The organism is Myxococcales bacterium, from assembly GCA_012517325.1.
Lineage (GTDB): Bacteria > Lernaellota > Lernaellaia > Lernaellales > Lernaellaceae > JAAYVF01.
Genome location: JAAYVF010000059.1, coordinates 1 through 44,493, shown reverse-complemented (window position 1 = coordinate 44,493; position 44,493 = coordinate 1). Strand labels below are relative to the sequence as shown.

At 58.3% G+C, this 44,493-nt stretch carries 47 protein-coding genes and 1 pseudogene; 28 read left to right on the top strand and 20 right to left on the bottom strand.

What is annotated here, in order from left to right; all coding sequences use genetic code 11:
- The first annotated feature begins 320 nt into the window (after nucleotides 1–320).
- The 5 genes from GX444_10475 (at nucleotide 321) to lepA (ending at nucleotide 6,885) form a co-directional block, all read left to right on the top strand.
- On the top strand, nucleotides 321–1,736 hold the full coding sequence (locus tag GX444_10475; GenBank protein ID NLH49014.1) for an MBOAT family protein: 1,416 nt from the start codon (nucleotides 321–323) through the stop codon (nucleotides 1,734–1,736).
- A gap of 15 nt (nucleotides 1,737–1,751) precedes the next feature.
- Nucleotides 1,752–3,335 carry a hypothetical protein gene (locus GX444_10470; protein NLH49013.1) on the top strand — a complete coding sequence of 528 codons (1,584 nt, stop codon included), beginning with the start codon at nucleotides 1,752–1,754 and terminating at the stop codon, nucleotides 3,333–3,335.
- An 85-nt stretch (nucleotides 3,336–3,420) separates the two neighbouring features.
- The gene (locus GX444_10465; protein NLH49012.1) at nucleotides 3,421–4,344 is read left to right on the top strand and encodes a ketopantoate reductase family protein; all 924 of its coding nucleotides are present in this window, start codon (nucleotides 3,421–3,423) and stop codon (nucleotides 4,342–4,344) included.
- A 93-nt stretch (nucleotides 4,345–4,437) separates the two neighbouring features.
- Nucleotides 4,438–5,073 carry a hypothetical protein gene (locus GX444_10460; protein NLH49011.1) on the top strand — a complete coding sequence of 212 codons (636 nt, stop codon included), beginning with the start codon at nucleotides 4,438–4,440 and terminating at the stop codon, nucleotides 5,071–5,073.
- A 15-nt stretch (nucleotides 5,074–5,088) separates the two neighbouring features.
- Nucleotides 5,089–6,885, top strand: coding sequence for an elongation factor 4 (lepA, locus tag GX444_10455; GenBank protein NLH49010.1), 1,797 nt, complete (start codon nucleotides 5,089–5,091; stop codon nucleotides 6,883–6,885).
- Here the strand turns inward: lepA and hemW are convergent.
- Together hemW and GX444_10445 are read right to left on the bottom strand one after the other, a co-directional pair.
- On the bottom strand, nucleotides 6,882–8,039 hold the full coding sequence (gene hemW / locus GX444_10450; GenBank protein NLH49009.1) for a radical SAM family heme chaperone HemW: 1,158 nt from the start codon (nucleotides 8,037–8,039) through the stop codon (nucleotides 6,882–6,884). The two genes, lepA and hemW, sit on opposite strands and share 4 nt — an antisense overlap.
- A gap of 208 nt (nucleotides 8,040–8,247) precedes the next feature.
- Entirely contained in the window at nucleotides 8,248–9,243 is a 996-nt protein-coding gene (locus GX444_10445) for a radical SAM protein (protein ID NLH49008.1), read from the bottom strand.
- Between the two features lie 180 nt (nucleotides 9,244–9,423).
- Between GX444_10445 and GX444_10440 the strand changes: the two genes are divergently transcribed.
- Both GX444_10440 and GX444_10435 read left to right on the top strand, forming a co-directional pair.
- Nucleotides 9,424–9,783: a hypothetical protein gene (locus GX444_10440; GenBank protein ID NLH49007.1), complete on the top strand. Its 360-nt coding sequence runs from the start codon at nucleotides 9,424–9,426 to the stop codon at nucleotides 9,781–9,783.
- A 192-nt stretch (nucleotides 9,784–9,975) separates the two neighbouring features.
- A complete protein-coding gene (locus GX444_10435; protein ID NLH49006.1) occupies nucleotides 9,976–10,521 on the top strand; it encodes a GNAT family N-acetyltransferase in 546 nt (181 codons plus the stop codon).
- A 12-nt stretch (nucleotides 10,522–10,533) separates the two neighbouring features.
- Here GX444_10435 and GX444_10430 read toward each other — a convergent pair whose 3' ends face one another.
- Nucleotides 10,534–12,453 (bottom strand): phospholipid carrier-dependent glycosyltransferase, encoded by a 1,920-nt coding sequence (locus GX444_10430; protein NLH49005.1) that lies wholly within the window; start codon nucleotides 12,451–12,453, stop codon nucleotides 10,534–10,536.
- Between the two features lie 413 nt (nucleotides 12,454–12,866).
- On the opposite strand from GX444_10430, the gene GX444_10425 reads away from it, so the two are divergent.
- Both GX444_10425 and GX444_10420 read left to right on the top strand, forming a co-directional pair.
- Nucleotides 12,867–13,904 (top strand): YkgJ family cysteine cluster protein, encoded by a 1,038-nt coding sequence (locus tag GX444_10425; GenBank protein ID NLH49004.1) that lies wholly within the window; start codon nucleotides 12,867–12,869, stop codon nucleotides 13,902–13,904.
- Nucleotides 13,905–14,636: 732 nt separating this feature from the next.
- Nucleotides 14,637–15,317: pseudogene (locus GX444_10420) on the top strand (cellulase family glycosylhydrolase).
- Nucleotides 15,318–16,388: 1,071 nt separating this feature from the next.
- Here the strand turns inward: GX444_10420 and GX444_10415 are convergent.
- A complete protein-coding gene (locus GX444_10415; GenBank protein ID NLH49003.1) occupies nucleotides 16,389–18,416 on the bottom strand; it encodes a hypothetical protein in 2,028 nt (675 codons plus the stop codon).
- Nucleotides 18,413–18,616, bottom strand: coding sequence for a hypothetical protein (locus tag GX444_10410; protein NLH49002.1), 204 nt, complete (start codon nucleotides 18,614–18,616; stop codon nucleotides 18,413–18,415). The genes GX444_10415 and GX444_10410 overlap by 4 nt, the downstream gene beginning before the upstream one ends.
- Nucleotides 18,617–19,194: 578 nt before the next feature.
- On the opposite strand from GX444_10410, the gene GX444_10405 reads away from it, so the two are divergent.
- The 3 genes from GX444_10405 to GX444_10395 all read left to right on the top strand — a co-directional run bounded on the left by GX444_10405 (nucleotide 19,195) and on the right by GX444_10395 (nucleotide 20,804).
- Nucleotides 19,195–19,851: a DUF1566 domain-containing protein gene (locus GX444_10405; GenBank protein ID NLH49001.1), complete on the top strand. Its 657-nt coding sequence runs from the start codon at nucleotides 19,195–19,197 to the stop codon at nucleotides 19,849–19,851.
- Between the two features lie 261 nt (nucleotides 19,852–20,112).
- Nucleotides 20,113–20,580, top strand: a complete 468-nt coding sequence (locus GX444_10400; protein NLH49000.1) for a hypothetical protein — start codon at nucleotides 20,113–20,115, stop codon at nucleotides 20,578–20,580.
- On the top strand, nucleotides 20,517–20,804 hold the full coding sequence (locus tag GX444_10395; protein ID NLH48999.1) for a gamma-glutamylcyclotransferase: 288 nt from the start codon (nucleotides 20,517–20,519) through the stop codon (nucleotides 20,802–20,804). Before GX444_10400 ends, GX444_10395 begins: the two co-directional genes overlap by 64 nt.
- A 347-nt stretch (nucleotides 20,805–21,151) precedes the next feature.
- On the opposite strand, the gene GX444_10390 is transcribed toward GX444_10395, so the two are convergent.
- The 15 genes from GX444_10390 to GX444_10320 all read right to left on the bottom strand — a co-directional run bounded on the left by GX444_10390 (nucleotide 21,152) and on the right by GX444_10320 (nucleotide 33,479).
- Entirely contained in the window at nucleotides 21,152–22,354 is a 1,203-nt protein-coding gene (locus tag GX444_10390) for an aminotransferase class I/II-fold pyridoxal phosphate-dependent enzyme (protein ID NLH48998.1), read from the bottom strand.
- Between the two features lie 83 nt (nucleotides 22,355–22,437).
- Nucleotides 22,438–23,310, bottom strand: a complete 873-nt coding sequence (locus tag GX444_10385; GenBank protein NLH48997.1) for an MBL fold metallo-hydrolase — start codon at nucleotides 23,308–23,310, stop codon at nucleotides 22,438–22,440.
- A gap of 1 nt (nucleotide 23,311) precedes the next feature.
- On the bottom strand, nucleotides 23,312–23,971 hold the full coding sequence (locus GX444_10380; protein ID NLH48996.1) for a class I SAM-dependent methyltransferase: 660 nt from the start codon (nucleotides 23,969–23,971) through the stop codon (nucleotides 23,312–23,314).
- A complete protein-coding gene (locus GX444_10375) occupies nucleotides 23,964–24,662 on the bottom strand; it encodes a peroxiredoxin (protein ID NLH48995.1) in 699 nt (232 codons plus the stop codon). Before GX444_10375 ends, GX444_10380 begins: the two co-directional genes overlap by 8 nt.
- A 115-nt stretch (nucleotides 24,663–24,777) precedes the next feature.
- On the bottom strand, nucleotides 24,778–25,191 hold the full coding sequence (locus GX444_10370; GenBank protein ID NLH48994.1) for a DNA-binding protein: 414 nt from the start codon (nucleotides 25,189–25,191) through the stop codon (nucleotides 24,778–24,780).
- A 66-nt stretch (nucleotides 25,192–25,257) separates the two neighbouring features.
- Nucleotides 25,258–26,493, bottom strand: coding sequence for a P-loop NTPase (locus GX444_10365; GenBank protein NLH48993.1), 1,236 nt, complete (start codon nucleotides 26,491–26,493; stop codon nucleotides 25,258–25,260).
- Between the two features lie 29 nt (nucleotides 26,494–26,522).
- Complete coding sequence (locus GX444_10360; GenBank protein ID NLH48992.1) at nucleotides 26,523–26,882, bottom strand: dinitrogenase iron-molybdenum cofactor biosynthesis protein; 360 nt, start codon at nucleotides 26,880–26,882, stop codon at nucleotides 26,523–26,525.
- Nucleotides 26,883–27,086: 204 nt separating this feature from the next.
- Nucleotides 27,087–28,088, bottom strand: coding sequence for a radical SAM protein (locus GX444_10355; GenBank protein ID NLH48991.1), 1,002 nt, complete (start codon nucleotides 28,086–28,088; stop codon nucleotides 27,087–27,089).
- Entirely contained in the window at nucleotides 28,078–28,944 is an 867-nt protein-coding gene (locus GX444_10350) for a 4Fe-4S binding protein (protein ID NLH48990.1), read from the bottom strand. The genes GX444_10355 and GX444_10350 overlap by 11 nt, the downstream gene beginning before the upstream one ends.
- Entirely contained in the window at nucleotides 28,941–29,501 is a 561-nt protein-coding gene (locus tag GX444_10345) for an iron-sulfur cluster assembly scaffold protein (protein ID NLH48989.1), read from the bottom strand. Before GX444_10345 ends, GX444_10350 begins: the two co-directional genes overlap by 4 nt.
- Entirely contained in the window at nucleotides 29,501–30,355 is an 855-nt protein-coding gene (locus GX444_10340; GenBank protein ID NLH48988.1) for a 4Fe-4S binding protein, read from the bottom strand. The genes GX444_10345 and GX444_10340 overlap by 1 nt, the downstream gene beginning before the upstream one ends.
- Entirely contained in the window at nucleotides 30,352–30,906 is a 555-nt protein-coding gene (gene tsaA, locus GX444_10335; GenBank protein NLH48987.1) for a tRNA (N6-threonylcarbamoyladenosine(37)-N6)-methyltransferase TrmO, read from the bottom strand. The genes GX444_10340 and tsaA overlap by 4 nt, the downstream gene beginning before the upstream one ends.
- 277 nt (nucleotides 30,907–31,183) lie before the next feature.
- A complete protein-coding gene (locus GX444_10330; protein NLH48986.1) occupies nucleotides 31,184–31,543 on the bottom strand; it encodes a DUF5320 domain-containing protein in 360 nt (119 codons plus the stop codon).
- 1 nt (nucleotide 31,544) lies between these two features.
- Entirely contained in the window at nucleotides 31,545–31,967 is a 423-nt protein-coding gene (locus tag GX444_10325; protein ID NLH48985.1) for a hypothetical protein, read from the bottom strand.
- Nucleotides 31,968–32,129: 162 nt separating this feature from the next.
- Complete coding sequence (locus GX444_10320; protein ID NLH48984.1) at nucleotides 32,130–33,479, bottom strand: sigma 54-interacting transcriptional regulator; 1,350 nt, start codon at nucleotides 33,477–33,479, stop codon at nucleotides 32,130–32,132.
- 99 nt (nucleotides 33,480–33,578) lie between these two features.
- On the opposite strand from GX444_10320, the gene GX444_10315 reads away from it, so the two are divergent.
- The 16 genes from GX444_10315 to GX444_10240 all read left to right on the top strand — a co-directional run bounded on the left by GX444_10315 (nucleotide 33,579) and on the right by GX444_10240 (nucleotide 43,829).
- Entirely contained in the window at nucleotides 33,579–33,773 is a 195-nt protein-coding gene (locus GX444_10315; protein ID NLH48983.1) for an N-acetyltransferase, read from the top strand.
- 182 nt (nucleotides 33,774–33,955) lie between these two features.
- Entirely contained in the window at nucleotides 33,956–34,267 is a 312-nt protein-coding gene (locus GX444_10310; GenBank protein ID NLH48982.1) for a winged helix-turn-helix transcriptional regulator, read from the top strand.
- Nucleotides 34,268–34,334: 67 nt separating this feature from the next.
- A complete protein-coding gene (locus GX444_10305) occupies nucleotides 34,335–35,504 on the top strand; it encodes a permease (protein ID NLH48981.1) in 1,170 nt (389 codons plus the stop codon).
- Between the two features lie 12 nt (nucleotides 35,505–35,516).
- On the top strand, nucleotides 35,517–35,747 hold the full coding sequence (locus GX444_10300) for a thioredoxin family protein (GenBank protein ID NLH48980.1): 231 nt from the start codon (nucleotides 35,517–35,519) through the stop codon (nucleotides 35,745–35,747).
- Between the two features lie 15 nt (nucleotides 35,748–35,762).
- Nucleotides 35,763–36,002, top strand: a complete 240-nt coding sequence (locus tag GX444_10295; GenBank protein ID NLH48979.1) for a thioredoxin family protein — start codon at nucleotides 35,763–35,765, stop codon at nucleotides 36,000–36,002.
- Nucleotides 35,999–36,400 carry a hypothetical protein gene (locus tag GX444_10290; GenBank protein NLH48978.1) on the top strand — a complete coding sequence of 134 codons (402 nt, stop codon included), beginning with the start codon at nucleotides 35,999–36,001 and terminating at the stop codon, nucleotides 36,398–36,400. The genes GX444_10295 and GX444_10290 overlap by 4 nt, the downstream gene beginning before the upstream one ends.
- Complete coding sequence (locus GX444_10285; GenBank protein NLH48977.1) at nucleotides 36,401–37,099, top strand: cytochrome c biogenesis protein CcdA; 699 nt, start codon at nucleotides 36,401–36,403, stop codon at nucleotides 37,097–37,099.
- Complete coding sequence (locus tag GX444_10280; GenBank protein NLH48976.1) at nucleotides 37,096–37,575, top strand: thioredoxin family protein; 480 nt, start codon at nucleotides 37,096–37,098, stop codon at nucleotides 37,573–37,575. Before GX444_10285 ends, GX444_10280 begins: the two co-directional genes overlap by 4 nt.
- Nucleotides 37,576–37,577: 2 nt before the next feature.
- Entirely contained in the window at nucleotides 37,578–37,991 is a 414-nt protein-coding gene (locus GX444_10275) for a hypothetical protein (GenBank protein ID NLH48975.1), read from the top strand.
- A 344-nt stretch (nucleotides 37,992–38,335) separates the two neighbouring features.
- Entirely contained in the window at nucleotides 38,336–38,749 is a 414-nt protein-coding gene (locus GX444_10270) for an arsenate reductase ArsC (GenBank protein ID NLH48974.1), read from the top strand.
- 11 nt (nucleotides 38,750–38,760) lie between these two features.
- Nucleotides 38,761–39,819: an ACR3 family arsenite efflux transporter gene (gene arsB, locus GX444_10265; protein ID NLH48973.1), complete on the top strand. Its 1,059-nt coding sequence runs from the start codon at nucleotides 38,761–38,763 to the stop codon at nucleotides 39,817–39,819.
- 15 nt (nucleotides 39,820–39,834) lie between these two features.
- On the top strand, nucleotides 39,835–40,626 hold the full coding sequence (locus GX444_10260; protein ID NLH48972.1) for an arsenite methyltransferase: 792 nt from the start codon (nucleotides 39,835–39,837) through the stop codon (nucleotides 40,624–40,626).
- Nucleotides 40,627–40,652: 26 nt separating this feature from the next.
- Complete coding sequence (locus GX444_10255) at nucleotides 40,653–41,402, top strand: Crp/Fnr family transcriptional regulator (GenBank protein ID NLH48971.1); 750 nt, start codon at nucleotides 40,653–40,655, stop codon at nucleotides 41,400–41,402.
- 142 nt (nucleotides 41,403–41,544) lie between these two features.
- Nucleotides 41,545–42,165 carry a tRNA CCA-pyrophosphorylase gene (locus GX444_10250; protein ID NLH48970.1) on the top strand — a complete coding sequence of 207 codons (621 nt, stop codon included), beginning with the start codon at nucleotides 41,545–41,547 and terminating at the stop codon, nucleotides 42,163–42,165.
- 12 nt (nucleotides 42,166–42,177) lie between these two features.
- Complete coding sequence (locus GX444_10245) at nucleotides 42,178–42,948, top strand: sulfite exporter TauE/SafE family protein (protein ID NLH48969.1); 771 nt, start codon at nucleotides 42,178–42,180, stop codon at nucleotides 42,946–42,948.
- The gene (locus GX444_10240; protein ID NLH48968.1) at nucleotides 42,945–43,829 is read left to right on the top strand and encodes a cation transporter; all 885 of its coding nucleotides are present in this window, start codon (nucleotides 42,945–42,947) and stop codon (nucleotides 43,827–43,829) included. The genes GX444_10245 and GX444_10240 overlap by 4 nt, the downstream gene beginning before the upstream one ends.
- Nucleotides 43,830–44,493 lie beyond the last annotated feature (664 nt).

The window sequence follows — 44,493 nt, the reverse complement described above, 5'->3', positions numbered from 1 at the left end:
ACGTTCGGTTCCCGCTTTCGATACCCTCGTCTCCATAGAGTCCTCCTTCGGTCATTGGGTTGTTTGGTGATGACTCAACCTTCAACCGATTCGAGGACTCTTTCAATATCCCAAAGTGCGAAAGAAATTGTACGTTATCGAAGAGGAATGCATGGACCTATGCGTGTATTCGGTCGATTACTGAAATCCCCGGCGCCTCAAGCCCGAATCGTCCGAGTTGAGGTTGGCCTTTCTCTTTCGCCGGAAAACCAATTTAGCCGCGACAACTCTTTACAATCCCCTTTGTAATGCTACACTCCGCCCTCATTGAGGGGTAAGTCTTGCTGTTCAACAGCTTCAAATACGGCCTTTTTCTGGTCATCGTCTTCGTGGCTTATTGGTCATTGGTGCGGGTCCGGATGGCCCGGATTCTGCTGTTGCTGGCGGCCAGTTACTTTTTCTACGCCAACTGGAACCCGACCTTTCTGCTGCTGATCTGGTTTTCGTCCTCGCTCGATTTCTTCCTCGGCGGGGTGCTGCCGATGGCGCGGCGGCAATGGCAGAAGAAGGCGCTCTTGGCGATCAGCCTGACGGCCAACCTGGGCTTGCTGGTCATTTTCAAGTACACCGACTTTTTTCTCGGCGGCGCGTCCGATTTTTGCCAACTGCTCGGGCTCGACCCGATCCGCCTGCGGCTTAACCTGATTCTGCCCGTCGGCATCAGCTTCTACACCTTCCAGACGATGACCTACATCATCGAAATCTACCGGGGCAAGCTGGCGCCGACCTACAACTACTTCGATTACCTGCTGTTCGTCGGCATGTTTCCGCAACTGACCGCCGGGCCCATCGCCCGCGCCGCCGACATGCTGCCGCAAATCGAGCAGCCGCCGCGCCTGACCGACAAGCAGGGCTCGCTGGCGCTGTGGCTGATCATGGCGGGCCTGTTCAAGAAGGTGGTCATCGCCGACGCCCTGGCGCTGGGCCTCGTGGACCGCGTGTTCGCCATCCCGGAAATGTACACCAGTTGGGAGGCGCTGGCGGCCATCTACGGCTACGCGTTGCAGATCTACTGCGACTTTTCGGGTTACAGCGACGTGGCGATCGGCTCGGCCTTGCTGCTGGGCTTCCGCCTGCCGATCAATTTCGACGCGCCGTACATCGCCCTGAATCCGCGGGATTTCTGGCGGCGCTGGCACATCAGCCTGTCGTTTTGGTTCCGCGATTACCTCTACATCCCGCTCGGCGGCAGCCGCAAAGGCCCGGCGCGCACCTACGTCAACCTGTGGATTACGATGCTCTTGTGCGGGTTCTGGCACGGCGCGGAATGGAAATTCCTGTTCTGGGGCGTGTTGCACGCTTGCGCGCAGATGCTGACGCGGATGATCCAGCGCCGGACGGGCCGCGAGAATCCGGCGAGCGCCTGGGGGCGGGCGGCGGTCGGCCTGCTGACCTTCCACTTCGTCTGTTTCGGCTGGATTTTCTTCCGCGCCGACGACGTCGCGGCGGGCTTCAACCTGCTGCACACGCTGTTTTCGTTCATCGGCAGCGCGCCCAACCTGACCTGGCAGATCCTGTTGCTGCTGGTCCTGGGATTCGGGATGCACCTGGTGCCCAAACGGCACGAGGAATGGCTGCAAAACCGGTTCGCCGCCCTGCCGGCGTCGGTGCAGGGGTTGGTCTTGTTCGGCGTGGTAATCGTATTATACTCCGTCGCCAGCAGTGACGTGAGGCCTTACATTTATTATCAGTTCTGATCGGGGTTGGGGACTTTGCCGCCGGAAGAAAAAAAAGAGATTCAAGCCAGGCCGCGCGCGACGCTGACCGGCAAAACCGCGCAGGCGATGCTGTGGTTTCTGCTCTTTTGCCTGATCGCCGGATTCCGCACCGATCCGCGCCAGTTGGTGGCCAGCCTGCGCTTCGAGCCCACGCAGGGCGTTTCGTGGTATTCCTCCAGCCCGTCGGTGGCCGAGCAGCCGGTCGTTTCGCCGGAAGAAAAAAGCGAAACCGCGCCCGTGGTGAAAGCCGATTTGAACGAAGCGGCCAAGCTGTTGGGCATCGACCCGAAAGCCGAGGATCTGCTGGGCGACGTGCGGCGGATCGAGGATCCGACCGGCCGCGCGATGAGTTCGTTCTACGAAGCCCTGACCCGCACCGTGCACCGCGAACCCGGCGCCGTGACGCGCATCCTGCACTACGGCGATTCGCTGGTGGTCGTCGATTTCCTGACCGGCGAAACGCGCCGCCGCCTGCAAGGGCGCTTCGGCGACGCCGGCCACGGCTTCATGATGGCCGGCAAACCCTGGCCCTGGTACCAGCACTGGGATGTTACCTATCGCACCGGCTCCTGGACGGTGGACGGCATCATGAATCCGAAATCCAGGGAGGGCTATTACGGCCTGGGCGGCTTCGCCTTCGACGGCTCGGGCCCGAGCCAGTTCGTCGAATACGGCACGCAACAGAAAAGCGAATACGGCCGCCGCGCCTCGCGATTCGAGGTCTACTACCTGATCCGTCCCGGCGGCGGCTCGTTCGACGTTTACGCCGACGACGTTTTGCAAACCAAGGTCAAGACCGCCGGTCCCATCATCAAAAGCGGGGTCTACACGGTGAAGGTGAAGGACGGCGCCCACAAGTTCCGCGTCCAATGCGCCGGCGACGGCCCGGTCCGCCTGTTCGGCGGGGTGCTCGAGCGCGAGGGGCCGGGGCTCGTCTACGACACGCTGGGCATCAACGGCGGCCGCGCCCGCACCCTGGAGCGCATCAACACCGCGCTCTGGGCCGAGCAACTGCGCCTGCGGCGTCCCGATCTGGTCATCCTGAATTTCGGCACCAACGAATCGGAGGACGAGGATCGGCCGATGGCGGTGGTGGAGACCGACTATGGCAACATTCTGCGCACGATCCGCGCCGCGGTGCCCGAGGCGTCCTGCCTGGTGATGTCGCCGGCCGACCGGGCGGCCCGCCTCAACGGCAAGCTGACGACCAAGACCATCATTCCGCGTCTCGTGGCGACCCAGCGCCGCGCCGCGCTCAAGGCCGGCTGCGCCTTCTACGACACCTATCAGGCCATGGGCGGCCACGGCTCGATGGCCCGCTGGTACGAGAACAAGCCCCGGCTTTGCGCCGGCGACATGACGCACCCCAATCGCCTAGGCGCCGATCTGCTGGGCGGCGGCCTGTACCGGTCGTTCGTCACCGGCCTGATCGAGTACGCCGGCCTGACCATGCAGGCCAAGGCCGCCGGCGCGCCATTGCCGGTGCCGACCGAGCCGCTGACCTTGTACGCGCCTTTGTGGCCGGCCCAGCCGGAATGGCATCCGCCGCTGCCCGAACAGCCGCGCCTGCCATTTTGACGTTTTTCGCCCCGCCGCCCTTCGACAAAGGCGCGGGACCACGGCATAATCCATCACGGTAGCCGCGGGGAGGACGCGCCAAACCATGAAAATCGCGATTATCGGCGCCGGCGCGATCGGTTCACTGATGGCCGGGATTTTGTCGCGCGGCGGGCTGGAAGTCTCCCTGATCGGCCGTGATCCGGTGATCCTCGAAACCGTGATGCGGCAGGGACTACGGCTGACCGGCGTGCGCGGCTCCTACCAGACCAAACCGACGATTTTCCGGCACGGCCGCCAGGCGGGCTCGGCGGATTTGGTGGTGTTGTGCGTCAAGGCGTACGACACGGCGGCGGCGATGGAGGAACATCGCGCGCTGGTCGGCGCGGACACGCTGGTGCTGTCGCTGCAAAATGGCATCGGCAACGTCGAGACCCTGGCCGAGCTGGTCGGGCGGGAGCGCGTACTGGCCGGCATGACGACCATGGGCGCCAACGTCACCAAGCCGGGGGTGATTCACCACGCCGGCGAGGGCGAGACGGCGATCGGCGAGTTGACCGGCGCGCGGTCGGAGCGGACTTCCCGGCTGGCCGAAACGCTGACCCGGGCCGGCTGGCCGGCGCGGGCGGTGGCCGACGTGCGCACGCTGGTCTGGGGCAAGCTGTGCATCAACGTGGCGATCAACGCCGTGACGGCGATTCTGGGCGTCAACACCGGCCAGTTGGTCGAGTTGAAAATCGTCCAATCGCTGGTGCGCGACGCGGTGGCGGAAACGATCGCCGTGGCCGCCAAGCAGGGGATGGTTTTCGACCTGGACGAACGGCTGACCCAGGTGTGGCAGGTGATCGACAAGACGCGCGATAACCGGACCAGCATGTTGGTGGACATTCAGCGCGGGCGCCGCACCGAAATCGAGGCGATCAACGGCGCGGTGTCGCGGCTCGGAAATCAACTGGGTGTTCCCACGCCGGTCAACGATACGTTGACCCGCCTGGTGCAGGCCAAGGAAAAGGCCCGCGCCATCGGTTGAGCGAACAAACCGGCCCGCTTGACCGGCGGCCGGATTCACCCTAAATGAATTGACCGTGTTTCGACTTCCAGTTCGTACAAGGAGGAATTTGTCATGTTGAGGCGGTTTTTCTGGTTGGGATTGCTGATGGCGGTCATTTTGGCGGCATCCACCGCGCTGGCGGGCCCCGTCAGCTCCAAGTTGACTCCCGAGGAACTGGCCAAGGTGAAGGCCGGCCAGATCGTGGTCAAAAACAACATTCAGAACGGCAGCGAAAAAGGTTACGGCGTAGCCTACGGCATCATGAAGGGCAGCGTCGATGACTTCTGGAAGGTCATTTTCGATTATTCGCACTACCTCGAATTCTACCCCCGCCTGGAAAAAGTGACGCCGGTCAGCGTCACCGCCAGCCAGGCCATCGTGACCTTCGATATGGACGCGACCATCAAGACGATGACCTACACCACCGTCGGCACCATCGACGCCGACCGGATGGGCATGACCTGGGTGCTGGACATGAACCGGCCGCACAAGTTCTTCAAGGCCAACGACGGGCACTGGAAACTGGAGCAGTTGGAGCCGGGCGTGATCCTGGCCGAATACCTGGTCAGCGTTTCGCTGGACCTCGGGCCGTTCTCGGGCATGGCGACCAAGATCGTCAATTCGATGGCCAAGGACGACCTGCCCGACGTGATCAATTGCACGCGGAAGCGCCTGGAGTCCGGCGGCACCTGGAAACGGACCAAATAAGCGACGGGAACCCCTTTGGACAACATCCGTAACTTTTGCATCATCGCCCACATCGACCACGGCAAGTCGACGCTCGCCGATCGCCTGTTGCAGCGGACGCTGAACATCCCGGATCGCGAATTCCGGGATCAGATCCTCGACAACATGGACATCGAGCGCGAGCGGGGCATCACGATCAAAAGCCAGGCGGTGACGCTGCCCTACCGGCACGCCGATGGGCGGCAGATGTTGTTCAACCTGATCGATACTCCCGGCCACGTCGATTTTTCGTACGAAGTGTCGCGCGCCCTCGCCGCCTGCGAGGGCGCGCTGTTGCTCATCGACGCCTCCCAGGGCGTCGAGGCGCAGACCCTGGCCAACATGTACCTGGCGCTCGAACACAACCTCGAGGTCATCCCGGTCATCAACAAGATCGACCTGCCCTCGGCCGACATCGAGGCCGTGAAGCACCAGATCAATCACGACCTGGGGCTCGACCCGGACGAGGCCCTGCTCTGCAGCGCCAAGACCGGCCAGGGCGTCGAGGAAATCCTCGCCGCCATCGCCGACCGCCTGCCGCCGCCGCGCGGCGACGCCGCCGGCCCGCTGCAGGCGCTGATTTTCGACGCGAAGTACGATACCTATCGCGGCGTCGTCGTTTACGTGCGGCTGTTCAACGGGCGGTTGCAGGAAGGCGACGCCATCCGCCTGATGGCCACCGAGGCGAACCATCACGTCGAGGAAGCCGGCATCATGCAGCTAAGCATGCAGCGCCGGAAATACCTCGAGGCGGGCGACGTCGGCTACATCATCACCGGCGTCAAGACGGTCAGCGAGGCGCGCATCGGCGATACGGTCACCCTGCAGCACAAGCCCTGCGCGGCGCCGCTGCCGGGCTTCAAAGAAGTCCAGCCGGTGGTCTTTTCCTCGATCTATCCGGTCAGCACCGACGACTACCCCGAACTGGCCGACTCGCTCGAGAAGCTCAAGCTCAACGACGCCTCGCTCATCTACTCGAAAGACATGTCGATCGTGCTGGGCCACGGCTTCCGCTGCGGCTTTTTGGGCCTCTTGCACCTGGAAATCGTGCAGGAGCGGCTGGAGCGCGAGTTCGACCAGTCGATCCTGCTCACCGCGCCGTCCGTCCAGTACCGGGTGACGACCGTCACCGGCGAGGTGCTGACCATCGACAACCCGGTGCATTATCCCGACCCGATGAAGGTCACCAAGGTCGAAGAGCCCTTCATCAAGGCGCACTTCATCCTGCCCGACGATTTTCTCGGCGGCGTCATCAGCTTATGCATCAGCCGGCGCGGCATTCAGCGCCAGATGAACTACCTCGACAAGCGGCGCGTCGAACTGACCTTCGAGCTGCCGCTGGCCGAGGTGGTGTTCGATTTCTACGACCGGCTCAAGTCGGTGTCGCGCGGCTACGCCTCGTTCGATTACGAGTTTCTCGATTACCGCGAAACGACGCTCGTCAAACTCGAGGTGCTGGTCAACCACGAACCGGTCGACGCGCTCTCGGTGCTCATTCACAAAGAGCGGGCCATCGAACGCGCCCGCCAGATCTGCGAGCGCCTGACCGAGGAAATCCCGCGCCAGCAATTCAAGATTCCCATCCAGGGCCGGATCGGCGGGCAGATCATCGCCCGCGAAACGATCGGCGCCTACCGCAAGGACGTCACCTCGAAATGTTACGGCGGCGACATCACCCGCAAACGCAAGCTGCTCGAAAAACAAAAGAAGGGCAAAAAGCGGATGATGCAGGTCGGCCAGGTGACCATTCCGCAGTCGGCGTTTCTCGCGGTCTTGCGCGTGCACGACGACTAATCGGCGATCAGATCCCATAACCGTTCGGCGACGCCGTCGGCGATCAGCATGCCCGCGGGCGTCGGCCGGAACCGGCGGCCGTCCCAGGCGATGAGCCCGTCGCGGGCGTGCGGCGTCAGGCTGAGGATCAACCGGTCCTCGAGCGAGCCGAAATCCGCCGGTGCCAGGCCTTCCTTGGTGCGCAGCGCCAGCATGATCCGTTCCCGCGCCATGATCGCCGGGGTCAGCGTCTCGGTGAAGTCCAGCGGCTCCTGATCCCGCGCCATCAGGTCCATGTAGCGGTCGGCGTTGGTGACGTTGGCCCGGCGAACCGGCCGCCCTTCGATTTCCAGGTAGGAATGCGCACCGGCGCCGAGTCCGAGATAATATTCGCCCGTCCAGTAGAGGCTATTGTGGCGGGACCGGAAGCCCGGCCGGGCGTAACTGGAAACCTCGTAGTGGTCGTAACCGGCGCGACTCAGAATGTCGTGGCAATCGAGAAAAATTTCGGCCTGCCGGTCGTCGCCGAGCGGCACGATCTCACCCCGTTTGACGCGCTCGAAAAGGTGCGACGGTTCATCGACGGTCAGCAGGTAGACCGAGAGGTGGTTTGGCGCCAGTTCGGTGGCCTGCTTGAGATCCGCGCGGTACACCTCGTCGTGCGGTTGGGGCAGGCCGACGATGAAATCCAACCCGATATTGTCGAACCCGGCTTGTCGCGCCGTTTCGAAACCCTGGGTGGCGATCGGCGAGCGGTAGGCGCATTCCATGAACGTCAGGGCCGCCAGGTCGAAAGATTGCACGCCGATCGTCAGCCGGTTGATTCCCGCCTGGCGAAATCCTTTGAGCCGATCGGCTTGCAGGGTGACGGGGTTGGATTCCAGGGTGATTTCTTCCGGACGGCTGCGCGGGTCGATCAGGCGGAACACGTGATCCAGAATTCTTCGCAGGCGTTTCGGCTCGGCCAGCGAAGGGGTGCCGCCGCCGAAGTAAATGGTCTTCAGCCGCGCGCCGGCCAGAAAATTTTGCTGACGGACCAATTCGGTTTCCAGCGCGGTCAGGTAGCGGTCCAGGGTCGCTTCATCGGGCAGCGGTTGGGAATTGAACGCGCAGTAACCGCATTTGGCCGGACAAAAAGGAATATGAATATACAAACCCGAGATGGATGCTTTCATTTTATTCCGACTGTCCATTCTCGCCGTCGCGATCAATCGTCCGGCGCGAGCGACAAAGCCGTTTTTTCAATCGGATTCACCGAAGACACCGGTGAACCCTTCGCCTCGCAACAAAAGATAAATCGACCGCTCGGTCGATCTCCTTGAGAAAAAAGCCAGTAATGACAATATGTTTGACGGTCGGGAAATGCGCTGTTTTGCGACAAATCTACTTCAGCACCCGGAACAAACGATTCAGCGGCCACCAGACGCCGTAAAGCGCTTTGAAGCCGCGATAGTCGCAGGCGCGGCACAATTCGGTGCAGCCGCGGTCTTTGGCCATCAAGCGGCGGCGGATTTCCCGGTAACGTTCGGAGAACCAGACGTTCCAGATTCCCGACTCGTAGGCGTTGCCGATCGGCACCTGGACCAGCACGTCCTGGCAGCAGAGCGAGACCGTGCCGTCGTGAACGATATTGATCTGCGAAAACGGCATCTGGCAGAACGCGCGCATCGGACGGTCGAGCGCCCCGCGATTCGGCGCCGAACCGGCCCGGTTGAAAAGCTGCACTTCGCGTTCGCGCAAATAGACGATGAACCGGCGTCGTCGTTCGGGCGACAGCGAGCGGAACGTTTCCTCGATATTGCCGCGCACCGGCCGGTTGTCGAGGTAATCGTTGACGGTCAGGTCGTCCAGACCGGCGTCGAACAGCGAATTGGCTCGCTCGGGGGTGAGGATGATGCCGTTGGTCGAAACCTGGAAGAAGGCTAGCGGCAACCGTTCGCGGGCGTAGGCGATTTTCTCCTCGAGGCCTTTGTCGAGCAGGGGTTCGTTGTTGACGAAAAACGCGACGCGCCCCGCATAGTGAACGGCCGTCAGTTCCTCGATCAGGCGGGCGAATACCGCCCAGGGCATGGCGCGATCCTCGCGGGCGTGGTTGTCGACACTGACCGCGCAGAAGGCGCAGCGACCATTGCAGATGGTGCGTGTCTCGATGCTGACCGTGGCCGGCAAGGCGAACGGCCAGAGATCGCGATAGCGCCGCCGCGCCTGGCCGGAGAGCGGCCCGTAAACGTAATCGCGCATCCAGCGGTCGGGGATGCGCGATCGCAAAGCGACGATATAGGGGCGCAGGGTTTTGGAAATCGTTCCGGGGCCGAGCATCTGCCCCCGCTTTTCCACGGTGTGTTTCTCGGGTGTATCCATGCCGCTGTTGTGCCACAAGGCCGTCCCGTTGGGAAGGGGCGGCCGCTTCCGGCGGTGATCCGGATATTCTCGGTATCCGGGCAATTTGACAGCCGAAATCGGGAATGGTTACTCTGGCAAACAATGATCGGCAAATGAGCGAGGGGAGTTCCTTTCCAATAAGGGGGTCGCCGAACTATCGGTGAGAAAGGGGAAACCATGAAAAAATCGTACCAGGTGTTCTTGATGTTGTCGGTTTTCATTGTCCTGGCGATGTTCATCCAGGCTTCGCTGGCCGCGACGAAAACCTGCGAGGTGACTTACGACAATTTCGGCAAGGCGTTTCTGGAAAAGTACTGCACCAAATGCCACGTTTCCACCAAGACATCGATGATGACCCGCATGGGCGCACCGGCCGGCAGCGATTTCGACAAGGTCGAGGCGGTTCAACAATACAAGGACAAGATCGTTCAACTCGTGACCGTGAAAAAATCCATGCCGCCCGTGGCTCCCAAACCGGCCGACGACGAAAAAGCCAAACTGAAAACCTGGCTGGAATGCGAATACGCCGCGAAATAGCAGAAAACAATCTCGCTGAGCCCGCCGCGACGACTGCCGCGACGGGCTTTTTGTTTCATCCGCCGTCAACCACTTCCGGCCGCTTGACGATGTATATCTTGGACGGTCGCGGGAACTGGAAAAAGATGATGGGCGGGCGGCCTTCCGGGGAAGGGGGCGGCCCGCCGCCAAGGATGGGCGGAGGTGAGGGTCATGAGCATGGAGATCCAACGATTAAACCCGGCCAACTTCGAGGATTTTCTCCGGTTGCACCAGGAACTGAGCGGCTTTTGCCCGCACGGCCAGATCGCGGCGTGGGCGGACAAGGACTGGGCGCGCGCGGCGAGCCCCTGTCTGTTGCAGGAGGAATTTTTCGATCACGGCCACTATTACGGCTACCTGCTGTTTGTGGACGAAAAGGCGGTCGGCTGGTGCCAGGCCGCGCCGGAGAGAACGCCGTTGGCCGATTTGTTGGACAGCGACGGATGTTCCGGGCAAGCCACCTGGCATCTGACCTGCTTCCACATCCGCCAGGATTACCTCCGGCTGGGAATCGCCCGGTTCATGATCGACGAGATTCTGGTCGATCTGCGTGAACGCGGCATCCGGCGCGTCGAGGCCACGCGGGTGCTCGATTCGATCCAGGATTCGAGTAACCTGTGGTTGACTCCGGAAATTTTTCGGGCCGCCGGATTGCCGGTGAAAGAAGAATACGCCCTGCCGCTGTTTATCGAGGAACCGGACCCCGAGGGTGATTGAGCGGCTACCGGTTTACCGCTGCCGATAAAGCAAATAGGCGGTGGAGCCGTCGGGGAACGGCCAGCTTTCGCCCGGTCGGAAATGCAATGCGAAATCGGGCGGCGGATCATCGAGGTAAGCGTAGGTTCGCCACAAATTGATCTTCTCGCCGGCCTGGATTTTCTGCTCGTAGATCGCTTTCCAGGGCCGGCGGTAAAAAATTACGTCGAAGGAATCCAGCCGCGGCCGGCCGTCTGGATCGGCGGCCAGCCAGTCGTGATCGTCCCACCACTGAGTTTCCACCGTCAGCTCGCGGTGCCGCAGCTTGAACAGGTAATAGAAAGTGTTTCCGTTGTAATAGAAATTTTCATCCATCATCAGCAGGCGGGGTTTGGGGCCGAGGCCGGCCTGCAGGATCGCCTGGGCGATGTCTTCCTCATGCCAGGATTCGGGCCGCGGCACCAGGTAATTTTCGTAGGAGAATTTCCAGGGAGTCAGCCGATTAGCCAGGCCGTCGGACAGGCCGAACGGCAGCGGCCGAAAACCGCCCGCGCCGGGAAACAGCCCCGTGGTCAACAAACCGCCGAAAATCGCGGCGAGCGAGCCGAGCGAGAAAACGAGCCGCCAACCGAAACCGGCGTTGCGCCGCCAGGGCAGGGTGAGCAGGGCCGCGATCGCGAGGTACACCGGCGGCAAGGCCGGAACCAGATTCATTTCGTTTTGAATGCTGATGAACGGCAGGACGGCGACGGGAATTGCCGCCCAGACCGTCAGGAAAAGCCAAGGGGCGGCGGGCTGTTTAGCGCTGATTTCTTTTTTCGGGCGGAAAAGCTGATAACCGGCGAGCAGTAAAACCGGCGGCAAAACCAGCGCCAGGGTCGGCCCGAGATAGTAAGGCTCGAGGTACGAGGCGTAAAATTTCATCATCACCCAAGGCGAAAAATGCTCCACCTCGGCGTTGAAACGCATCTGCTGGTAATAAGTCAAAAAGTTCATCAGGCCGATCGGGAAATACCAGATGCCGGCCAGGCCGATCGTCGCCAATCCGGCGGCCAGCGCGTTGCGCCAAGGCTTCGCGCGCCATCGAAAAAGCAGCAAAACGCCCGTGAAACAACCGCCGGTGACCAGAAAAAACGCCCAGCCCCACGGCAGAATCCACGGCGTGGACGCCCGATACCAATTGTCGATCGCTTCCCGGTGCGCCGGCGAGTACAGTGCCGCGGCCATGGCCCAGGAAGCGGCGAACACGATCCACCACCAAATGTGGCGGCGATTTTTCGGCGCGCCGGTTTCCGTTGCGGATTCCGGCGGTCGGGACTTTTGCCAAGCGGCGGCGGCGACGAACAAAACCGGTCCGGCCAAAAACAGGAAAAACGTCTGCTTGCAGAGCGCGGCTAGACCGACCGCCAATCCGGCGGTGAGCGACCAGCGGCGTTCCGCGAAACCGTCGCTGCGCCAGAGACAATAAGCGGCCAGGGCGGCGATCGCGGTCAGCGGCCACTCCAGCAGGTATTGGCGCGACAGGTCGCAGGCGGCCGGCGAGGTCAATAACAGGAAAACGGCCAGCACGCCGGTGCGCCGGTCGAACAAAGCGCGCCCCAGCAGATAGACACTTGCGCTCAGGATCAATGAAAAAAGGAGTTGGCTAAACCGCGCGGAAAGATGGTGCCGGCCGCCGACGGCGTAAGCCAGGGAGGCGACGGCGCCGATCGGCGGATAACCGGTGAAAGCATGCAACGAGGCCGCATAGGGGTCTTTTTCGTCGACGAGGCGGTTCAGGTATTCGATCGCGCCGATGACGTGCGATAACTCGTTGTAATTGGCCGGTCGCCGGTCGATCAGGAAGAACGCGGAGTTGCCGGCGGCATGATAGAAAAACACCACGGCGAGGAGGATCCAGGCGGCGGATCGACTGGAAAAATCGGCATGATTTGGCGACGGTCGAACGGCCATCAGACGCTTCCCGGAACTCCTTTTTCACCGATTTTCGAATGGCCTATCCTTTCATAGTTCGCGGATAGGGAAAAGCGCCAAATAGGGAGGTTGTTTTGCCCGTTTCAGGGCAATTGGCGTTCATGTTATTCCTCCGGCATTTCCGTTGATAATCTATGCTCTTTTTCTTTTCCAAGTAATTAACGCAACGGTGAAATAAATCCCACTCTTTGTGGATGAATGCCAATTTATCTAGTCATTGCAAATAGTTGTCTACGATTATGAGGCGCCGAATAATTATCGGTTTTCATTTTGAATCGCGTGAAAAATGCTTAATTTGATCGTATCAGGTGCCGATCAAATTATTAAGCAATATGGGAATGCACCCTACTAAGGTCAGGCGCGAAAGCCCGAGCGGGCTGGGGGGGTACAGGATGAACGCTCGGAACGACGGCTGCCGGAAGTGCGGAAAATGCTGTCATTTTGAAATTTCCGTGACTCTGCTGGATATCCACCGGATCGCCATACAGCGCGGCCAGGCGGACCGCCAAGTCTTCGAGGATGTTGTCGACAGCGAAAAAACCGCGCAGTCGCGGCTTCTGGTGATGCGCCGGCGGTCGGACGGCGCCTGCGTGTTTCTGCAACCGGACAATCTCTGCTCGGTCGAAGCGGCCAAACCGATCGCCTGTCGGTTTTACAATTGCCGTTACGGCGAGGCTTCCGACATCATCCCCTGGACCGCCTTCGAGGACACCCCCGCCAGTCAGGTCCAGTTATGGGGCCATACTTTCGCGGCGGCCATCACCAGCGCCTACCTGCGTAAAAACGGGCCGCGTTGGCACCGGGCCGATTACCGCCGGGCGATCGATTCGATCTACCACAACACCCTGCCCGATCAGCCGTTTGTCCAAGACGCCGGCGTCGCGGCGAATGCCGGGCACGTTTGCGTGAACTGCAATTCCGAGGGACGGATGGCCGCGCAACCGCTGGTGACCCTCGACGATGTTCAGCGGCTGGCCGAGGTGGCCGGCGTCGGCCTGGCCGATTTCTTCGCCGATTTCGTCGATCCCGAACCGAGCGCCGACGGTTTGCTGCAACTCAAACAGCAATCCGGGTGCGCCTTTTTCGACGCCGGCCTCTGCCGGGCCGGCGATGCGCAACCGATGCATTGCCGTTCGCTGCCGCGCGCGGCGCGGCGGCATTACAGCCCGACGCTGCTGCACCATTTCTTCCTGGGCTTCGGCACCGTCGCCGAACAGTTCCGGCATCAAGTCTCGGTCGAACTGACCCGCGCCTACGTCGCGGAAGTCGGCGCCCGCTACGACCGCGACAACTTCCGCCGCTCGCTCGGTAAAATCGAGTGGCTGTCGTCCGATCAGGAAGAATTGGACAAGTTCCGCGCCCGGGTCCGCGCCTTCCGCTACAACCCGGATCAAGAGGCGGAAATTCCGTCCCTGGCGCACAACGCCTGACATTCCAGCCGCAATAAACGATAGCCATCCTAACCGAGTGCAAATGACCCCTGTAGAGGCGAACGATACCTTTACTTGGCTTTCCGGCGCCGGCGCAAAGGGGGCCATGCTTCCCGATAGAATCTCTCTCCGGAAGCCTTCTCTCGACTGCCACCGCCCGGCCTCGGCGCGCTTGTCGCCGGCAGGCCGAAGGGCCGTCTTGTTTGGGAAAAAGCAACTCATTATTTCTTTTCACTGAGGGATAGCAATAATTTCAATTGACGAGGCATGGGGCCATCAACCACTATGTCCGCTGGTACAACGAAGACCGTATCCACTCGGCGCTCGACCGTCGAACGCCGTCCGCGGTCGAAACCGAATGGATCACGATAAATGCCGTTTAAACCCGCTCGACTTCGGGGACCCTACGTACAAACTAATCAATGGCGCACCGCCGTTTTTGCGCTTCTGTTGGTTTCTCTTACACTGACTGCTCTTCCGGCTGATGCTTCCACCATTGCCGGTGTTGAATTTTCCGCCGATTCGGTACCGGTTTATAATCGGCTGGAAGTCACCTTCACGATTGATGCCGCTTATGCGAATCCCTTTGACCCCGATGAAGTCGACGTCCGTGCGCTGATCGAAACTCCAGGCGGTATTACGTTGACCGTCTTTGGTTTTTACTACCAGCCATACACAAGAGAACTTGTTGACGGTCGCGAGCAGCTTGTCGCGGTGAGTGAACCCGAATGGATGGTGCGTTTTTCGCCGATGGAAGAAGGCCATTACACCCTGACTCTTTCCGTCACCGACGCTTCGGGCCAAAGCGTAACCGGTCCATTTGATTTTAACGCCACTTCGCCGCTTACCTCCGGCTTCGTGCGCGTGGACGCTCAAAACCCTCGCTATTTCTCTTTCGACGATGGCTCCCAATACATACCGCTGGGCGCAAACGTCTGCTGGGCCTATGACGGCGGATCGTTTTCAACGGAAACCTGGTGGCAGCGGATGGCCGCCGAGGGCGGCAACTGGTCGCGTCTGTGGATGACCGAAACGGGCCCCCAGATACTCGAATGGAACGAAAACCATTGGTCGGGCCAGTTCGAAGGCCTGGGACGCTACAGCCTGGCGATGGCTTGGAAGTTCGATGAGATGCTGCGAATCGCCGAGGAATTAGGTATCTACGTGCAACTGGTTTTCCACCAAGCCTCACAGTTCAACACGGGCACCTGGTCGAGCTGGAATGACAATCCCTACAACCTCTCCAACGGCGGGCCGATTGCCACCGCGATGGAGTTTTTCACCGACGAAACGTGCTCGAGACTGTGGGATCAAAAAACGCGCTACATTCTGGCGCGATACGGGGCTTATCGCTCCGTGCTTGCCTGGGAATTATGGAATGAGGTCAATGGGATCGGCGGCTACCACCCATGGATTGTCAATCCATGGCGTTTGCGAAAGGTCGCCCTGATCACGGCGCAAGATGTCTACCATCACCTTGTCACCGACAGTTCCATGGAACCGTATCAATTTGAACCGGACCACCAAAGCCATACGCTGGATTTTTACAACCGCCACGAATACCTGCTGGGTTTCACGCCAGGGGTGTGGCTTCTTCGAAAGCCGTGGTTTGCCAACGGGCGTCCGGTCGTCATGGCCGAATACGGCATCGACGTCAACAGCCAATTCGACCGGCAGGACACCGCCGGCATCAATTGGCACAACGGCATCTGGGCGGCGCTTCTATCGGGATACGCCGGCGGAGCAATGAACTGGTGGTGGGATACGGTTTTGGACCCGAACGATCTTTGGTACCTCAACGCCGCGCCCGCGGCCTTTGTCGCCGCCGACCGCATGTCCGACTACCACAACGTCCTTCACGGCATCCAACTGACCACCCCCAACGGATCCCCGCTCCAGGTTATCGGCCTGCTCGGCAACGACTCGGAGCCCAAGGCGATTTTCTGGGTGCACGACCGCCGCAGCAATTGGCTACAAGCTGAACCGCCCGCTATTAAGGGCGCGGTCGCAACCATCGACTCCCTGCCCGGCGGCGTCTGGCGGATCGAATTCTGGAACACTTTTAACGGCGAGGTGACCATCGAAACACGCGAACTCGGTCAGACCTTTGCGCTTCAACTCCCTTCGTTTACGCGAGACATTGCGATCCGCGCTCGTCTTCAGCCGCCTGCCGACGATGATGACGATGATGACGATGATAACGATGACGACGGCGCGGACGACGATGTCGCGGATGATGATCAGACGGACGATGATGGCGGGTCGTCTGGAGGAGACGACGACGATAACGGTAGCGGATGCGGATGTTGAAAAGACAGCATCTGAAAATACCCATATATTAATGAGCTAGCCAATCGACGTTCCCGCCTAAAATCCCCGGCATTTCGATGCCAGTAACGTTTGTACCGCCAACTTTCTCTAAAAAGGATTGTCTTTCTGCCATGTGGCCCCACCTCGGGGCGACTCGCGTTTCTAGCGTATAGCCTAGAATCCCGTGTCCGTTGCCAGTGGGTCGATGATCTCCCCGATGCCGGTGTTGAAGTGTGTTTCGAGAAAATGAAAAATCTGCTCGCGGGTCGCCGGGCTCAAGGGATCGTCATCGAAAATCAGGTGGTGCTCCGAGGTGTCGAATTGATAAAAGGCGGAACCCTCGTACGGGGCGGTGACGTGGGGAACGCCCGCGTCCCAGACATAGGGGATCATTTGCGGCCACCCGCCCGCGCGGCACAGCCACCCGCCGGACGGCCCCCCGATCTCTTCATCGAAAGCCCCACTTTGCTGCAATATCTGGGGTTGATGGCCTTCCATGATTTCCAGGGGATCATCGATTGCATGCATTACGTAATTGGCGGGGTCCGCAGGGTCGAGGATCGACTGAAGTAGATCCATCAGGATCCGGATGAAATCGGTGATCGGTTCTTCCGGCAGAAGCAGTTTTTCAATCAGGGAGATGACCAGAAAGACGGGGGCGGCACCCCCGTCCACCAGAACGTTCGTCAGCTTGGCGCCCGACGCGTTCAGCACTTGTGCTTCCACGTTGCGATCCACAGAGGCTGACATGCCGCCCATCCCCGAGCCGAAGGACGAACCGACACCGTAAATCCTGGTCGTGTCGAAATCGGGGGTTCCGTTACCGTCCAGGTCCACATCCTTCAGCGTGGCAACAGCGCGGGTCAACCACACGAAATTCGAGGCGGTCTCCCGGAAATTATCCCGCATGGCTCCGGGATGAAAAATGTCGAAGAAGCACAGCAACTGGCCGACCTCGCCGGTACCGGGAGGCAGGCGGTCGCCGTGGCAGATGGCGTCGATGGCGATCATCGCAAATCCGCGCCGGGCGATTTCGGTCGTGAACGGCGGACGCAGTTCGTGCATGTCGCTCATGATGCCGTGCTCAAAGATAACGATGGGATACGGCTGGCCGCCGGGAGTCGCCTCTGCTGCGGGAATGGTGAAATAGGCACGCAACGTTTCGTAGTGGTCGACGATCGGAGTCCCGTTTGAGTCGAAGGCCCATGGCTCGCCGTCCGGTTTGAAAATGGGTACATCGAAGACCGCGTGCGCCGTAGCCCAAAGACTCGGATCGCCATCCGGCACGATTTCCCAATCCCTGAAAGCGGAAGGAGAAGACTCGAACAATGTGTCCAATTTTCCCACGGCCGCTTCCAGATCGCGCGTGATCCAGCCCGTGGTGAAATCCGCGATGGAAAGGATTTGATCGGGCGGGACGCCCAGCCCATCGAGGCGCGTCAGCGCGGCTCGATAACGCTCGGTTGTTTCATCCGCGGTTCCATCAATCCATGCCCGCCAGATTTCCCGCATCGACTCCGAGGCTTGGTAACATCTGCCCTGGGGGGCGAGACCGCGCGTGGCGACGAGGATGTAATGGGTGTTTTCCTTCAAGGGAAACCACGGAGTCAGGTGCAAATCCGGCGACCGAAAGTCGAATTTCAAGGGAACGAACAAGCCGTCAGCTGAGCTGCCCGGGTCGTCCGCCATCAGAAAAACGCCGTCCTCGCCGGATGGTCCGGTCAAATCGGGGAGCGTCGCCCAGGCGGGTTCCTCACCGGTCGGCAGATAAATATCCGCGAGGGTCGAGAAACCGTTCAAGTCATTGAAGGCGTCGATCAGAAATTTCAACGGGCGGACAGCGGCCATGGCTCCGATGGGGCGTGCCGTATCCTCATCAATGTGGACTCTCCGCCCTGTTCGAGATTGCGCATCCTCGATCGTATAGAGGTCGTTGGGGAAGGGGACAACCATCGGCCGGCTCGCGAGATCGAACGAAAAAACGGGACCGTTCGCGCAGGATTCGGGGTAGGGAGTGACGGTGCTGTCGTCGTCGTCGACATCGTCATCGTCGGTGTCGTCGTCGGCGGTCGTGTCGTCGTCAACGGCGTCATCATCGCTGCTGGAGTCGTCATCGCCGCTACCGCTCGACGAACAGGAAAGCGCCAAGCCGACGCCTAGACCCAGCACCGCTAAGAGCACCAACAAAGAGAACGTCTTCATCGATACCTCTTGTTCGGTGGACTGATTTCGTGAACTAGCCTAAAGGAAATCGCGTCGGAATCAAAACGCTTTTCAATGCCGCTCGTCCAGGCCGTGACGTCCATTTCGACGCCATTCTCTGTGACACTGATGGAACGATCAGCTTCTTCCACTTCACGAATCATGGCGATCGGGATGGTATTCATCGTCTGCTTGCTCATTGTCTTTGTAAATTATTCCTACTTCATCGCCGATTGCCCTACCAGAGCGACAAGCACCTCGGCTCAATTCTACGAATCCGTTCCGGGACTTCGATCGGCCTTCACAGGACGTTTGGCCTGGTATTTCCATACCTTACGGTAGGTTCGCGGTGGAGTTGTACTATTTTCCTCACCCGCCGCCTCCACCACTTCTTTTTTTCTAACCTTGCTCCGACAAGAACAGGCCGATCCTCATAAGGGACTCGGCCTGTCGTTTATTTTTATGAAAATCAAGGTGTTCGGCGCTCCGGCCAGCGCGAGCGAACCGCTTTCACTGTGACGAGTTCAGTCCCAATACCCCACATTTTGCGTGAAAAAGGCGCTTTCTCGTTCTCTTTCTCTGAATCTTTGTGACTTCGGCCAACTCGTCACAAAGATGAGACTGCTTATTTATCAGGTACTTACAGAACGGGGTACGTGGCAGAGTTCGACTCCCACGTGGAGTAGGAAACGCGGCATTCAAGAAGAAAAAGCGGTAGATGGTTTTCACGTACCGTGCTAGCTTTGTGTCGGATTTATTTATGATTTCGGAGACCACAATGAAGACCGTTTCTTTTTGTGCGATCGTTTTCATTCTCGCGTGTTTAATGTTTGGGCTCGTTCTCGGCGGTTGCGGCTGCAGTGATGACGACGACGATGACGACGATGACGACGATGACAACGATGATGACGCTGGCAACGACGAGGACGACACGGGCGATGATGACGACACTAGCGATAACAATGCCGGCGACGACGATGACGCGATCAGTGGTGATGTGTGGACGGATTCATCTTCCGGCCTTAAGTGGCAAGTTTCTCCCACGGGTGGGAATATGAACTGGAATCTGGCGAAAAGCCATTGCCAGGGTTTGAGTCTTGCGGGGCACAACGATTGGCGGTTGCCGACAATCTCGGAACTTCGGAGCCTTATTCGGGGATGTGACGACACCGAAACTGGTGGTGACTGCGATGTTACAGACACTTGTCTGGATTATTCAAACTGTTATAACAGCCCGTGCGGGGGTTGTTCAAACGGCGGCGGTCCAGCGGGTGGATGCTATTGGCCTTCACAAATGGAAGGCGACTGCAGTGTGTATTGGTCGTCCTCGGAGTGTGGGGACGATGACGACGGCGCGTGGTATATCTACTTTGGCTACGGCAACGTTTACAGTAGCAACATTGGTGGCGACAAAGCTGTGCGTTGTGTACGTTAACTAGCCATAAAATAGCATCCTCTGTTTTACACCTCACCTAAATTCCATGCGTTGCTCTTCCCACAGCACCGGGAACGGCTTGGTGAGCCTTGCCAGCGACAGGCCGCTCGACTCCTTACCATCTAAGATCGCTTCGATGATGTCAGGGGCGAGCAAGGTCAGATGCAGAAGGCGGCTGATGTAAGAGTGATCGACCTTTAGCCGCTTGGCAAGTTCGGAGATTGACCCGATGCGACCCGTGTCGAGTAGACGCTGCCACTGATGGGCGCGCGCAATCGCGATGACCAGTGGCTTCTGGTAAGCGGTGCGGTCTGGCTGAAAATTCGGCAGACCATCGGCTACAATGATTTCCTTCCGTCCTCCGCGCCGTTTGAACTTCAGCGGGATGTGAATACGGATGCTTTCGCCGTCGCGGTGGAGCGTGATTTTTTCGCTCTGCTCAACCATCGGCACCGGTCCTTTCTTCGTCCCGCCTCAGGCGGGATCCAGTTCGTCGACAAGCGTGTGCAGGCCGTCCGAGCGCATGATGACTTCCGCGCTGGTCTCGCTGACCACCACGCGCTCGACCAGCAGGCTTACGATCCGTTGCTGCTGGCGACCAAGGCGCTCAATGCTCGCGCCGCGAGCGGCAATCGGCGCGATTACGACCCCAACAACACCAAGTATTGCTTCCGCGTCTTACCGCGCCGCTGTACACGCTTCTCGATCTGGGATCGTTTCCCGGCATGATCCCCGGCGGTTCTACCGCTGTCCACGGTGAACTCTACAAGGTCGGGCCGGAACTGCTGGCGCGGCTTGACCGGCACGAGGGTGTGCCACGATTGTATGTTCGCGAGACGCTCAGCCTCGTAGACGGAGTAACTGTTGATGGTTATTTTCTTATTGATGTCGGCCGAATTCTTCAAGGAACTGTTATTGAAAACGGCACATGGAATACATACGAAAATAAATAATTACTATCCAAAAAGAATGAAACCAAAGCGAAAAATCAACGCAACCAAAGTTGCGACTCCGGTCGTGAAGGCGATAGTCACAAGCACTCCCTTTCCACCAAGAGCGGAACGGACCATAGCCAAGGTCGCGAGGCAGGGTATAATTTATGGGCTCCTCGATTGCTCGCTGTGGGCAACAATCGACACACGTGCGGCAATTGAGACATTTGGTTGCATCAATCGTCGGTCGCCGTGCCGCAGTATCGACTGTGCTTCTTCTCGTTGAGTTCATGCGACTCCCTTGACCTTGAAATCTAGATCGTGCTTGACCTCTCTCATCTGATGCGCACCTCACTTTGTTCATCTGACTATTCGGCGTTCGGCGCTAGGGAGCCATCTTCCAAGGCCTGCCGCAGGTCTTCGATCAGATCATCGGGATCCTCGATCCCAACCGAGTAGCGGACCAGTCCGTCGCTGATCCCAGCCTGTTGTCGTTCTGCCGTGGGCACGCCGCAGTGGGTCATCGAAGCCGGATGCTCGATTAAAGACTCAACACCGCCTAGAGAAACCGCGAGGGCCGCGAGTCCGACCCGGTTCATCAACGCTTCGCCCGCGCGGAAACCGCCCTTAAGTTCGAAGCTGATCATCGTTCCAGGACCGCGCATTTGCTGAAGCGCAAGATCATGTTGTGGGTGACTTGGCAGGCCGATGTAGCGGACCCAGGCCACCTCGTTGCGGGCTTCGAGCCATCGCGCAATCATTCCGGCGGCAGTCTGCGCACGCTCGATTCGCAGGGAAAGCGTCTTAATCCCACGATGGACCAAAAAAGCCTGATGCGGGTCCATATTGCAGCCGGTCAGAATCATCATCTGGCGCAGTTTTCGCAGCAGTTCATCGTTGCATGCCACGAGAATGCCGCCCACTACGTCGGCGTGGCCGTTGATAAACTTGGTTACCGAGTGCAGCACGACGTCCGCGCCCATCGTCAGCGGTCGCTGGAGGTAGGGGGAGGCGAAAGTGCTGTCCACCACGAACACCGCGTCATTGGCGTGCGCAAGTTCCGCCACCGCGCGAAGGTCGGTGATCTGCATCAACGGATTCGATGGCGTTTCAACATAGACCATTCGAGTCTCGGGCCGAATTGCACAGCGTACGCTTTCGAGGTCAGAGGTGTCCACATAACTGGCGACAACGCCAAACCGTTTCAGATGCTGCTCCATCAAGGTCCGCGACGGTCCGTAGACCGAGGCCGTGCTGACGACGTGGTCGCCGCTTTTCAACAAAGCAAGATAAGCGGTAGTCACCGCACCCATGCCCGAACTTGTGGCGACGGCGCCGACGCCTTCTTCAAGCGCAGCTACGCAATCTTCCAGAGCGCGGATGGTCGGGTTGCCAATTCGTGTATAAATATAACCTTCCGACCGACCAGCAAACCGATCGGCTCCCTGGCGCGAGTTCTCAAAGGCAAAGGTGGAAGTCTGGTAAATCGGCGTCACGACACTTCCGCACTTGTCCTTCTGGTTTCCCGCATGCACCAATGTCGATGTAAATCCTTTTTGCTTCCCTTTCATTTTCGATCCCTTTGTCACACCATAGTTTGTATAACGTATGTTTGTCAGCACTGAGCATTGGAGAGATTCCTGTGTAGCATCTCTCACGCCTCGAACTGCTCGCCGGTGCGAAGGGCGTGCAGCCGAGGACCCAATTCGGCTTTCATGACTTGGAACGCCTCACTGCCAGTGCAGTGACCGGTATGGATCGCTTCCGTGACTTGTTGGCCAAGTTCAGTCGCCAAATTGCGAACTTCATCCTCTGGAACCGACATTTTCTCGGAGCGAGGCAGGTTCAAGTGAAACCCGCCAACCACCGAACGGATCTGACAGTCAGGCTTGAAGCTGTGCGCAGCGTCCAGCATATTCAGCACTCCGGAATGAGCGCAGCCTGTAAAAACGACCGCCTCGGAGTCTTCCTCTACCAATAACAATAGTTCATGGCGAAAGTCGTCTGGTGCGAAATGATCACCACGTCGAACCAGCAGATTGCGGTTGCCTTTGGCTAGAGGATAGGTATGAGGAATGTTTGTCAGCACATGAACGCCGGCAGCAAGACTGATGGGCGCGTCGATCCACTGAATCCGTTCAGAAAAGCGACCGAGCACCTTGGGGTCCAGGCCAATGTAACGCGTGAGTAATCCTGAACGATGAAGAAGATCGGGCAAGCCGGGCATCAGGCTGCCATAGAAAGATTGGTCGGCGCCTCGTTTCACGATGGCTTTGGCGCGGCGGTTTCGCTGGAAGAACGCTTCCAGACCCCCACCGTGATCATAGTGGCCGTGGGAGAGCACCAACCAGTCGACGGTCTCCAGGTCGATCCCCATCGCATTGGCATTAATCGCAAAAAGGCCGCTCGCTCCGGTATCCATCAAAATCGTTGTCTGTCTGCTTTTGATGTATAGAGATAGTCCGAACTCCGGCTCAATGCCTGCGAGCGATCCGGACGAATTTTCAACGAGGACAGTGATTTTCACACTACACACTCCTTTTGGCGGACTCCGGTGTGTTGCGGGGCTTCCTGAGCAGCACGATGACGTCGTGCAGACAACTAGTCGTCCGTGCCATTTCCTGGAAACCGGCCCTGAGCAATTCATCCTGGGCTAGGATCAAGGTCGCCGCTGTTCTCGGGTGATCGTGTCCTTCCGCGCGATGAACGCGAGACAAGAGATCGAAACCCTTTTCATCGAAGTCCGCGATGATGATGAGCCCTCCATCCTTGACCACCCGTGCCATTTCGCGAAATACAGGACTTGGTTCATCGAGGTGATGCAGCGCATCCATCATTGCGGCACAGCCGAAGTAACCGTCCGGATACGGTAAATGCGCGGCATTGCCATGAACGAAGCGGATGCGGTCACCGACCCCCGCTTCCTCGGCGAGAAGAGTGGCCACTTCTTGTTCTTCGGCATCCACGTCGATGGAAACGACAGTCATGCCCATCCGCGCGAGTTCGATGGCGCAGAATCCCTTGCCAGTACCGATATCGAGAGCAGGCCCTGCCAGTTCGCCAGCGGCGCGGACCACGAAGCGAGCGGCGTTTGCACGATCATAACCTAGATGCAGGTATTGCAGGTTCCTCGCATGGAAGGCTTTCAGCCGCTCATGCGGGCTCAGCTTGGGCTTAGAATCACACATTCTTCAATTTCTTGAAGCAGATGAACCAGTCAAGACAGTAGGTGTCGGGGTCTGGCTTCTCCATACGCTCCTTGGCCAAACCGCAAGATCCCGGCGGCGGGACGATTACGTCATCGCCCGGTCGCCAGTCGGCAGGCGTGGCCACTTTATGCTTGTCCGACGTCTGCATGGCGATAAGCAGGCGTTTGATTTCATCGAAGTTACGACCGTTGGAGAGCGGGTAGTAGATCAACGCACGAATCTTGCTGTCGGGGTCGATATAGAACACGGCCCGAACGGCCTGGGTGTCGCTCGCGCCCGGCTGCACCATGCCGAATGCTTTGGCCACGTCCATCTTTATATCAGCGATGAGCGGAAACGTGACCTCCACATTTTTCATTCCCTTGTACTCGATCTTCTCCTTGATCGTTCGCAACCAGGCAATATGGCTGTAGTGCGAATCGATAGACAGGCCGATCAATTCGCAATTCAGCGCCTTCAGCTCGTCCTGCATGGTCGCGAAGGTCATAAACTCCGTGGTGCAGACAGGCGTGAAGTCGGCCGGATGGCTGAAAAGAATCACCCATTTTCCCTTGTAGTCATCGGGAAAGGTGATTTCGCCTTGGGTCGTGGTCGCCTTGAATGACGGCGCCTTTTCCCCAATTAAAGGAACACGTGGCATCGAGATGTCAGTGGTTTTCGGTTCGTTCATGATAGTCCTCCGTCATTGCGTTTGATAGTTGGTGTCAACCCAAGCGCTCAACAATCCCCATGGCCTGGTGTCCTTCTAACGATGCTATCAAGTGACCCCGCCAGAAAGGATGCTGTTACTTATTGCGCCATCCCGCCCATGCGGGAATCCCGTTTTTGTCATGTAAAACTAGAACTTGATCCCCCTTTGTGACTTCCGAGGCGATAATGGCTGACGCGCCATCAAAAACGATTTTCGATCCCGTTACTGTAATCACGTCTTTCATGGCAATCACGATATCCTGGTTTTCGAGGAACCATGCCGGACCAAGGTGAACCGAAATCGTGTCCTGTCCTGTTTTGAGTTTCAGGTGCATTCCTTGTCCCATGCCTTTGCGCGGAATAAAGTTTTCAATAGCCAGGACTTCGCCCTGGATGGTCGTGAGTGTTGTCGGATCGAAGAGCCGCTGGTATTCGGCTTTTATTCCCCAGCCCTGGCTGCCACGCCCCTGACCGCGACCTTGTCCCAGTGTCGTCGTCGCAAAAACCAGGACCGCGCAAAGCGTGACCAATAACAAGATAGTGCTTTGTCTCACTTTCGAATCCTCCGTTAAGGTTTAGTGATCGCAGACGTTTTCCCCGGTTTGCAGGGTTCCGGAGAGGTATTGATCGACGAGCGCTTCGGGCGAGAGGTTGGACGCGCCGACCAGGACCTTAATCCCATACTGGTTGAAAAGCCCTTGCGCGCGACTGCCCATACCCCCGGCGATGATCACATTCGCGCCTTGCTGCGACAGCCATTTGGGGATCACGCCCGGTTCATGGGGCGGGGGCGTAAGCCAGGATAGATCGACGATTTTTCCGCCATCCACCGTGAGCAATGCGAAGCGCTCGCAATGACCGAAGTGAGCGCACAAAACGCCTGCCGCCGTCGGCACCGCGATCCGCATGACGCCATCTTTTTTTGACGCGGCGGTTTGTTGTTTGATCGCGGTTTCCGGCATTGCCTGCGGATGCTGCACGATCCTTTCCACGATTTCCTCAACGATCTTTCCATAGGCGACCGCCGCCGGAGATTCCTGGCCGTCCTCCATCAGAGGCCGTCCTTTTTCGCCCGATTCGACGATCTTGCGGTCGATGGGGATTTTGCCAAGGAACGGAACTTGCATTGCCCGGGCCATTTTTTCGCCGCCGCCGGAGCCGAAAAGATCCTCGGTGTTGCCGCACTTCGAGCACACGTACCCGCTCATGTTTTCAATCACACCGACAATCGGCATCCCGACCTTGAGGCAGAAATTGATCGACTTGCGAACGTCGGCAAGCGACACCTCCTGCGGCGTGGTAACGACTATGGCGCGCACCCCGGGCATATCCTGTGCCACGGTAAGCGGCTCGTCGCCGGTGCCGGGAGGAGAGTCGACGACCAGGAAATCGAGTTCGCCCCAATTCGCGTCGCCGAGGAACTGGCGAATCGCACCGATCTTGAGGGGCCCGCGCCAGATCACCGCTTCGTCCTGGTTCGGTAGAAAACTGCCCATGGACAGGACCGAAAGATGTTCGTTGTAGGAGAGCGGCATCACCTTGTCGCCATCGCTTTCCACGGGAAAGCCGGTCAGTCCCAGCATCTGCGGAATACTGGGTCCGTGAAGATCCACATCCAGCAGTCCGGTTTTCAAACCACGGTTCGCCAGCGCCACGGCAATGTTCGCCGCAACCGTGCTTTTACCGACACCGCCTTTCCCGCTCATGACTAAAAGCTTATGACGAATTTTAGCAAGCGATTCTTGCATTCTGGATTCAAGTTCTCCGCGCGCTTGGTCTGCTTGATCACCGTGTCCGCATGAATGTGGCATGTTGTCAGCCTCCTGGATAAAAAAGTGGTTTACCAATGTCCTTCGACATCGGCTGAATCCATCGCGGTTAATTTGCCGGCTAGAAAGGCGTCGACGGCCGAGCCGACGCTTCCGGAAGTCGCCAAAAACACATTGATTCCGGCCGCCGCGAGCACGGCGAACGCTTTCGGTCCGCAATGTCCGGCCAACACCACCTGGGCACCCGCCCGAACAATGGTCTGCCCGGATTGAATACCCGCGCCCTGGGCGGCATTGAGATTTTGAAGGTTCTCGATGACCGTCGTTTCCTTTGTCTCCGTGTCGTAAATGAGGAAATACTTCGCCCGACCGAAACGGGCGTCCAGCGGCGCGTTCAGATCCGTGCCGGATGTTGGAATGGCGATTTTCATTGGTTTTCCTCGTTTCCTTTCATTGACCGCGGCGCTTCCTTGGGGAGTGGCCAGCCCCCGGTTCTGCTGCGGCACGTGGCTTGGTGAGATCGCCCGGCCCGTGGTTGAGCGGCGCTTTGACGACCAAGGCGGGGGCGCGGTGGTGCATTCCCGCCTTTCCATACAAGGCGCGCGAACCGGGCAGTGTCTGGCGGGCTTTCGCGCTCAAGGGGCGGCATGATCGTTTACTCCGGATCGGGCCGAAAGAGTAAAGTATTGCCGATTCTTGAAGCGGATCTCGACGATGGTCCCCGTTTGCGCGAGAAGAGCCAGCAGTTTGGTCATTTCCGCGGTTCTCAGTCCGGTCGCCATTGTAAGCTCTTCCAAGGTCATGGGACGAATGCGGAGCATGGTGGCAATCCGAAGATGCGTTTTTTCCAGTCCATCCAAGTGGTGGGTCGTGGAAAAATCGCCAACGATTTCCACGTTGACCCGGGCCGCCAGATTATGGGCGATATTTTCCAGCGATGCGGGATCGACCGGTTCCACGCCGGCGGTTCTGGAGGGGCGGTACACTGTGGTCAGTTGTACTTTTTCCGGAGCGATCCAGGCCAGGGTGTCGGTCAACGCCTCGATCTCGGCCGGCGAATCATTGATCCCTTTGACCAGAAGCACCTCCACCCAACACCGGCCGGTGAAGTCTTCGACGAAATTCCGTAATCCCTGAGCGATATCGGCGATCCGCAATCCTGACGCCGGATTGTTGAGGCGTTCAAAGGTGGAAGCTCGAACCGTGTCCAACGAAGGCATGACCAAGTCCGCGGAAGAAAGGTCTTTGCGTACTTGCGCATCGGTGAGAAGGGAGCCGTTGGTAAGGACGGCGATGGGGGTTGTGGTAATCGATTTGACGCGTTGTATGAATTTGCCCAAGGCCAGGTTCAGCGTCGGTTCACCCGAGCCTGAAAAAGTGACGAAGTCGAGCGGACCATGGTTTTCCGAAAAAAACCGATCAAGCTGGGCAATGATTTCATCCTCGGGGAGATAGGATTTTCGGCAGAGGGTATGATGGGTTGTTTTCCCGACTTCGCAATAAACGCAATCGTAACTGCAAGTTTTGTGAGGGACGACGTCGATCCCCAGGGAAAGCCCCAACCGGCGCGAGGGAACGGGGCCGAAAAGCGCCCCTACTTCCGCGACTGCCGTTTCCCTATCCTGGTTATCGGTCATGGAGCATCCTCTCCACACGTTGCCAAATTTGAACGATTGCCGCCGTGACGGGATGGTCGCCGAACTCGGGTAAGCTTTTCCCGGCGATCATGGCTCTGGTCACGATGTTGTCGAAGGGGATGGCGCCCAGATAGGCGGCGCCTTCCGTTGGCGCGAGGGTGGCTACCGCCTTGGTTTGCTCGGGGTTCAGATCGGCTTTATTGACGCAAACGCCGACGGGAATGCGGAAGTGGCGGGTAAGTTCCAGGACCCGGCGTAAATCGTGAATTCCTGAAGGTGTCGGCTCCGTGATCGCCAGGACCAGATCCACCCCGGTGACCGCGGAAATGACCGGGCAGCCGATCCCCGGCGGGCCATCGATGAGCAGCAAGGAAAGGTTCCGTTCCGCCGCGATCTCCCGGGCGCGATTGCGGATCCGCGCCACCAGCTTGCCGGAATTCTCTTGTGCGATGCCCAATCGCGCATGAACCATCGGCCCAAACCGGGTTTCCGATTCAAACCAGTCTCCGGCTTTTTGCCGCGTTAGGGTGATGGCCTGGACGGGACAGTGATCGGCGCAGACGCCGCACCCCTCGCATTCGAATGCGTCCACGCGGATGTCTTCACTGATCGCGCCGTATCGGCACAGGGCCGCGCATTGGCCGCACAGGAGGCAACGCTTTTTATCGAGACAGGCCTTGAACCCGCCTTCGAGTTCGTGGGCGGCCTTTGTCTCGGGCCTCAAGATCAAATGGAGGTCTGCCGCGTCCACGTCGCAATCGGCGGTGACGGTGGGCTGAGCCAAGGCGGCAATCGCCGCGGTCAAACTGGTCTTGCCCGTTCCGCCCTTGCCGCTGACGATCGCCAGTTGTTTCATTCGATTAGGTCGTCCTTCAACAACAGATTCGGGTCGTATTGCAACCGTCCCTCTTGTCGCTTGGCGCGATATTCTTGCGCGCTTTGCACCAACCCTTCCTGGAGGCATTGGCGCATGACCATCGTGTCGATGATGGCCAACCGCAGCGCCTGGATGCCCAAAAGGGAACAATGCTGTTTGGCTTCCGGCAATCCGTCCAGCGCGTGGATTACCTCTTCATCCGTGAGGCAGGCGGCCTCGGCGAGCGTCCGGCCCTTCGCCAATTCCGTCACCATGCTGCTGGTGGCGATGACGCCCGCGCAGCCGTAAACCAGAAAGCCGATTTCGACGATCCGGTCGCCTTCCAGCCGCAGGGTCATTTCCAACGAATCGCCACAAGACGGATCGCCAAAACAACCCAGGCCATCCCAGTGCTCGACCCGGCCGACATTGCGCGGGTTGAGGAAATGATCCAACACCCGCGGCGAATAGGCGAGCGAATCGGGGCCGTCCGCCTCGGAGCAGGCCGCGGCTGGCTCTTGGCTCTTTTGATAAAGGTGCTTCCAATCATGGGTCATTAGGTGGCGACCTTTTCCGGCGCGGCTACTTGTTCCACGAGCCGCCAGATATCCCGCAACTGCGGTGCGATCTCGGGAACCGCGTCGACCGCGATTCGACCACGGGAATACGCCTCGGCAATGGCCCGGCTTTCCGGGATGCGGGCGGCAATGGAAATCCCTTCGGCGCGACAATAATCCTCGACGCGGTGATCGCCGATTCCGTCCCGATTGATCACCACGGCGAACCACCGCCCGAGCGCGCGTAACGTTTCCACGGCCAACTTTAAATCGTTCAATCCGAAAGGCGTCGGCTCGGTCACCAGCAGGCAAACGTCCGCGTCTCGCACCGCGGCGATCATCGGGCACGAGGTTCCCGGCGGCGCGTCGATCACGCACCGGCCGCCCTTCGGCAGCCGTTGTTTCACCGCGCGGATCAGCGGCGGACTCATGGCCTCGCCGACCTTCAACGTTCCCTCGACAAAGGCGATTCTCCCGGCCCGCCCGTTTTCGATCGTGCCGATCGGCCGTGGTTGCTCGCGGATGGCCTTTTCGGGACAAACCAAGGCGCAGCCGCCACACCCATGGCAAAGTTCATCGAAGATCATGACGCTTTGCGGCAGAACCGCGATGGCATTGAAGCGACAAACTTCCCGACATTTGCCGCAAAATGTGCAACGAGAGTGATCCACCCGGGGCACCGGGACGGTAATTTCCTCTTTGTCCTCGAGATGGGGAAGTAAAAAAAGATGTCCGTTCGGTTCCTCCACGTCGCAGTCCACGTAGGTCACCGGCTTATCCACGATGGCGGCCAGACTGACCGCCAAGGTCGTTTTCCCCGTGCCGCCTTTTCCGCTGGCAATGGCCAATATCATCCGCGTTCTCCGTGGCGATTGCCGTCGGCGGGGTCGCTTTCGCCGTATCCCCGGCGGCCTTCAATTTGCGCGGTTCGCTCATCCACCGCGGTGCTCCATCCTCCCGTGGCGTTCGCCAGCGCGTCGAACCGCGGTATAAACGGTTTGATGTCGAGCAGCGGAGTACCGTCTAGAATGTCCACGTCCTCGAGAAAGAGCACTGAACGCTCGCGTCTGACGAGGCGAACCAGGCTCATCCCGAGCGGATTGGGACGCCGGGGAGAGCGCGTCGCGAAAACACCCCGGCGAACATTGTCGAGGTAGGGTTTGACCCGTAACTGCGGCGGTGGCGCTTGGTGAAAATAGTAGTAGAGAAAAATGTGGGAAAACCCTTCCAGGTCTTGCAGTCCGTCTTCGAAAAGCGGATCAATGATTGCCTTCCCGGGCGCCCCCTTAGCGAACACGGGTTGAATGGGCGTATGGGTTTCGTCGGTGTGTTCGCTTCGAATGATCCCGATCACTCGAAAGGAGATTTCTTCCCGGACGGATTTGTCTTGCTGGTTAACGTTCATTGCTGCCTTGTCATCGCCGATCCGCAGTTCGGACATTTGATCGTGAAGCAGGGGACTCCTCTTTGATGAGGAGCTGTCGCACCACAGTTCGGACAGACGCACGATCCGCCCGTGCCGGCGCCCATGCCTCGCCCTTTGACCTGGTTGCCGCCTTGTCCGCGTCCCGCTCCGCCGCTTTGGCCGGAACCCTTGTTCCAGGGGCCCGTACCGTCTTTTCTGGGCATGATTTCACCTCATGGTCGTGGGCTTTCCAGGTTTTGCCCGCTAGCCCCCGATTTCACTTGTCGGCTTCGGTTTCGATCCGTTCGAGACGTTCCTTGACGGTCGCCATCTCCTGCTCGAGTTGCGCGGCTTGGTCTCGAAGCCGCGCTGCTTCTTGTCCCGGGGCAAGCGGCGCGAACCCCCGGGCCAACGCACCCTGACGTCCGAAACCGCCATGCCCAGAAAATCTTCCGCCATGCCCACCGCCAAAACAACGACCTCTGCCGCCTCCCCGGGGTGGCAAGCCTTGGCCGGCCCCACGGTAAATAGGGTCGCCGCCGTCGTAGATCATTTCCGGTCTCGAACCACAGAAGCCGAATCCGCCGCCGGTTCTTGAGCCCCGGCCCATCGGTCCTGTTCCGTCAAAACGAGGCATTTCATTTCTCCTTTTTCCGCCCTGGGTTGTTTTCACCGCTACGATGCCGATTCCGACAACCGCGCCAGCCTGGTCCGCCCGGCCGGCCACAGGTCTTGCCGTGACCGCCGATCGCTTGAGGGTCGAGTCGCCCGTCGAGGTATTCGTCAAGAATCGAACGCCAGGCGCCCATCAATCCGCCTACGACTTTGATTCCCAATCCTTCCAAGGCAAGCAAGTCGCAACGTCGAACCCCCCCACAGAGCAAAATCGTGACGTTCATTTGAGCCAACAACGCGGGGCGAACTCCGTCGGCTATCTCGGAAAGATTGTGCGCGATAGGTGAAACCGTTTCTCCTTCGTCGGAATCGATCAGCATCAAGGTTCCGGCGCAGTCGAAACGGGGCGAAATATATTCGCCGTATGTCGGAATCGCAATTCGCATCGTGTTCACCCGCAACCAAGTAAAGCACGAGCAATGCCAACCGGCCGAGGCGCAAGGAAAAGCTGATTAATCAAGCGGTTGGGATGGCGAGGGGTTTTTCAATCCGGATTGGAAGGATGCATTTATGCAATCCAGGACGCACGAACGATTGCGAAAATGCAATTATCGTTGGAGTGGCGGCACCGGATTGGGATAGACGATTCCCAATTGTTTCATCTTGCGGAACAAGGTGGTCTTGTGCATTCCGAGGGCCTTGGCCGTCTTGCCTCGATGCCCTTCGAAACGGTGCAGAGCCTGGCGAATGACTTCGGCTTCGGCCACTTTAAGCGGGTTGCTTTCCTGCAGCGCATCCGTCGACAACACGGAACCGCCGGTAATTTCAGGCGGCAAACAATCCACGTCGATCAACTTTTTCTTGCTCAGGATGAAGGCTCGCTCGATGGCGTTTCCCAGTTCCCGGATGTTGCCGGGGAAATCATACGCCATGAGCGCTGCTAACGCTCGTTGTGTCATGCCGACGATATCGCGGCCTTTTTCGGAGTTGAAGCGAGCGATGAAATGATCGACGAGCAACGGGATGTCCTCTTTTCTGTCCTTTAACGGGGGTAAATCGATCCGCAACACGTTGAGCCGGTAATAAAGGTCTTCCCGGAACCGACCGCGCGCCATTTCCTCACGTAAGTCCCGGTTGGTCGCGGCGATGATGCGAACGTCGGCGCGCTCGGATTTACCGCTCCCGAGCGGCTCAAATGTTTTTTCCTGGAGCACCCGGAGTAGCTTGATTTGCAAGGCGGCCGAGATGTCGCCGATCTCGTCCAGAAAAAGTGAACCGCCTTTCGCCAAAGCGAATCGTCCCGGCTTGTCCCGTTTCGCGTCGGTGAAAGCGCCCGCTTTATAGCCGAACAACTCCGACTCCAGTAACGTGTCGGGGAGGGCGCCGCAATTGATCGCCACGAACGGTTTGCCCTTTCGCCCGCTCAGGTGGTGGATGGCGCGAGCCAGCAGTTCCTTACCCGAGCCGCTCGGCCCCTGGATCAAAACGGTGCTACCCGACCCGGCGATATCGGGAAGGATCCGAAAAAACTCCTGAATGCGGTGGTTTTTGCTGATGATGTCCTGAAAGGAATATTCCTGACGCAATCTGCGCCGAAGATTCTCCAGTTCACTAAGATCTCGAAAGGTCTCCACGCCGCCCACCACGTCGTTTCCTTTGTTGCGCAAAACCGCCGTGGATATGCTGATTGGTTTCTCCAAACCATCTTTCGTTAAAATGTTGATTGGCAGGTTCACCATGTTTTCACCGGTTTTCAGGGTGCGCCGTAGGACGCAACCCTCCTGGCATACATTGGCGCGAAACACGTCATGGCAACGTTTTCCGATCGCCTCCTCCCGGGAAAATCCGGTAATGCCCTCCGCGGCATGGTTCCAGGATGTGATTCGCCATTCATCGTTAACCGTGAATACTCCGTCGGCGACGGAATTGAGAATCAGCTCCCAGAAATCCTTTTTCATGACCACATTGTAACGCGACCAGGGGATGGTTGCAAATATGCAATCCAGGAGGAAGTTTGCCGACTCGAAGTCCGGTCGCGTCGACTATCCTTTCCATGAATCGGGGCGCTGACGATTTCGCTGGTCGCCGAAGAAGAAGGAAAGGTGGTCGGCCACGTGGCCTTTTCGCCCGTGACCATCGCCGACGGCAGCGAAAGTTGGTATGCGCTCGGCCCGGTTTCCGTGTTGCCGGAGTTGCAGAACCGAGGCATCGGATCGGCGCTCATTCGCCAGGGATTATCCTTAAATAAATAAAAAAGCCGGCCGGGAGAGCGCGAATCAATCGAAAACTGACGTCCAGATCACTCCGGAAAGCAACGAAGAGGCGCGGTCGGTCCTCCTTGACATATTTAGTCATTTAGCATAATGACGGTGATGATCGCAGTCGTTCCGGCTTCGGCTCGGAACGGCAAATGTCGCCGAGGAGGTCCGATCGAATGGACAAGGACAGAACCTACGAGACGCGGGCGCGGGTCTTCAAGGCGCTCGGTCATCCGAGCCGCCTGAAAATCGTGGACGCACTCCAGGCGGGGCCGAAGAACGTCGCCGAGTTGGTGGCGCTGGTCGGCCACGAGTACGCCACGGTCAGCCGCCACATCAGCCAACTCAAAGAAGCCGGGATCGTTTCGGAGGACCGCAAGGAGGGCAGCATGGTGTTCTACCGGCTGGAAGTGACCTGCATCGCCGGGTTTTTCAGCTGCGTCACTCAGGTTGTCGAGCAGCGGCGCGAGGCATTGAGGCTCTCATGATCCGGAAACCTGCCTTTTTTCTTCGCCATCGTCTTAGCCATTTGGGCAAAAAGCTAAGGATAAACTCATGAAAGAAAGAACCAAGCTCGCCGTCCTTATCGGGGCGTTTCTCGGCGCGTACCTCATCCCGCTGTCCAATGATCGCGTGCGCGGCGCGATTCTGGAAGCCTTCTGGATGCTGCAGGACTACGCGCAGAAGCACGTGCTGTTCTGCCTGGTCCCCGCGTTCTTCATCGCGGGCGCGATCAGCGTTTTCGTTTCCCAGGCATCGGTGATGAAGTACTTCGGAGCGAACGCGAAGAAAGTGCTGGCCTATTCGGTCGCCTCGGTTTCCGGGGCGATCCTCGCGGTCTGCTCATGCACAGTGCTGCCGCTTTTCACGGGCATTCACAAGCGCGGCGCGGGACTGGGTCCGGCCATCGCCTTCCTTTATTCCGGCCCGGCGATCAACGTGCTGGCGATCATCCTTACGGCCCGCATTTTGGGTTGGAAACTCGGATTGGCGCGGGCCGTCGGCGCGGTGATTTTCTCGGTGGTGATCGGTCTGATCATGGCGGCGATCTTTCGGAAAGAAGAGCAAGAGAAGGCAGCCAACAACATGTTCGCCGCCGTGCCCGACGAAGCGCGTCCGCTTTGGAAAACTGTTTCCTACATGGCCGTCATGGTCTTCATCCTGATCTTCGCGGCGTGGGGGAAATCGTCGCAGCCGGTCGGTTTCTGGGATGCGGTTTACCGAGTCCATTGGCCGATCACCATTGTCCTTTTGGTAGTCCTTGGTGTCATGCTGTGGAAATGGTTCCAGAAAGATGAGTTGGGCGAGTGGGTCAACTCAACCTGGGATTTCACGAAGCAGATAATGCCGCTTCTGCTGGGCGGCGTCCTTGTCGCGGGTTTCTTGCTGGGGCGCGCGGGCACGGACACGGGTGTCATCCCGAACCGCTATATCGAAACGCTTGTCGGCGGCAATTCCCTCTGGGCAAACCTGTTCGCGTCGATGGCCGGGGCGCTCATGTACTTCGCCACGCTGACGGAGGTGCCGATCCTTCAGGGATTGATCGGATCAGGCATGGGGCAAGGACCGGCGCTGTCGCTGCTTCTGGCGGGTCCGGCGTTGTCGTTGCCGAGCATGATCGTGATCTACGGCGTTCTCGGTCCGAAAAAGTCCATTGTCTATTTCGCGCTGGTCGTCGTCATGTCCACGGTGGCGGGCATGGGGTACGGCGCACTGGTCGGTTAAGGAGGCTAAAACATGAAAATCGAGGTTCTTGGTCCCGGATGTGCGAAATGCAAACGGACATTCGAAGTCGTCAGCAAGTTTGTCCAGTCGCGCGGTCTGCCGCACGAAGTCGTCAAGGTGGAATCCATCGACGCGATGATGGCATACGGGCTAATGACTTCGCCCGCTGTCGTCATCGACGGCAAGGTTGAGATTAAAGGTCGCGTGCCTAGCGACAAGGATCTGGAGAAGATCATCAAGTAACGAAAGGGGAACGCCATGAACATCAAGGTGTTGGGTCCGGGCTGCGTCAACTGCAAGACCATGCTTGAACGCACGAAGGAAGCCCTGCAAAAGCTGGGTTTGCAGGCGGAAATCGAATATCTCACCGACATGGACAGCATCCACAAATATGTGGCGCTGACGCCGGGGCTCGTCGTGGATGAAAAAGTCGTCCATCAAGGCAAGCCGCTGCCGTCGGTTGAAAAGATCGAACAACTCATCCAGGGTGCGAAATGAAGAAGCAAGCATTGGTCATCGCGGTAGTACTGCTGTCGTGCTCCTTCTTTTTGTCGCCGCTTCTTTCCGATGCGGGTGAGAAACCGAAGGTGTCACTCTATTTCCTGATTCATTCCGGCGCGTGCCCGTGCCAGCAAGAAGCCTGCAGTTTCGCCAAGCCGATTGCGGGATTCGTACAGAACCACCTGGCCGCCGGTGTTGAATATCAGGAACTAGATTACGGCATTCGCCCGGAGACCGTCGATCCTCTCATCCGCCAATATCAAATCTTCACCTTTCCGGCCTTTCTTGCCGTTGGCGCGAACAAGGTTGAATTGCTCAAGATCCAAGGCCGGATGCGCCGCGATGACGTTCTTAAAAAGTTGTTCGACGCCGGTCTGATTACGGGAGTCAACTAGATGCTTGAATCGTTGATGAACAACGCGGAAGCCTACATCCACACCAACCCTTGGCTCGCGTTGGTTGTCGTCTTCCTCGGTGGCCTTCTGACGGCCAGCAATCCCTGCGTGCTGGCGATGATCCCGCTGACGATCGGCTTCGTGTCCGGAGGCCAGAACATCAAATCGGCCAAAAGCGCCTTCGTATTCTCCCTGTTTTTCATCCTTGGCCTTTCGGCGATGTTTACCGGCATGGGCATAGTCGCTGCCGTGGTGGGAAGGCTGTTCGGCACCGTTTCATCCGTCTGGAATTGGATCGTCGCCGGGGTGTGCCTGGTCATGGGCATTCACCTTATGGGACTCGTCAACATTCCGATCCCGCAGCTCAATATCAATCCGAAGGTTAAGGGTGGATTCGGTGCCTTCCTGCTCGGTCTTCTCTTCGGGATAGTATCCGCTCCCTGCGCCGCGCCGATCCTGGTGGTGCTCCTGGCGTACATCGCGGGTAGCGGCTCGTCGGTCGTTTACGGCGGCTTGCTGCTGCTTGTCTACGCCATGGGTCATTGCACGTTGATCGTGATTGCCGGGACCAGCGTGGGCGCGGCCAAGTCGATCATCGAGAACAAAAAACTGACCGTGACGACGAATGTTCTTCGCCGCGTCGCGGGCATGCTGATCATCGCGGTCGGCGCATACTTCGCTTATAGGGGATTGCTATGACACGAAAGGTTCTTCCGTTCCTTGGGTTGGTTGCTCTGGTCGCCCTCTATGCGTTCACCTTATCGACGCCGTGCGGCTGCAAGCCCGGCGACGATACGACCGTGGCCGCTGCTCCCGCCGCGACTCCCGCGCCAGCGCCAAAGAAAGCCGAATACCAACCGGCTGCGCCTGAAATCGCCGAGTATCGCGCCAAGGGACTTCCGATGATGCTCGACTTCGGCCGCGGGTGGTGCAAACCGTGCAAAGCAATGGCGCCCGACCTGGAGGCGTTGCATACGGAATTGGCCGGGAAGGTGCTTGTGCGTTTCAACGATCTTGAAAGAGAAACCGCACTGGCGACCGAGCACAAAATCCAAATGATGCCCACGCAGGTCTATTTAGATGGAACAGGGCAGGAAGTGTATCGGCATGCCGGTTACGCTTCCAAAGCCGACATGCTGGCCAAGTTGCGAGAGCTAGGCTTGGTGAAGGATTGATTATGAGATCACGTAGAACGTCGCGCCTACTGACCATCATCACGGTTGGGTTCTTTTTCATCGCCTGTGAGCGAAAAGCGGCGGCGCCACTACCCGATCCATCATCCGAACTAATAGGGCCTGTGTCGCGAGCAGTCTACCTATTCAACTCCGAAGCCTGCCAATGCGAACGAGACCGAAACCTTGAAGCCGAATCGGTATTGGAAAGTGTTTTGTCGCGAAAACAAGGGGTGATTCGTCCTGAACGGGTGGACGTAGCGAAGAATCCCGCCGAACTGGACCGATACGAAAGACTCACCAGCTTCGGTTTCATGCCCGTGCTGCTTGGCCTCGATCAAAACGGGCGGGTGGCGGCGAAAGTCGAAGGATTTTTCAAAGAAGATCAGGTCGAATCTCTTTTATCGTCAATGCCTTAATCCAGGAGGAAAACCATGCCTTGGTTCGCAGGAGTTCCCAGAGAGCAGGTTCAGTGGTCTCCCACTCTCGACGCGGATAAATGCGTCGGTTGCGGAATGTGCATGAACTGCGGGAAAAAGGTTTACGATTGGCAGGCTGATCAGCAGAAGGCTGTCGTGGCCCGACCGATGGAATGCGTCGTCGGTTGCAATACCTGCGCGAACCTTTGCCGAGGCCGAGCGATAAGTTTTCCAGACCTCAAAGACTTGCTAAGATTTTATGCGCACCATCATGTGTGGGACTTTGTTAAGACGGCGATGATTTCCGAGGGGAAAATTACCGCGGTGCAAGAGAGGTAACAAACATGAAAAAGCGCGTGCTTTTTCTATGCACTTCGAATCGCTGCCGGTCGCAGCTCGCCGAAGCGCTGGTCAATCATGATCTGGGTGATCGCTTCGAGGCATTCTCGGCCGGGACGAATCCGAAGACGCCTCATCCACTGGCGTTGCGCGCTTTGACCGAGATAGGTATCCAACACCCCAGCGCTCGCAGCAAGCACATGGACGAATTCGCCGACCAAGCTTTCGATTTCGTCATCACGCTCTGCGACCACGCCAATGAGACTTGTCCGTTGTTTTTCGGCGGCGTCCGGCGGGCACATCTGGGTTTCGATGATCCTGACAAAGCGGAAGGAACCGAGGAAGAAAAACTTGCGGTTTTCCGGCGCGTACGAGACGAAATACGCGAACAAGTGGAAGCGTACCTGATCCAGCAGTAGGAAAAATCGTGATGGCCGAATCCGTCACCAGGAAATTGTCGTTTCTCGACCGCTACCTGACCCTCTGGATCTTCGCGGCGATGGTCGTCGGGGTGGGCTCCGGCTACCTCTGGCCCGCGGTCGCGGGTTTCTGGAACCGGTTTTCCGTCGGCACGACGAACATCCCCATCGCCATCGGGCTGATCCTGATGATGTACCCGCCGCTCGCCAAAGTGCGCTACGAGGAGATGGGCCGCGTGTTCCGCGACTGGAAGGTGCTCGCCCTGTCGTTGGTGCAGAACTGGATCGTGGGGCCGGTGCTGATGTTCGCGCTGGCGGTGCTGTTTCTGCGCGACAAGCCGGAGTACATGGTCGGCCTCATCCTGATCGGCCTTGCCCGGTGCATCGCCATGGTCATCGTCTGGAACGACCTCGCGAAGGGTGACCCGGAGTACGCGGCGGGCCTGGTGGCCTTCAATTCCGTCTTCCAGGTGCTCTTCTTTTCGGTGTACGCCTACGGGTTCATCACGGTTTTGCCCGCTTGGCTCGGCATCGAAGGTGCGGTCGTCCGCATTACCATCGGTGAAATCGCCAAGAGCGTTTTCATTTACCTTGGCATCCCGTTCCTCGCCGGGGTCATCACGCGCTTCACGTTGATCAGTTACAGGGATAAGGATTGGTACCACAAAAAGTTTATCCCGAAGATCAGCCCCATTACGCTGATCGCCTTGCTATTCACCATCATTGTGATGTTCTCCCTCAAAGGCGAATACATCGTGCAGCTTCCGCTCGATGTGGTAAGGATCGCGATCCCGCTGCTGGTCTACTTCGTCGTCATGTTCGTGGTGTCGTTCTTCATGAGCAAGAAAGTCGGCGCGGATTATGGGCGGTCGGCCACGCTGTCGTTCACGGCAGCTTCGAACAACTTCGAACTGGCCATCGCTGTCGCCATCGCAACCTTCGGCATTCATCACGGCGCGGCGTTCGCGGCGGTCATCGGCCCGCTTGTGGAGGTGCCGGTGATGATCGGCCTGGTGAGCGTGGCGTTCTGGTTCAAGCGAAAATACTTCAATTCAACCACAAACGCATAGAAGAAAAGGTGCAATATGAAAGACGATGAGAAGATCAGGCAGACCGTTCGCGAGAACTATGGTCGCATTGTTTCGTCTCAGAGCAGTTGCTGCTGCGGTCCTTCGACAGGCTGTTGTGAAGAGCCGGTCACTTCACCCAAGGACCAAGCCCACAAGCTGGGTTATGGCAATAACGAGCTAGACGCCGTACCGGATGGAGCGAACCTCGGCCTGGGTTGCGGCAACCCGCAGGCTGTCGCCGAACTTACCCCCGGTGAGGTAGTGCTGGACCTAGGGTCTGGTGCCGGTTTTGATTGCTTTATCGCGGCGCGGGCGGTCGCACCGAACGGGTGTGTGATTGGCGTGGACATGACTCCCGAAATGTTGGCCAAGGCGCGGGAGAACGCCCAAGAAAGCGGGGTCACTAATGTTGAGTTTCGCCTAGGCGAGATCGAGCATCTACCCGTGGCCGACAATTCCGTGGATGTAATTCTTTCGAATTGCGTCATTAATCTCTCGCCGAACAAACCAGCGGTCTTTGCGGAAGCGTATCGCGTCCTGAAACCCGGTGGACGACTCGCTATTTCAGATGTCCTCGCGACCAAGCGGCTGCCTGAACACCTTATAAAGGACGCCGCGTTGCTGTGCGGTTGCGTTGCTGGTGCAGCGACCGTGGAAGACGTAATACGCATTCTCAAAGAGGTTGGGTTTGCCAACGTGCGGATCGAAGTCAAGCCCGAAAGCCGCTCAATAATTGCAGATTGGTTCCCTGGTTCCGGTGCGGAAGAATACGTGGCCTCGGCGATCATCCAGGCAACTAAACCATGATGTAATATTGGGGAATTACCCTATGGATGGACCAATTCACAATAGAATATTTTCCATCCGACCATGTTGGCGAGGATGAATTGAGCAGGGAAAATTCAGAGACATTGCACCATCATTTTGGCGGAGATGTCGCCAATGAAACGAAGAAGCTATTGGAGCCGTATCTTTCCCGCAAGCATTTCAAGGCGGGGCAGCTTCTTTGGAGAGAGGGCGAAACCGACGGGATGCTGGTTGCCCTCGAATCGGGTTCTGTGAAAATCTATCGCTTATTGCCCGACGGCAAAACGGTGACCTTGTACATCTTTGGGCCAGGAACGGTTTTCGGTTTCATGCCCTTTCTGGATGGCGGGCCTTATCCCGCATACGCCCAGGCTTTGGAGGACTCAGAGGCGCAAGTCATGCCCAGGTCCTTATTGCTAGGGGTCATGAAAAAAGATCCTGATGTAGCGGTCGTTCTCTTGCAACATCTCGCCAGACGACTGCGGGGAGCGTTCGATCAAATTGAACGAATGTCGAGCAAGGGCACGCTGCCGAAAGTCGCCGCCGCACTTGCCTCCTTGTTGCCCGACTCTGATTTTTCGATGGGAACCACGGTGATCATCCTTCCGCAATCTTCCCGTGAATTTGCCGCCCTGATCGGCATTACTCCTGAGAGCTTTTCCAGAAACATCACGGATCTTGTCCGGAAAAACATCCTGCATCGGCTCGGCGCGAACCGATTCCAGGTTCTGGATCCTGATGCGCTCAGGCAAACCGCCAGTGCGATTCTTCTCTAAATCAAGCACCGATTGACCGCCGTCAATGCCCGCCGCAATCCCTGTTGCTATTTTTTTCGCGTGAGAAGAGAGCCTCCTGATGCAGGAGGCTGAATATCGGCGGCCCTGATCCCGCCGGCAACACGTCGAAAGGAGACGCATCATGATCGATCCGAAAGAATTCCTGGCGATGGGACAGAAGTTTCACGGCCACAAGTGCCCGGCCATGCCGATGGGGCTGCGTGTCGGTGCGGCGGCGATGAACAAACTCGGCGTCGGGCGGGCGACCGACGGCCAACTTCTCGCCCTCATCGAACTCGGCGAGGACCATTGCGCGACGTGCTTCGCGGACGGCGTGCAGATGATCACCGGCTGCACGTTCGGCAAGGGCAACATCAAAAAGCTGCACTACGGCAAGTGGGGCGTGACCCTGGTGGACGTGGCGACCAAACGGGCCGTTCGGGTGACCCCCAAGGCCGAGGCCATGCTCGCCAATAAGCAAACGGACTTTTTCAAGAAGTACCGCGAAAAGGGCATCCCCGCGTCGAAGGTCCCCGACGAAACCGTTGAACCGTTGGTCCAAAAAGTGATGGCCGCGCCGGACGAAATGCTTTTGAACGTCGGCGAGGTCTTCGACTACGAGCCGCCGAAAAAGCACGACTCCTTCGCCGGGTTCGTTTGCGACCGTTGCGGAGAGATGACGGTGGAAGGCTACGGCCGCCCGCTGGGTGAAAAAAAGGTCTGCATCCCTTGTTACGAGAAGGCGTCGGCCGAAGGGAAGTAAAGAGAGGGGACCATGAGCACGTCATTCACCATCGTCGCCTTCCTGTCCATCCTGGCGATTTCGGGAGTCTTCTCCATGTTCGGGAAGGGGGGCGGCTCGCTTTATACGCCCGTGCTGGTCATGCTCGGTCTGGAGATCGGCGGCGCCATCTCCACCGCGCTCTTCCTGAACCTCGTGACGGCCTTCGTGGCGACCCTCGTCTTCGCCCGCAACAAGCTCGTGGACTACAAGTTCACATTGATCTTTCTGCCTGGCACCGTGGTCGGTTCGTTGCTCGGCGCGATGCTTTCGAATCAGGCGCCGAAGGAACTTCTTCTGGGCATCTTCTCGGTGTTTCTCGTCGCGGCCGGCATCCTGATGATCCGCTCGGCCAAGGAAAAAGCCGGTCAGGTGTTGCGGCAATTCACGCCGAGGGTCATTGCGCTCGTCATCGCGATGTCCTTCGGAGTGGGAGTGCTTTCCAGCCTGATCGGCGTCGGCGGCGGACTGATCATTTTCCCGTTCCTCATCCTCTATATGAGATACCCCGCGCAGATGGGCGCCGGGGTCAACGCTCTGATCGTCACGGTGAGTTCCCTGGTGGGGGCGGCGGGGCATTTTGCCCTCGGACCCGTCGATTACCGCCTGATCGGGATTACGTCGATAGCCTGCGTCATCGGCTCCACCTTCGGTTCGTATGTCACGGTCAAAGCTAGTCCGAAATTCGTCAAGATCGCCTTCGCCTTCATCATGTGGTTCTTCGCAGGCGAGATCGCCCTCCGGCTGCTGGGGGTGTTGAAATGAAAAAAGGTCTGAGCAAGCGCCGACTGCTTCTGGTCACCTTCTTCAACGTCATCATTACCATCGTGGAATATGTCGCCGGAGTCCTGTCCGGCAGTCTTGCGCTTCTTTCAGACGCGGGGCACAACCTTTCCGACGTGTTGGCGCTTTTGTTGGGGTACGCGGGCGAGAAAGTTTCGGAATGGAAACCAGGCGCGCGCTTCAGTTTCGGACTGCGCCGCTTTGAAATTCTCGTGGCACTGGTCAACGCGCTGGCGCTTTTGGGCATCGGCGGCGTCATTGTCCGCGCGGCCATCGTCCGTTTTCTGCATCCGGTGAATATCGACACGGGAATTCTCATCCCGGTTGCCTTGGTCGGCTTGTTCGGAAATGCTTTTTCCATTCTGGTTCTTCACCGGGATCGCGAGCGAAGTCTGAACCTCAAGGCGGCGTTCTTGCATCTCCTTTTCGATACCATGTCCTCCGTGGGCGTCGTTCTTGTGGGCGTCGTAATTCTGTTCAAACCTTGGTATTGGCTGGACCTGGCTATTAGCATCGGGATCGTGGTGATGATGGTCTGGAGCACCTGGGGAGTGATCTCACAGAGCCTCCGCGTCTTCATGCAGGCCGTGCCGGATCGCATCGATCCTGAACGCGTCCGTGCCGCCGTTCTCGGACTGGTAGGAGTCAACGGCATGCACGGGTTGCACATCTGGTCTGTAGACTCGAACGAGATATTCCTTTCATGCCATGTGTGTATAAACCGCGATGCCGCTACCACGGACACCATGATCCGAAAGGTAAACAGCCTGCTGGCGGCCGAATTCAATATTCGACACACCACGATTCAGATCGAGTTGGACGACTTATGCGGCCAAGAAGGAGCGAGAACCGGCTGCCCTTAAATGAGTGAAGCCCGCTTGCCGCTAAAGGAAATAATCCACTAAAATTTGCTTTGATCATGGTGTCCTGCTTCTGCCAGAGGGGGTTCTTGCATGCGGTATTGCAAGCAATGCAGAGTCCAAAAAATCATCATGCGGCCAAATAGTGTTTATATTCAACTGGGTAGGCTATAATAGCATTTACGCTATATTCACCGGCATTTCGATACCAGTCACGCTTGCTCCACCACGACCCTTTTCCTAACCGCTCTCTGAGCAAAAAAGGCCGACCCAAACCCGGGACTCGGCCTTTCGTTTTTCCTTTTGTTTATCGCGCTGTTCGGCTGGACTGGCGACTTGGCGAGGGCTTCCCAAGCGTGACGAGCTAACCCCCGAAAACCCCACATTTGCCCCGAAAAACGCCCTTTTTCTCTCTCCCTCTCTAAATCGTCGTGACTTCGTCCAACTCGTCACGGTTGTGAGAGTGCTTATTTTTTCAAGGGGTTACTGGCCTTGCATTTTTGGTCATTTCGACTCTCGCGCGGAGTAGAGAGCGGGACTGCATACTGACCCCCTTTGAAGGCGAGACACCTGATAGAGTGATGTTGGGTCGTGTTGCGGTTGCGACGGACGGAGGCCGGAGCATACTGACCCCCTTTGAAGGCGAGACACCTGATAGAGTGATGTT

Excerpts from the sequence above, each read along its gene's own strand:
- GX444_10375 (NLH48995.1), bottom strand. The coding sequence starts at position 24,662 with ATGAACGAACCGAAAACCACTGACATCTCGATGCCACGTGTTCCTTTA.
- tsaA (NLH48987.1), bottom strand. The coding sequence starts at position 30,906 with ATGAACGTTAACCAGCAAGACAAATCCGTCCGGGAAGAAATCTCCTTT.
- GX444_10280 (NLH48976.1), top strand. The coding sequence starts at position 37,096 with ATGACACGAAAGGTTCTTCCGTTCCTTGGGTTGGTTGCTCTGGTCGCC.
- GX444_10440 (NLH49007.1), top strand. The coding sequence starts at position 9,424 with ATGAAAAAATCGTACCAGGTGTTCTTGATGTTGTCGGTTTTCATTGTC.
- arsB (NLH48973.1), top strand. The coding sequence starts at position 38,761 with ATGGCCGAATCCGTCACCAGGAAATTGTCGTTTCTCGACCGCTACCTG.
- GX444_10460 (NLH49011.1), top strand. The coding sequence starts at position 4,438 with ATGTTGAGGCGGTTTTTCTGGTTGGGATTGCTGATGGCGGTCATTTTG.
- GX444_10300 (NLH48980.1), top strand. The coding sequence starts at position 35,517 with ATGAAAATCGAGGTTCTTGGTCCCGGATGTGCGAAATGCAAACGGACA.
- GX444_10260 (NLH48972.1), top strand. The coding sequence starts at position 39,835 with ATGAAAGACGATGAGAAGATCAGGCAGACCGTTCGCGAGAACTATGGT.
- GX444_10240 (NLH48968.1), top strand. The coding sequence starts at position 42,945 with ATGAAAAAAGGTCTGAGCAAGCGCCGACTGCTTCTGGTCACCTTCTTC.
- GX444_10350 (NLH48990.1), bottom strand. The coding sequence starts at position 28,944 with ATGAAACAACTGGCGATCGTCAGCGGCAAGGGCGGAACGGGCAAGACC.
- GX444_10430 (NLH49005.1), bottom strand. The coding sequence starts at position 12,453 with ATGGCCGTTCGACCGTCGCCAAATCATGCCGATTTTTCCAGTCGATCC.
- GX444_10245 (NLH48969.1), top strand. The coding sequence starts at position 42,178 with ATGAGCACGTCATTCACCATCGTCGCCTTCCTGTCCATCCTGGCGATT.
- GX444_10345 (NLH48989.1), bottom strand. The coding sequence starts at position 29,501 with ATGACCCATGATTGGAAGCACCTTTATCAAAAGAGCCAAGAGCCAGCC.
- GX444_10340 (NLH48988.1), bottom strand. The coding sequence starts at position 30,355 with ATGATATTGGCCATTGCCAGCGGAAAAGGCGGCACGGGGAAAACGACC.
- GX444_10425 (NLH49004.1), top strand. The coding sequence starts at position 12,867 with ATGAACGCTCGGAACGACGGCTGCCGGAAGTGCGGAAAATGCTGTCAT.
- GX444_10390 (NLH48998.1), bottom strand. The coding sequence starts at position 22,354 with ATGAAAGGGAAGCAAAAAGGATTTACATCGACATTGGTGCATGCGGGA.
- GX444_10305 (NLH48981.1), top strand. The coding sequence starts at position 34,335 with ATGAAAGAAAGAACCAAGCTCGCCGTCCTTATCGGGGCGTTTCTCGGC.
- GX444_10380 (NLH48996.1), bottom strand. The coding sequence starts at position 23,971 with ATGTGTGATTCTAAGCCCAAGCTGAGCCCGCATGAGCGGCTGAAAGCC.
- GX444_10290 (NLH48978.1), top strand. The coding sequence starts at position 35,999 with ATGAAGAAGCAAGCATTGGTCATCGCGGTAGTACTGCTGTCGTGCTCC.
- GX444_10415 (NLH49003.1), bottom strand. The coding sequence starts at position 18,416 with ATGAAGACGTTCTCTTTGTTGGTGCTCTTAGCGGTGCTGGGTCTAGGC.
- GX444_10320 (NLH48984.1), bottom strand. The coding sequence starts at position 33,479 with ATGAAAAAGGATTTCTGGGAGCTGATTCTCAATTCCGTCGCCGACGGA.
- GX444_10255 (NLH48971.1), top strand. The coding sequence starts at position 40,653 with ATGGACCAATTCACAATAGAATATTTTCCATCCGACCATGTTGGCGAG.
- GX444_10250 (NLH48970.1), top strand. The coding sequence starts at position 41,545 with ATGATCGATCCGAAAGAATTCCTGGCGATGGGACAGAAGTTTCACGGC.
- GX444_10270 (NLH48974.1), top strand. The coding sequence starts at position 38,336 with ATGAAAAAGCGCGTGCTTTTTCTATGCACTTCGAATCGCTGCCGGTCG.
- GX444_10295 (NLH48979.1), top strand. The coding sequence starts at position 35,763 with ATGAACATCAAGGTGTTGGGTCCGGGCTGCGTCAACTGCAAGACCATG.
- GX444_10410 (NLH49002.1), bottom strand. The coding sequence starts at position 18,616 with ATGAGCAAGCAGACGATGAATACCATCCCGATCGCCATGATTCGTGAA.
- GX444_10285 (NLH48977.1), top strand. The coding sequence starts at position 36,401 with ATGCTTGAATCGTTGATGAACAACGCGGAAGCCTACATCCACACCAAC.
- GX444_10435 (NLH49006.1), top strand. The coding sequence starts at position 9,976 with ATGAGCATGGAGATCCAACGATTAAACCCGGCCAACTTCGAGGATTTT.
- GX444_10330 (NLH48986.1), bottom strand. The coding sequence starts at position 31,543 with ATGCCTCGTTTTGACGGAACAGGACCGATGGGCCGGGGCTCAAGAACC.
- GX444_10465 (NLH49012.1), top strand. The coding sequence starts at position 3,421 with ATGAAAATCGCGATTATCGGCGCCGGCGCGATCGGTTCACTGATGGCC.
- GX444_10325 (NLH48985.1), bottom strand. The coding sequence starts at position 31,967 with ATGCGAATTGCGATTCCGACATACGGCGAATATATTTCGCCCCGTTTC.
- hemW (NLH49009.1), bottom strand. The coding sequence starts at position 8,039 with ATGAAAGCATCCATCTCGGGTTTGTATATTCATATTCCTTTTTGTCCG.
- GX444_10275 (NLH48975.1), top strand. The coding sequence starts at position 37,578 with ATGAGATCACGTAGAACGTCGCGCCTACTGACCATCATCACGGTTGGG.
- GX444_10360 (NLH48992.1), bottom strand. The coding sequence starts at position 26,882 with ATGAAAATCGCCATTCCAACATCCGGCACGGATCTGAACGCGCCGCTG.
- GX444_10400 (NLH49000.1), top strand. The coding sequence starts at position 20,113 with ATGGGCGCGCGCAATCGCGATGACCAGTGGCTTCTGGTAAGCGGTGCG.
- GX444_10355 (NLH48991.1), bottom strand. The coding sequence starts at position 28,088 with ATGACCGATAACCAGGATAGGGAAACGGCAGTCGCGGAAGTAGGGGCG.
- GX444_10365 (NLH48993.1), bottom strand. The coding sequence starts at position 26,493 with ATGCCACATTCATGCGGACACGGTGATCAAGCAGACCAAGCGCGCGGA.
- GX444_10310 (NLH48982.1), top strand. The coding sequence starts at position 33,956 with ATGGACAAGGACAGAACCTACGAGACGCGGGCGCGGGTCTTCAAGGCG.
- GX444_10405 (NLH49001.1), top strand. The coding sequence starts at position 19,195 with ATGAAGACCGTTTCTTTTTGTGCGATCGTTTTCATTCTCGCGTGTTTA.